Annotated in this window: 56 protein-coding genes and 1 pseudogene; 28 read left to right on the plus strand and 29 right to left on the minus strand. The window is 73.8% G+C overall.

Features of this window, described 5'->3' with window-relative positions; all coding sequences use genetic code 11:
• Positions 1-132 precede the first annotated feature (132 nt).
• Positions 133-357, minus strand: a complete 225-nt coding sequence (locus tag ACWDBB_RS26190; protein ID WP_449791926.1) for a holin — start codon at positions 355-357, stop codon at positions 133-135.
• Positions 358-613: 256 nt separating this feature from the next.
• On the opposite strand from ACWDBB_RS26190, the gene ACWDBB_RS26195 reads away from it, so the two are divergent.
• The 3 genes from ACWDBB_RS26195 (at position 614) to ACWDBB_RS26205 (ending at position 4058) form a co-directional block, all read left to right on the plus strand.
• A complete protein-coding gene (locus tag ACWDBB_RS26195; RefSeq protein ID WP_449791927.1) occupies positions 614-1075 on the plus strand; it encodes a hypothetical protein in 462 nt (153 codons plus the stop codon).
• Between the two features lie 235 nt (positions 1076-1310).
• Entirely contained in the window at positions 1311-3110 is a 1800-nt protein-coding gene (locus ACWDBB_RS26200) for an outer membrane protein assembly factor BamB family protein (protein WP_449791928.1), read from the plus strand.
• 183 nt (positions 3111-3293) lie between these two features.
• Positions 3294-4058, plus strand: coding sequence for a hypothetical protein (locus tag ACWDBB_RS26205; protein WP_449791929.1), 765 nt, complete (start codon positions 3294-3296; stop codon positions 4056-4058).
• A 314-nt stretch (positions 4059-4372) separates the two neighbouring features.
• Here ACWDBB_RS26205 and ACWDBB_RS26210 read toward each other — a convergent pair whose 3' ends face one another.
• Positions 4373-4837, minus strand: coding sequence for a MarR family transcriptional regulator (locus ACWDBB_RS26210; protein WP_449791930.1), 465 nt, complete (start codon positions 4835-4837; stop codon positions 4373-4375).
• A 407-nt stretch (positions 4838-5244) separates the two neighbouring features.
• Positions 5245-5637, minus strand: a complete 393-nt coding sequence (locus ACWDBB_RS26215) for a RidA family protein (protein WP_449791931.1) — start codon at positions 5635-5637, stop codon at positions 5245-5247.
• A gap of 184 nt (positions 5638-5821) precedes the next feature.
• Between ACWDBB_RS26215 and ACWDBB_RS26220 the strand changes: the two genes are divergently transcribed.
• Together ACWDBB_RS26220 and ACWDBB_RS26225 are read left to right on the plus strand one after the other, a co-directional pair.
• Positions 5822-7219, plus strand: coding sequence for a pyridoxal phosphate-dependent aminotransferase (locus ACWDBB_RS26220; protein WP_449791932.1), 1398 nt, complete (start codon positions 5822-5824; stop codon positions 7217-7219).
• Positions 7220-7370: 151 nt separating this feature from the next.
• Entirely contained in the window at positions 7371-7754 is a 384-nt protein-coding gene (locus ACWDBB_RS26225) for a VOC family protein (protein ID WP_449791933.1), read from the plus strand.
• A 57-nt stretch (positions 7755-7811) separates the two neighbouring features.
• Here ACWDBB_RS26225 and ACWDBB_RS26230 read toward each other — a convergent pair whose 3' ends face one another.
• Together ACWDBB_RS26230 and ACWDBB_RS26235 are read right to left on the minus strand one after the other, a co-directional pair.
• Entirely contained in the window at positions 7812-8228 is a 417-nt protein-coding gene (locus ACWDBB_RS26230; protein ID WP_449791934.1) for a VOC family protein, read from the minus strand.
• Positions 8229-8238: 10 nt separating this feature from the next.
• Positions 8239-8691 (minus strand): helix-turn-helix domain-containing protein, encoded by a 453-nt coding sequence (locus tag ACWDBB_RS26235; protein ID WP_449791935.1) that lies wholly within the window; start codon positions 8689-8691, stop codon positions 8239-8241.
• Between the two features lie 198 nt (positions 8692-8889).
• On the opposite strand from ACWDBB_RS26235, the gene ACWDBB_RS26240 reads away from it, so the two are divergent.
• The 3 genes from ACWDBB_RS26240 to ACWDBB_RS26250 all read left to right on the plus strand — a co-directional run bounded on the left by ACWDBB_RS26240 (position 8890) and on the right by ACWDBB_RS26250 (position 11666).
• The gene (locus ACWDBB_RS26240) at positions 8890-10044 is read left to right on the plus strand and encodes a PP2C family protein-serine/threonine phosphatase (protein WP_449791936.1); all 1155 of its coding nucleotides are present in this window, start codon (positions 8890-8892) and stop codon (positions 10042-10044) included.
• A 255-nt stretch (positions 10045-10299) separates the two neighbouring features.
• Complete coding sequence (locus ACWDBB_RS26245) at positions 10300-10878, plus strand: carbonic anhydrase (protein ID WP_449792006.1); 579 nt, start codon at positions 10300-10302, stop codon at positions 10876-10878.
• Between the two features lie 155 nt (positions 10879-11033).
• Complete coding sequence (locus tag ACWDBB_RS26250) at positions 11034-11666, plus strand: flavin reductase family protein (protein ID WP_449791937.1); 633 nt, start codon at positions 11034-11036, stop codon at positions 11664-11666.
• A 12-nt stretch (positions 11667-11678) separates the two neighbouring features.
• Here ACWDBB_RS26250 and ACWDBB_RS26255 read toward each other — a convergent pair whose 3' ends face one another.
• Complete coding sequence (locus ACWDBB_RS26255) at positions 11679-11846, minus strand: hypothetical protein (protein WP_449791938.1); 168 nt, start codon at positions 11844-11846, stop codon at positions 11679-11681.
• The gene (locus ACWDBB_RS26260; RefSeq protein WP_449791939.1) at positions 11843-12436 is read right to left on the minus strand and encodes a hypothetical protein; all 594 of its coding nucleotides are present in this window, start codon (positions 12434-12436) and stop codon (positions 11843-11845) included. The genes ACWDBB_RS26255 and ACWDBB_RS26260 overlap by 4 nt, the downstream gene beginning before the upstream one ends.
• Before the next feature lie 334 nt (positions 12437-12770).
• Here ACWDBB_RS26260 and ACWDBB_RS26265 point away from each other — a divergent pair, with 334 nt between their 5' ends.
• Positions 12771-13496 carry a class I SAM-dependent methyltransferase gene (locus tag ACWDBB_RS26265; protein WP_449791940.1) on the plus strand — a complete coding sequence of 242 codons (726 nt, stop codon included), beginning with the start codon at positions 12771-12773 and terminating at the stop codon, positions 13494-13496.
• Positions 13497-13591: 95 nt separating this feature from the next.
• Here the strand turns inward: ACWDBB_RS26265 and ACWDBB_RS26270 are convergent, their stop codons facing one another.
• Positions 13592-13804 (minus strand): DUF4287 domain-containing protein, encoded by a 213-nt coding sequence (locus tag ACWDBB_RS26270; RefSeq protein ID WP_449791941.1) that lies wholly within the window; start codon positions 13802-13804, stop codon positions 13592-13594.
• A gap of 88 nt (positions 13805-13892) precedes the next feature.
• On the minus strand, positions 13893-17879 hold the full coding sequence (locus ACWDBB_RS26275; RefSeq protein ID WP_449791942.1) for a Pls/PosA family non-ribosomal peptide synthetase: 3987 nt from the start codon (positions 17877-17879) through the stop codon (positions 13893-13895).
• A 536-nt stretch (positions 17880-18415) separates the two neighbouring features.
• Between ACWDBB_RS26275 and ACWDBB_RS26280 the strand changes: the two genes are divergently transcribed.
• The 3 genes from ACWDBB_RS26280 to ACWDBB_RS26290 all read left to right on the plus strand — a co-directional run bounded on the left by ACWDBB_RS26280 (position 18416) and on the right by ACWDBB_RS26290 (position 21658).
• Positions 18416-19024: a histone deacetylase gene (locus tag ACWDBB_RS26280; protein WP_449791943.1), complete on the plus strand. Its 609-nt coding sequence runs from the start codon at positions 18416-18418 to the stop codon at positions 19022-19024.
• Between the two features lie 324 nt (positions 19025-19348).
• The gene (locus ACWDBB_RS26285; protein ID WP_449791944.1) at positions 19349-20152 is read left to right on the plus strand and encodes a hypothetical protein; all 804 of its coding nucleotides are present in this window, start codon (positions 19349-19351) and stop codon (positions 20150-20152) included.
• Between the two features lie 216 nt (positions 20153-20368).
• Positions 20369-21658 carry a DUF418 domain-containing protein gene (locus ACWDBB_RS26290; protein ID WP_449791945.1) on the plus strand — a complete coding sequence of 430 codons (1290 nt, stop codon included), beginning with the start codon at positions 20369-20371 and terminating at the stop codon, positions 21656-21658.
• A 56-nt stretch (positions 21659-21714) separates the two neighbouring features.
• Here the strand turns inward: ACWDBB_RS26290 and ACWDBB_RS26295 are convergent, their stop codons facing one another.
• Genes ACWDBB_RS26295 through ACWDBB_RS26305 form a run of 3 tightly spaced genes read right to left on the minus strand, consistent with a single transcriptional unit; the run spans position 21715 to position 24409 of the window.
• Complete coding sequence (locus ACWDBB_RS26295; RefSeq protein WP_449791946.1) at positions 21715-22206, minus strand: GerMN domain-containing protein; 492 nt, start codon at positions 22204-22206, stop codon at positions 21715-21717.
• Complete coding sequence (locus ACWDBB_RS26300; protein WP_449791947.1) at positions 22203-23729, minus strand: sensor histidine kinase; 1527 nt, start codon at positions 23727-23729, stop codon at positions 22203-22205. The genes ACWDBB_RS26295 and ACWDBB_RS26300 overlap by 4 nt, the downstream gene beginning before the upstream one ends.
• Entirely contained in the window at positions 23726-24409 is a 684-nt protein-coding gene (locus ACWDBB_RS26305) for a response regulator (RefSeq protein ID WP_449791948.1), read from the minus strand. The genes ACWDBB_RS26300 and ACWDBB_RS26305 overlap by 4 nt, the downstream gene beginning before the upstream one ends.
• A gap of 157 nt (positions 24410-24566) precedes the next feature.
• Here ACWDBB_RS26305 and ACWDBB_RS26310 point away from each other — a divergent pair, with 157 nt between their 5' ends.
• Entirely contained in the window at positions 24567-25412 is an 846-nt protein-coding gene (locus tag ACWDBB_RS26310; RefSeq protein ID WP_449791949.1) for a polysaccharide deacetylase family protein, read from the plus strand.
• Between the two features lie 36 nt (positions 25413-25448).
• Here the strand turns inward: ACWDBB_RS26310 and ACWDBB_RS26315 are convergent, their stop codons facing one another.
• On the minus strand, positions 25449-25967 hold the full coding sequence (locus ACWDBB_RS26315) for a SixA phosphatase family protein (protein ID WP_449791950.1): 519 nt from the start codon (positions 25965-25967) through the stop codon (positions 25449-25451).
• Between the two features lie 538 nt (positions 25968-26505).
• Between ACWDBB_RS26315 and ACWDBB_RS26320 the strand changes: the two genes are divergently transcribed.
• Complete coding sequence (locus tag ACWDBB_RS26320) at positions 26506-27885, plus strand: hypothetical protein (protein ID WP_449791951.1); 1380 nt, start codon at positions 26506-26508, stop codon at positions 27883-27885.
• A 191-nt stretch (positions 27886-28076) separates the two neighbouring features.
• Here the strand turns inward: ACWDBB_RS26320 and ACWDBB_RS26325 are convergent, their stop codons facing one another.
• The gene (locus tag ACWDBB_RS26325) at positions 28077-28553 is read right to left on the minus strand and encodes a carboxymuconolactone decarboxylase family protein (RefSeq protein ID WP_449791952.1); all 477 of its coding nucleotides are present in this window, start codon (positions 28551-28553) and stop codon (positions 28077-28079) included.
• Positions 28554-28710: 157 nt separating this feature from the next.
• On the opposite strand from ACWDBB_RS26325, the gene sigJ reads away from it, so the two are divergent.
• Positions 28711-29688, plus strand: coding sequence for an RNA polymerase sigma factor SigJ (sigJ, locus tag ACWDBB_RS26330; protein WP_449791953.1), 978 nt, complete (start codon positions 28711-28713; stop codon positions 29686-29688).
• 92 nt (positions 29689-29780) lie between these two features.
• On the opposite strand, the gene ACWDBB_RS26335 is transcribed toward sigJ, so the two are convergent.
• Positions 29781-30170, minus strand: a complete 390-nt coding sequence (locus tag ACWDBB_RS26335; protein ID WP_449791954.1) for a hypothetical protein — start codon at positions 30168-30170, stop codon at positions 29781-29783.
• Between the two features lie 479 nt (positions 30171-30649).
• Here ACWDBB_RS26335 and ACWDBB_RS26340 point away from each other — a divergent pair, with 479 nt between their 5' ends.
• Complete coding sequence (locus tag ACWDBB_RS26340) at positions 30650-31051, plus strand: hypothetical protein (RefSeq protein ID WP_449791955.1); 402 nt, start codon at positions 30650-30652, stop codon at positions 31049-31051.
• A gap of 11 nt (positions 31052-31062) precedes the next feature.
• Here ACWDBB_RS26340 and ACWDBB_RS26345 read toward each other — a convergent pair whose 3' ends face one another.
• Positions 31063-31668 (minus strand): DUF2306 domain-containing protein, encoded by a 606-nt coding sequence (locus tag ACWDBB_RS26345; RefSeq protein ID WP_449791956.1) that lies wholly within the window; start codon positions 31666-31668, stop codon positions 31063-31065.
• Positions 31669-32262: 594 nt separating this feature from the next.
• On the opposite strand from ACWDBB_RS26345, the gene ACWDBB_RS26350 reads away from it, so the two are divergent.
• Positions 32263-32583, plus strand: a complete 321-nt coding sequence (locus ACWDBB_RS26350; protein WP_449791957.1) for a hypothetical protein — start codon at positions 32263-32265, stop codon at positions 32581-32583.
• A gap of 64 nt (positions 32584-32647) precedes the next feature.
• Here the strand turns inward: ACWDBB_RS26350 and ACWDBB_RS26355 are convergent, their stop codons facing one another.
• The 3 genes from ACWDBB_RS26355 to ACWDBB_RS26365 are packed head-to-tail and all read right to left on the minus strand — an operon-like array spanning position 32648 to position 33570.
• Positions 32648-33115 carry an NUDIX domain-containing protein gene (locus ACWDBB_RS26355; RefSeq protein WP_449791958.1) on the minus strand — a complete coding sequence of 156 codons (468 nt, stop codon included), beginning with the start codon at positions 33113-33115 and terminating at the stop codon, positions 32648-32650.
• A 12-nt stretch (positions 33116-33127) separates the two neighbouring features.
• Positions 33128-33370, minus strand: a complete 243-nt coding sequence (locus tag ACWDBB_RS26360) for a hypothetical protein (protein WP_449791959.1) — start codon at positions 33368-33370, stop codon at positions 33128-33130.
• Positions 33370-33570 carry a hypothetical protein gene (locus tag ACWDBB_RS26365; RefSeq protein ID WP_449791960.1) on the minus strand — a complete coding sequence of 67 codons (201 nt, stop codon included), beginning with the start codon at positions 33568-33570 and terminating at the stop codon, positions 33370-33372. The genes ACWDBB_RS26360 and ACWDBB_RS26365 overlap by 1 nt, the downstream gene beginning before the upstream one ends.
• A 119-nt stretch (positions 33571-33689) precedes the next feature.
• Between ACWDBB_RS26365 and ACWDBB_RS26370 the strand changes: the two genes are divergently transcribed.
• Positions 33690-34529: a helix-turn-helix domain-containing protein gene (locus ACWDBB_RS26370; protein WP_449791961.1), complete on the plus strand. Its 840-nt coding sequence runs from the start codon at positions 33690-33692 to the stop codon at positions 34527-34529.
• Positions 34514-34723 (plus strand): DUF397 domain-containing protein, encoded by a 210-nt coding sequence (locus ACWDBB_RS26375; protein WP_449791962.1) that lies wholly within the window; start codon positions 34514-34516, stop codon positions 34721-34723. The genes ACWDBB_RS26370 and ACWDBB_RS26375 overlap by 16 nt, the downstream gene beginning before the upstream one ends.
• Positions 34724-34815: 92 nt before the next feature.
• On the opposite strand, the gene ACWDBB_RS26380 is transcribed toward ACWDBB_RS26375, so the two are convergent.
• The gene (locus ACWDBB_RS26380; protein WP_449791963.1) at positions 34816-35169 is read right to left on the minus strand and encodes a DoxX family protein; all 354 of its coding nucleotides are present in this window, start codon (positions 35167-35169) and stop codon (positions 34816-34818) included.
• A gap of 211 nt (positions 35170-35380) precedes the next feature.
• Between ACWDBB_RS26380 and ACWDBB_RS26385 the strand changes: the two genes are divergently transcribed.
• On the plus strand, positions 35381-35590 hold the full coding sequence (locus tag ACWDBB_RS26385; RefSeq protein WP_449791964.1) for a DUF397 domain-containing protein: 210 nt from the start codon (positions 35381-35383) through the stop codon (positions 35588-35590).
• Positions 35591-35945: 355 nt separating this feature from the next.
• Positions 35946-36461 carry a DinB family protein gene (locus tag ACWDBB_RS26390; RefSeq protein ID WP_449791965.1) on the plus strand — a complete coding sequence of 172 codons (516 nt, stop codon included), beginning with the start codon at positions 35946-35948 and terminating at the stop codon, positions 36459-36461.
• 90 nt (positions 36462-36551) lie between these two features.
• Here the strand turns inward: ACWDBB_RS26390 and ACWDBB_RS26395 are convergent, their stop codons facing one another.
• Positions 36552-37250: a DUF1062 domain-containing protein gene (locus ACWDBB_RS26395; RefSeq protein ID WP_449791966.1), complete on the minus strand. Its 699-nt coding sequence runs from the start codon at positions 37248-37250 to the stop codon at positions 36552-36554.
• A 410-nt stretch (positions 37251-37660) separates the two neighbouring features.
• Between ACWDBB_RS26395 and ACWDBB_RS26400 the strand changes: the two genes are divergently transcribed.
• The gene (locus ACWDBB_RS26400; protein WP_449791967.1) at positions 37661-38461 is read left to right on the plus strand and encodes an SDR family NAD(P)-dependent oxidoreductase; all 801 of its coding nucleotides are present in this window, start codon (positions 37661-37663) and stop codon (positions 38459-38461) included.
• Positions 38462-38563: 102 nt separating this feature from the next.
• On the opposite strand, the gene ACWDBB_RS26405 is transcribed toward ACWDBB_RS26400, so the two are convergent.
• The 6 genes and pseudogenes from ACWDBB_RS26405 to ACWDBB_RS26430 all read right to left on the minus strand — a co-directional run bounded on the left by ACWDBB_RS26405 (position 38564) and on the right by ACWDBB_RS26430 (position 42916).
• Entirely contained in the window at positions 38564-39169 is a 606-nt protein-coding gene (locus ACWDBB_RS26405) for a TetR/AcrR family transcriptional regulator (protein ID WP_449791968.1), read from the minus strand.
• Positions 39166-39630 (minus strand): annotated as a pseudogene (locus tag ACWDBB_RS26410) (maleylpyruvate isomerase N-terminal domain-containing protein); the annotation flags it as partial. The pseudogene ACWDBB_RS26410 and the gene ACWDBB_RS26405, both read right to left, overlap by 4 nt.
• 108 nt (positions 39631-39738) lie before the next feature.
• Positions 39739-40239: a peptidylprolyl isomerase gene (locus tag ACWDBB_RS26415; protein WP_449791969.1), complete on the minus strand. Its 501-nt coding sequence runs from the start codon at positions 40237-40239 to the stop codon at positions 39739-39741.
• A gap of 87 nt (positions 40240-40326) precedes the next feature.
• Entirely contained in the window at positions 40327-41433 is a 1107-nt protein-coding gene (locus tag ACWDBB_RS26420; protein WP_449791970.1) for an RCC1 domain-containing protein, read from the minus strand.
• A 295-nt stretch (positions 41434-41728) separates the two neighbouring features.
• A complete protein-coding gene (locus ACWDBB_RS26425) occupies positions 41729-42226 on the minus strand; it encodes an SRPBCC family protein (RefSeq protein ID WP_449791971.1) in 498 nt (165 codons plus the stop codon).
• Between the two features lie 90 nt (positions 42227-42316).
• Positions 42317-42916, minus strand: coding sequence for a putative glycolipid-binding domain-containing protein (locus ACWDBB_RS26430; protein WP_449791972.1), 600 nt, complete (start codon positions 42914-42916; stop codon positions 42317-42319).
• Positions 42917-43087: 171 nt separating this feature from the next.
• Here ACWDBB_RS26430 and ACWDBB_RS26435 point away from each other — a divergent pair, with 171 nt between their 5' ends.
• The 6 genes from ACWDBB_RS26435 (at position 43088) to ACWDBB_RS26460 (ending at position 49985) form a co-directional block, all read left to right on the plus strand.
• On the plus strand, positions 43088-44530 hold the full coding sequence (locus ACWDBB_RS26435) for an ATP-grasp domain-containing protein (RefSeq protein ID WP_449791973.1): 1443 nt from the start codon (positions 43088-43090) through the stop codon (positions 44528-44530).
• Positions 44500-45087 carry a GNAT family N-acetyltransferase gene (locus ACWDBB_RS26440; protein WP_449791974.1) on the plus strand — a complete coding sequence of 196 codons (588 nt, stop codon included), beginning with the start codon at positions 44500-44502 and terminating at the stop codon, positions 45085-45087. The genes ACWDBB_RS26435 and ACWDBB_RS26440 overlap by 31 nt, the downstream gene beginning before the upstream one ends.
• Positions 45088-45475: 388 nt before the next feature.
• Complete coding sequence (locus tag ACWDBB_RS26445; RefSeq protein ID WP_449791975.1) at positions 45476-46429, plus strand: DUF4331 family protein; 954 nt, start codon at positions 45476-45478, stop codon at positions 46427-46429.
• A 316-nt stretch (positions 46430-46745) separates the two neighbouring features.
• Positions 46746-47843: a sugar ABC transporter substrate-binding protein gene (locus tag ACWDBB_RS26450; protein ID WP_449791976.1), complete on the plus strand. Its 1098-nt coding sequence runs from the start codon at positions 46746-46748 to the stop codon at positions 47841-47843.
• Positions 47844-47904: 61 nt separating this feature from the next.
• Positions 47905-48696, plus strand: a complete 792-nt coding sequence (locus ACWDBB_RS26455) for an ATP-binding cassette domain-containing protein (protein ID WP_449791977.1) — start codon at positions 47905-47907, stop codon at positions 48694-48696.
• Positions 48693-49985, plus strand: coding sequence for a sugar ABC transporter permease (locus ACWDBB_RS26460; RefSeq protein ID WP_449791978.1), 1293 nt, complete (start codon positions 48693-48695; stop codon positions 49983-49985). Before ACWDBB_RS26455 ends, ACWDBB_RS26460 begins: the two co-directional genes overlap by 4 nt.
• Before the next feature lie 111 nt (positions 49986-50096).
• Here the strand turns inward: ACWDBB_RS26460 and ACWDBB_RS26465 are convergent, their stop codons facing one another.
• Positions 50097-51794 carry an eCIS core domain-containing protein gene (locus ACWDBB_RS26465; RefSeq protein ID WP_449791979.1) on the minus strand — a complete coding sequence of 566 codons (1698 nt, stop codon included), beginning with the start codon at positions 51792-51794 and terminating at the stop codon, positions 50097-50099.
• A 501-nt stretch (positions 51795-52295) separates the two neighbouring features.
• Positions 52296-53066 carry a hypothetical protein gene (locus ACWDBB_RS26470; protein WP_449791980.1) on the minus strand — a complete coding sequence of 257 codons (771 nt, stop codon included), beginning with the start codon at positions 53064-53066 and terminating at the stop codon, positions 52296-52298.
• Between the last annotated feature and the right edge of the window lie 186 nt (positions 53067-53252).

Genomic DNA, 53252 nt, shown 5'->3' on the forward strand with positions numbered 1-53252 from the left:
CCCCACCCACCCCCCGCCCCCCCCCCCCCGGCGGGCGGTTCGCCCCCCCCCAGCGCGACCAACGCCCCCGCGGCGCGGGCCGCCGCGCCCCGGGGGCGGGGGCCCGGGGCACGGGGCGCTTCCCCGGCCGGGCTACTCGCGGGGGCGGGCGAGCAGCGCGGCGGAGGCCGGGTCGCCGACGCGGGTGGCGACCGCGCCCTTGACCACGCTCAGGGCGGCCGGCAGCGCCGCGACCGCCGCCGCCTTGAGCGCACCGATCGAGGTCAGGTCGAACTTGTCGGCCAGCAGCAGGCCGAGGAACGCCGCGGCGTACGTGGCGACGGTGCGCTCGACCAGGTCGAGGATGAACTTCCGCATGGTCAGGACTCCTTCGTGATGGAGGCCGGTGTGGTGCACGGTCTGCGCGCGACGGTCGCGCGGGGCGTTGCGTCGGGGTCGGCTGTCAGGGGTCGGAGGGCATGCGGCAGGCGCCGCCGGGGAGTTGCCGCCCCTCATGTACACGTTCACACCGCCGGATTCGACGACGGTCCGGCAGAAGAAAATCCGGCGGCCTCGCGCACACCGCAGAGGCCCGCCACCGAGGCCTCCCACCTGCCCGTCTACCCTGACGGTTATGACCGAGGCTCTGTTGAACCGCTACCGCAAGGCCGTGGAACCGCTGCTGGAACCGGGCGAGCACCTGCTGGACCTCGCGACCGTCGTACCGGTGGCCGGGGCGCGCGGCGTCGGGGACGGGCTGGGCGCGCGGGTCGGCAACAGGCTGGGGCAAATCGGCGCGGTGTCGGGGCAGTCGGGCAGCATCGCGAGCGGATTTCCGACGACCAGGGGCGGGACCCGGACCAGGCTGCTGGCCGTCACGGACCGCCGGGCCGCGTTCGTCACGGCGCTGGACGTCCGCAAGGCCGGCCAACTGCTGTGGCACGCGCCGCGGCAGCTGGTCCTGCGGGTGGAGCGGCGCCCGCGACTGCAGGCGATGGCGAGGTTCCGGCTGCACTTCGCGGACGGCTCCGCCGTTTCGCTGTACACCGCGCGGCGCCGCACGATCGAGGCCCTGGCCGATCACCTCGGACGCTGACCCGCCTCGACACCGACCAGCCTCGCCACCGACCAGCCTCGCCGCCGACCGGACGGTCCGGCGGTCCGGGCCCGACCACAGGGCCCGAACCGCCCTCCACCTCCCCTCCGGACTCCCACGGGCCGCCGCCCCGACCCGGTCCACCGTCGCCGACCGGCCGTCCGCGATCGGCGGGCCGATGCTCCGTGTCCGCCCCACGCGATACGGTTCGTGATCTGGCAACCGGAGGTGGCACATGGGTCGTTGGGGAATCGGGACGGGCTACGCCGAACTGCGCCGGCGCCGGGCCGAGCGGCAGCGCCTGGCGGCCGAACAGGGCTGGGAGTTCCGCGAGGAGAGCCCGGAACTGGCCGAACGCTGGCGCGACGCGGCGCTCTCCGGCGGCCGCGACGCCCCGCCGCGCGCCCGGTTCGCGGCCACCGGCACGCTCGACGGCCACCAGGTCACCGTGTTCGACCTGGTCCGCGGCCGGGGCGGCGGCATACGCACCGTCCACCTGGTCGAACTGCCCCGCCCGCTCCCCCTGGTGGTGGTCTCCCGCAACATGCTGGGCCCCGACCGGCTGCTGCCGCTGCTGCGCCGCCAGATCCTGCAGAAGCCCGGCCACCACCTGTACGAGAGCGGCGAGGAGGCGTACGACACCGTCCACCTGGTCGAGACCACCGACCCCGACGTCGCCGGGCGCCTGCTGACCCCGGCCGTCCGGGAGTTCGCCGACGACCACCCCTGGCTGGAGTGGCGCGTGGACGACCGCTGGCTCTGCTACGTCGGCTACAGCGGCCCCTCAGCGCGCACCGAGCAGCCGCTGGCCGTCCTGCGCTCGCTGACCCGACTCGTCGACCTCACCGACCCGGCCCTGTGGGGCAGGCCCCGCCCCGCACACACCCGCCGCCCCGCCCCCGCGGCCGCCACGCCGTCCACCTCCTCGGCCACGCCCACCGGCCCGGCCGCCATGCATCGCGGCGACCCCGCCCACACCGGCGTCCACCCCGAGGCCGCGGCCCCGTCCGGCTTCCTGCCCTGGAGCACCCGCCTGCCCGAACGCCCCACCAGCTCCCCCGTCGTCTACGCCGGGGCCCTCTACCAGAACGCCGGACAGCACTGCTACGCCCTGGACGCGCTCACCGGCGAACCGCGCTGGCGCCACGACGCGCAGGACCGGCTGACCCGCACCCCGGCCGTCGCGGGCGACACCGTCTACGTGGTCGGCGAGGACGGCCTGCTGTACGCGCTCGCCGCCGCCGACGGCACCGAACGCTGGAGCACCCGCGTCGGCGCCTCGGCCGCGCCCACCGTCGCCGACGGCGTGGTCTACACCGTCACCATGTCGATGTTCACGCTGCGCCACACCCGCCCCAGCACGCTGATCGCAACCGACGCCCGCACCGGCCGCCGGCGCTGGGAGCAGCACCTGCCGGACGGCTCCTGCTCGGCGGCCGCGGTGGCCGACGGCCTGGTCCATGTCACGGGCGTCAAGGGGCAGTTGGGTGCCTACCGGGTGAAGGACGGCAAGCGGGTCTGGTACGACGACAACGCCGAGCGTTACCTCGCCCTGTGTTCGCCGAGCGTCGCGGACGGCACCGTCTACCTCGGCACCGGCGCCGGCCTGGTGCACGCCTTCGACGCGGCGACCGGCAGGCAGCGCTGGGGCGTCGAGGTGGGCTTCAGCGCGATCGACGACAGCCCGGCGATCACCGACGACCTGCTCGTCGTCGGCGACTTCCGCACCGGCGTCCACGCCCTGAACCGGAGCGACGGCATGCGGCGCTGGCACCTCGCCGGCCCGCACGGCGCCTCCGCCGTCACGGTCGCCGGCGCCGACGCCTGGGTGGTCGGCCTGGCCCGCAACCGTTCGCTGCTGCGCCTCGACCTGGCCACCGGCACGGTGCACTGGCGCCGGGCCCTGAACGCCACGGGCGGCAGCCCGGCCTACGCGGACGGCGTGGTGTACGTGACCACTGCCAAGGGCACCGTCCTGGCGCTCGACGCCCTCACCGGCCGCCGCCCCGGCCGGCGGCAGCGGCGGCGGCTGTGACAGGTCGCGGGGAGCGGTCGCCGCCACCTTCATGGCGCGCCACCCCGCCCATCGTTGGCGGACGCGCTCGGCAATCGGGCTGGCACGCAGGGGAGTTGAGTACGGCAGCGGATTGCGGCGCGGGGTGCGGGCGGGACAGGGTGTGGGCGCAGACGCGCGTGCGAGTCGAGAGGACCCCTGCTGGTGAAGGCTTTCCTGGAGAAGGTGGCGACGAACCTCGTCTACCTCGTCGGCATGCTGGCGAACCCGCTCCTCAACGGCGCGCAGGAGCTGCGGGCGTCGCGCTGGCCCACCGAGCGGCGCAAGCTCAGGCTGATCGACTCGCCGACGGCGCGGGCGGCCCGGGCGGCGGAGCGGGAGCGGTTCCGGGGGCTGGTCGAGGCGCTGGGGGCGGTGGAGGGGGTCGAGCACGTGCTGACCCAGGTCCTGGACCAGTCCACCCGCCCGACCTTCCACGGCCTGGACCACCCCAGGGACACGCTGCTGGTCTGCCGGATCCACGCCCGCGCCTACTTCGTCGTCCGGGAGGACATCCTCGACGTCCTGCCCCGGATCGCCGCGGCGAACGTGGCCGACTGGCAGGCCCACGGCCAGGGGCCGGACCCGGAAGGGAGCCTCGACCACGCGCTGCGCTGGTACCGCGACGGCGGCATCGACGCCGACGGCCGGCGGATGCACTCCCCCTGCCTGTCCAGCCCCGGCGCCAAGCTGACCTGGGACCGGCCCGGCATCCCGCCCCGGGACCCGATCCCGGCGGGCCCGTACGTCAACCGGCTCTTCGTGCTGGAGCAGACCCCGCCGGACGCGGACGCGGCGCGGCTGCTGGCCGAGGCCCGCGCGGGCGGGCGGGGCACGGTCCTGGAGCTGGCGTTCGGCGCGAACTGGGTCGACCACTGCCAGTACCACAAGGTGGCGCGCGGCGGGTTCCTGGGGCGCGGACGGCTCTGAACGGGTGAGGGTTCCCGGCCCGGCCCCGCAGGCCGGGCCGGGAACCCTCACCCGTTCAGCCGCGGCTCAGCACTGGGGGCGGCGGCCGTGGTTGGCCCCGCGCCTGGCCCTGGCCTTCTTCTTGCGGCGGCGCTTCGACGACATGGCCACTCCTCTCGCAACCGGGACACCCGAACCGGGACGGCCCCGGGCTACCACCGTTCCACACCCGGGCGGTCCCGGCCCGTCGAGCGGCCTGCCGAGCGGCTCGTCGAGTAGCCGTCGAGTGGCCCGTCGATCCGCCTCCGCCCACCTCTGCCCGGCGCCGGGCGGCGTCAGTCGGGCAGGTTCCCGTTGCCGCCCAGGTTCGCCACCATGCGGCGCAGCACGTTGACCGTGGTCACGAACTCGTCGGTGCCGATGCCCTCGTGGGCGCGCTCGTTGACCTCCAGGTTGCGTTCGCGGGCGCGCAGGCGCCCGGCCTCGCCCTCCTCGGTGAGGGTGAGGGCCCCGGTGGCGTCCTCGGTGAGCCAGCCGCGGGCGATCAGGTCGTCGAAGACGGCGTCGAAGGCGGTGTCCTGGTCGTCGTAGGGGGTGAGCCGCTCGATCAGGGCCGTGCGGGTCCAGCCGCCGGGGCGGCCGGCGGCGTGGTTGAGCGTCCACCAGTGCGGCTGGGTGAGGCCTTCCACCGCCAGTTGTCCGCGCAGGCCCTCCACCACGAGGAGGCGGTAGACCTGCCCGGTCCAGGCCCCGATGGGCTGGGCGGCGATGACCTGCGGGTCGTACGTCTCGATCGTCACGTCCGGTACTCCTCTTCGGCTTCCCCTGATCGTCAGGGCACGACCGACCGTAGGACCTCAAGTCCGCTTGAGGTCAAGGAAGCTGACCCTGGTGTGGTCAACTCCCTTCTAGACCGGCCGACATGAAGACCGCACCGACGCTCGCCACCGCCCTCGCCCTGTCCGCGGCCACCGTGCTCACCGCGGCTGCCCCCGCCTCCTCCGCTCCCTCCTCCGGCCGGCGAGGTACCGCAACGCGGCCGCCTCCCGACAGCCCCCTGCCCCCGGCGGTTCGCCGGGGGCAGGGGGTGGGGGCCGGGGCCCGCGGGGGCCGGCCGTCAGCCGTGCGAGAAGGTGATGCGCGGCAGCACCCGGTCCAGCCGGCGCGGGGGTCGCCGGTGCGCCTCCCCCGCGCCCCCCCGCCAGCGCTAGCCGACGACCGCGTCCACCTCGACTTCCACCAGCCACCGCTCGTCGATGAAGCGCGACACCTCCACGAAGGTGGTGACCGGCCGGATGAGCGCGAAGCGCTCGCCGTGGGCGCGCGCCGCCTCCCGCCACTGGCTCATGTCGGTGAGCATGATGCGGGTCCGTACGACGTCCGCGAGCGTGGCGCCCGCCTCCCGCAGGGCGGCCTCGGCGATGTCCAGGCAGCGGACGGTCTGGGCGTGGACGTCGCCCTGGCCGACGGTCGTGCCGTCCTCGCCGAGCGGGGCGGTTCCCGCGACCGCGACGTAGTCGCCCTTGCGCACGGCCCGGGAGAAGCCGATCCGCGGTTCGAGGGGCGAGCCGGAACTGACTGTCTGTCGAGTGCTGTCCATCGGACCATGGTGCCGTACGGGGGTGCGCGTCGGGCCGTGATCACGGGCGGGTCGGGCGGGGCCTTCGGTCTCATCCGCGCGGGTTACCAGCGGGGGCCGAATCCGCGGGGAGGGGAGAGAAAGGAAGCCCGGCCCACTCCCCCACTCCCCCGCAGACCCGCAGACCCGCACGGAGGTACGGACAATGACCCAGAGCATCGCCAGGAACGACACCGAGCAGGACGTGGACGCCGCCGCACTCGTCGCGAGCGTCGAACAGGCCCTGGCCATGGCGCGCCTGCACCGGATCGCCGATCCCGAGGAACGCCTGGCCTACTACGACAAGATCGTCCCGAAATACGTCTACAACCTCGGCATCGCGAACAACGTGCTCCTGTTCGACCTGCTGAACGAGCACGTCTTCTCCAAGATCAAGCTGACGGAGCAGGACGCCAGGTACGCGCTGCCGCCCTACGGCGTGCAGGAGCTGCTCGACCCGATCACCAGGTTCCTGAACCTCAGGTTCCCGGACGGGATCGACCCGAAGGAGGACGTGTTCGCGACCGCCGGCGGTTCGGGGGCCCTGGAGTGCCTGGCGTTCGGGCTGATCCACGGCGGGGTGCTGAAGCCGGGCGACCGGGTCATGCTGCCGGCGCCGTTCTGGCCCGGCTTCCTGTGGTGCTTCGAGCAGCGGCCCGGGCTGCAGTGCGTGCCCGTGCGCCTCGACGGGGACGACCGCTTCACGCTGTCGGTGCCCGCCCTGCAGAAGGCGTACGACGCCGCCTCCGAGCCCAAGCCCAAGCTCCTGGTCCTGACGAACCCGCACAACCCGCTCGGCGTCAACTACGGCAAGGAGCTGCTGGACGACGTCTGCCGGTGGGCGCTGGACAAGCAGATGCACGTCGTCTCCGACGAGATCTACTCCTACTCGCAGAGCACCGGCACCGACGGCTTCCACAGCGTCCTGTCGACGGACGCCTACCGCACCGACCCCGACCGCATCCACCTCGTGTACGGGCTGACCAAGGACTTCGGGCTGTCCGGTTTCCGGATCGGCTTCCTCGTCTCCAAGTCGAACGACGTCCGCAAGGTCATGCAGGGCGACGAGACGCTGAAGTCGCTGGCCTGGTTCGGCCCGCTCGACTCCCTCAAGAGCGCCTACGTGCGCAAGCTGTTCGTCGCCGACGACGGCAGGCCGAGCGACTTCCCCAAGACGCTCATGGCGGAGTACGCCAAGCTCCTCAAGAGCGCGTTCGACCGCACCGCGAAGCGGCTCCAGGCCAAGAAGATCCCGTACGTCGGCGAGAAGGAGAAGTCCCGCAACGCCGCCCAGTTCTTCCTGCTCGACCTGAGCGCCTACCTGGACAAGGCGTTCCCCCCGGACCTGGTGTCGATCAACCACGAGATCGACCAGCGCGAGGCCCTCCTGGGGGCGTACCTGGCGAAGGACGCGAGCGTCACCCTGCTGCCCGGCGGGGAGATGCACTGCCCCAAACCCGGGTACTTCCGGCTGTGTTACACCGCCGACACCCCCGAGCACGTCGAGCAGGCCGTCGACAACATCGCCGCCTCGCTCGCGAAGCTCAAGCCCGCCAACAGCTGAACCCGACGCCGGGACCGGACACCCCGCACGGTGCACCAGGGCACCGTGCGGGGTGTCCGCCCGCGCGCCGCCCGCGCCGCCCGCGCCTCCACGCGCCTCCCGTTGATCAAATCGCTTGCGTCGTCCGATGATCGCCGTAGGCTGACGGACCATGGCATGCCGTATCAGTGAACTGGTCATCGAAGCCGCCGACGTCGAGCGGCTCGCCGCGTTCTGGAGTGAGGTGCTCGGCTACGTCGAGGTCGGCCGCGAGGGCGGCGGCTGCGTCGAGATCGGGCCGCCCGGCACCGGCTTCGGCGGCCCGCAGCCCACCCTCTTCTTCATCCCCAACAGCGAGCCGCGGCCCGGCAAGCTCCGGCTGCACATCGACGTCAACCCCACCGACCGCGACCAGGACGCCGAGCTGGAGCGGCTGCTCGCGCTCGGCGCCAAGCCCGTCGACATCGGCCAGCCCGCCGACGCCCACTGGCACGTCCTGGCCGACCCTGAGGGCAACGAGTTCTGCCTCCTGCGCACCCGGCTCCAGCCCGTCTGAGCCGCCGTACGCCTCCGGCCGTTCGACCGGCCGCCGTGAAGGCCGCTTCGTGCGCGGCTACTTCGCGCGCGGCTGGTTGAAGCGCAGCATGTTGCCCGACGGGTCGCGGAAGGCGCAGTCGCGCACCCCGTAGGGCTGGTCCATCGGCTCCTGGAGGACCTCGGCGCCGGCCGCGCGCAGCCGCTCGAAGGTGGCGTCGCAGTCGTCGGTGCGGAAGATGACGCCGCGCAGCAGGCCCTTGGCGAGGAGTTCGGCGGCGGCCCGGCGGTCGGCCTCGGAGGCGTGCGGGTCGGCCAGCGGGGGCTCCAGGACGATCTCCACGCCGGGCTGGTCGGGCGAGCCGACGGTGACCCAGCGCATGCCCTCGAAGGCGACGTCGTTGCGGACCTCGAAGCCGAGGACGTCGCGGTAGAAGGCGAGCGCCCGGTCGTGGTCGTCGACGGCGATGAAGCACTGCGCGAGTTCGATGCTCATGCCCCTCACGCTACCGTTCGGCGCCGCCCGCGCCCTGGGCTCCGTGAGCCCCCTCGGCCCCCTTGGCGTCCGGGCGCCGCACCGGGCGGGTGCGGACCTTGGCGACGCAGGCCGGGATCGTCGCGCCCTGCTCGTGGTCGCGGGCCCGGTAGGCGCTGGGGCTCTGCCCGACCAGCTCGGTGAAGCGGGTGCTGAAGGAGCCCAGTGAGGTGCAGCCCACCGCCATGCACACCTCCGTCACGCTCAGGTCCCCGCGCCGCAGCAGCGCCTTGGCCCGCTCGATCCGGCGGGTCATGAGGTAGCTGTACGGGGTCTCGCCGTACGCGGCGCGGAAGCTGCGCGAGAAGTGGCCGGAGGACATCAGCGCGGTGCGGGCCAGCGCCTGCACGTCCAGCGGCTGCGCGTACTCGCGGTCCATCCGGTCGCGGGCCCGGCGCAGCCGTACGAGGTCGTCGAGCGGCACCCGGCCGGCGGAGGACGACGCGGACGAAGGCGCGGGCGCGGGCGAGGCCGAGGCTGGGGGTGTGGGCGGGGGCGACACACCGGCCACCGTACCGGCCCGCACCGACAGGCGGTGTCCCCCGCCCGGCGCAGCCCGCTCGCGCCCGCCCCGCCGCGCCGACCACCCTGGGGAGGAACGGTCACGGCGAGAGGGCGGCGGGTGGACAGCGACGACACCTCCCCGCGCGCCCCCGGCAACGGGACGGTGGCGTTCGCGGTGCTGGCCGTCACCGCCGTCGTGCTGCTCGTCCAGGTGGTGGCCAGCGGCAGCAACTCCCGTCTGGTCCTGCAGCTGGTGCTGCTGCCCGCGCTGCTGGCGGGTCTGGGCACCGTCGCCCAGACGGTGGCCGCCTCGGTGTGGGTGACGGCCGTGATCGTGGTCCACTCGGTGCTGTTCCCGCCCGGGGACCTGTCGGCCCGCCTGGGGACCCTGCTGGTCGTGATCGCCGCGCAGGCCGCCGTGATCGGCCTGTGCGCGCGGCGGGTGCGGCGTGAGCGGCAGCTGTCCCGGATGCGGCAGAGCGCCGTGGCCCTCCAGCGCCAGCTGCTGCGCCCGCTGCCCGTCACCACCCCGGACGTGCGGCTGGACGGCCTGTACCGGCCGGTGGAGGAGGACGCCATGGTCGGCGGCGACCTGTACGACGTCGTCGAAACCCCGCACGGCACCCGGGTGCTGGTCGGCGACGTCCAAGGCAAGGGCCTGCCCGCGATCGGGACGGGCTTCGCGGTGCTGAGCGCCTTCCGGGAGGCGGCCTTCCGCGAGGCGCACCTGCCCGCCGTGGCCGACGCCCTGGAGGTGGCGGTAGAGCGGCACAACGCCTACGCGGTGCAGAGCGGCGAGCAGGAACGGTTCGTCACCGCCACCGTGCTGTGCGTCGGCGGCGAGGGCGAGGGCGACGGGGGTAGCCCCGGCGGGAACGGCCACGGCGGCGGGGCCGGGTATGCCACCGAGGTGCGGGCCGTCAACTGCGGCCACCTCTCCCCCTACCTGCTGCGCCCGGACGGCCGCGTGGAGCCCGTCCCCCTGGACGCCGGGGTCCCGCTCGGCCTCGCCTCCCTGGCCGGCCCCGGCGAGCCGCGCCCGGTACGGCGCTTCGCGCTGCCCGGGGACGGGGTGCTGGTGCTGCTCACCGACGGCATCACCGAGGCCCAGGACGCCTCCGGCGCGTTCTACCCGGTCGAGCAGGGCCTGGCCGACCTCACCGCCGTCCCCGCCGACGCCCTGCCCGAGGCCCTCGACCGGCGGGCCCGGCGCTGGAGCGGCGGCCGCAGCCGCGACGACGTCACCGTCCTGGCCCTGCGGCGCGCCCCCTGACACCCGGCCGTACGCCCGTGAGCACCGGGCCGTACGCCCCGTGGGCAGCCGGTCGTACGCCCGCGAACGCCCGCTCGTACCCCCCGTGGGCACCCGGTCTGCGGCCGTCCGCCCCGTGACCCCCTGCTGCGGGCTCCACCTGCGGCGATCTAGGGTGCTGGCATGATCCCCACACCGATATCCGACCCTGAGCCCCGCCCGCTCGACGGCCCGACGGACGACTTCCTGACCGACCCCGCCCAGGCGCTGCGGGTGATGATGCAGGGCAACGCCCGGTTCGTCGCGGGCAGTCCCGAGCACCCCAACCAGGACGCCGGGCGCCGCGCGGCGCTCGCCCCGGCGCAGCGGCCCTTCGCGGTGCTGTTCGGCTGTTCGGACTCCCGACTGGCCGCCGAGATCATCTTCGACCAGGGCCTGGGCGACCTGTTCGTGGTGCGCACCGCCGGGCACGTCACCGGCGCGGAGGCGCTGGGCAGCATCGAGTACGGGGTGAGCGTGCTGGACTGCCCGCTGGTGGTGGTGCTGGGGCACGACTCCTGCGGTGCGGTGGCGGCGGCGCTGGAGTCCCTGGAGCAGGGGCAGCTGCCGGGCGGCTTCGTCCGGGACGTGGTGGAGCGGGTGACGCCGAGCGTGCTGTCCGCCAGGGCGGCGGGCATCGAGGACGGCGACGAGATCGTGGACGAGCACATCCGCCAGACCGTGGACCTGCTGGTGGAGCGCTCGCAGGCGCTGGCCACGCGGATCGCCGAGGGGAAGGTGGCCGTGGTGGGCCTGTCCTACCGGCTGCGTGACGGTCGGGCCCGGCTGGTCGCCGCCCGGGGGCCGGTGGGCTGACGGCGGGTCCCCCGCCCCGTCCTCGGGAACTCCGGGAACGTTCCGGAACTGGATGTCCGATCACCGCCAGCGCCCTCGTCGGGGCGGCGGCACAGTCGTGACCAGCAACGATTCGTTTCCCGAGTTTCCCGAGTTTCCCGAGGACGGCAGTTCCCGTGCACAAGGTCATCGATCTCAAGGTCCTGTACTTCGGTACCCCGGTGGTGCTGATCGGCTCCCGCAACGAGGACGGCAGCTCCAACCTGATGCCGATGTCCTCGGCGTGGTGGCTGAACCAGTCCTGCGTACTGGGCCTGGGCGACAGCTCCCAGACCGCCGCCAACCTGCGGCGCGAGGGCGAGTGCGTGCTCAACCTGCCGTCCTCGGCGCAGGTGGACGCGGTGGACGCCCTCGCGCTGCTGACCGCCAACCCGCACATCCCCGAGTACCGCCAGCGCCAGGGCTACCGCCACGAGCGGCGCAAGTTCGAGGCCGCCGGGCTGACCGAGGTGCCCGGCGAGCTGGTGCGGGCGCCGCGCGCCGCCGAGTGCCCGGTGCAGTTGGAGTGCCGGGTGGCGTCGACGACGGCGCTGACCGGCAACGGGTGCACCGCCTTCGAGGTGACGGTGGTGCGCGCCCACGTCGAGGAGAGCCTGCTGGTGCCCGGCAGCGACCACTACGTCGACCCGGTCGGCTGGGACCCGCTGATCATGAAGTTCTGCGAGTTCTTCGGCGACGGGCAGCGCCTGTCCCCCTCCCGCCTCGCCGAGGGCTGGCAGATGCCCGGACGGCTGCCCGCCGCCGTGTGACGCGGCGTCCGCTCAGTCCTCGGCCCGCTGCCGCTCCTGCGCCTGCTCCTGCTCCTGCTCCTGCTCCTGCTCCTGCCGACGCTGCGGCTCCTGTCGGCGCCGCTGCCGGCGCCCGCGGACGCGGCGGCCGGCCGTGGTCGCCAGGCCGAGGACGAGCAGCCCCGGCTCACGCCCGCTCACGGCGCGACGGTGGCCCCGCAGGAGTCGCACACCCGGGTCGCGGGCAGTTCCAGGAAGCAGTTCGGGCAGATCGCCGGCGGGCGCGGCGGGGCGGTGGCGGCGGCCTTGCGCTCCACCGAGGCACGCAGGCGCGGTGCCAGGGCGGGGATGCCGCCGTCGGCGGGCAGGTCGGCGCCGAAGTGCCGGTAGCAGGCCAGTCGGGCGGCGGCCGCGTGCTGCTCGCGGTCCATCTCCGCGGCCACCGGCGGCTGCCCGGCCACCGCCAGCACCTCCTGGTAGCCGGGGCCGACCTTGCCGTCCGCGGCGTGCACCACCAGGGCCGTCAGCGGTGGGTCGCCGCGCCGGTGCGCCTCGCGGATCACCAGGGACAGCACCTTGCCGATCCAGTGCCGCTGGTTGATCCGGGTGCGCACCCCGGAGGCCTCCTGCACCGCCTCGGCCAGGTCCGGGTAGCTGATCACCGCGTGGTAGCGGCCTGCCACCTCCACCAGAGCGGGATAGGCCGCCCTGGTCCACACGATGTGCGCCTGGGTGGCGCTGACCGCCGACCCGTCCGACGCTCGCCAGTAGCCGTGCTGCTGCTCAGTCATCCGCCCGCCCCTGCCCGTTCCGTGTCCGTCTTGTCCGTGTCTGTCCCCCGCAGGCCCCCGCCGGGAGCGAGGCTACCCGGCCCGGGAGCGGCACCCTCGGGCGGGGCCTCGCCTCGGGCGGGGCTTGACTTCAAGCGCTGTTGAAGTCGTGGAATGAGTCCCGACCGCAGCCGTACGGGCACCGCGGTCGATGCCCCGCCCGTACGGACCCGTACCGGGGCCGGGGCCGCCGTCTTCCCGATCGTGCCGACGGCGGCCCCGGCCCTCGTACACCCCCCGCCCGCTCCCCGTGGTGTAGACCTGTCCGATCGCCCGGCGGGCTTAGGCTCGGCCCATGGCTGACGCATCCTTCGGGCATCCGCGGCTCGCCGCGCTCTACGACCCGCTCGACCCCGATCGCGGCGATCTCGACGCCTACGTGCGGATGGTGCAGGAGTTCGGAGCGCGCCGGGTGCTGGACATCGGCTGCGGCACCGGGGTATTCGCGCTGCTGCTGGCCGGGCGCGGGATCGAGGTCGTCGGGGTCGATCCCGCGCTCGCCTCCGTCGAGGTCGCGCGCGCCAAGCCGGGCGCGGCGAAGGTGCGGTGGATCCACGGGGACGCGACGAGCCTGCCTGCGCTGCGGGTCGACCTGGCGGCGATGACGGCGAACGTCGCCCAGGAGATCACCGGCCGGGCCCGGTGGCGGGGGACGCTGCGGGGCGCCTTCGGGGCGCTGCGGCCGGGCGGGCGGCTGGTCTTCGAGACCCGTGATCCGGCCGCCCGCGCCTGGGAGGAGTGGACCCGCGAGCGCTCCCACCGGGTGACGGAGGTCCCGGGTGTCGGCCCGGTCGAGAGCTGGGTCCACCTGCTCGGGGTGCGTTGGCCTCTGGTGTCGTTCCGGTGGACGTACGTCTTCGCTGCGGACGGGCAGGTGCTGACCTCGGATTCGACGCTGCGCTTCCGGGAGCGGGGCGAGGTCGAACGGGACTTGGCCGCCTGCGGCTTCGTGGTGGAGGAGGTGCGCGACGCGCCCGACCGGCCGGGGCGGGAGTTCGTCTTCGTGGCCCGGCGCCCGTGATCCCCCATCCCCGCGGGTGGCGGCGCTTGCGAGGGTTCCGCCGGCTCCGATCACGAGCGCCTTCATGCCGGCGATCGTCACGGCGACCGGCCGGTTCAGGCGGGCTTTTCGGCGAGGGTGTGGGCGACGAGGGCGTTGGCGTGGCCGTGGCCGAGGCCGTGGTCGGTCTTGAGCCAGGCGACGAGTTCCATGTGCCTGGTGAGCGGGGAGGTGCGGATGAGGTCCTTCCACTCCTCGATCGGGCGGCCGTACTTCTTCTCGATGGACGGGAAGTACGAGGCGGGGCCCTTCACGGCGGCGGCGGTCATGAGTGTGGTCCTCTCGAAAGTGCGGTGCGGTCACGGGGGTGGACCGTGACCGCACCGCGAACTCATCGGCCCCGGAGGGTGATCCCGGTCACACCCCGGCGGTGGCCCGGGCGCGGCCGCGGCCGCGGCGGCGCCCGGCGGGCGGGGTGGGGTCGGCGTTCCAGGCGGCGACGGGGTTGCCGAGCCAGCGGGTGGCGCCGGGGACGTTCTCGCCGCGCATGACGAGGGAGGCGGGGCCGACGGTGGTGCCGGCGCCGAGGGTGGAGTTGAGCAGGACGATGGAGTGCGGGCCGGTGGTGGAGCCGGCGGCGAGGTGGACGGGGCCCAGGCGCATCACCCGGTCGTGGAAGAGGTGGGTCTGCAGGACGGTGCCGCGGTTGACGCTGGCGCCGGCTTCGACGGTGACGAGGTCGGTCTCGGGCAGCCAGTGGGTCTCGCACCACACGCCGCGTCCGATGCGGGCGCCGAGGCTGCGCAGCCAGGCGTTGAGGTAGGGGGTGCCGGTGATGGTGTGGCCGCCGAAGGGCATGGCGAGTTCCTCGACGAAGGTGTCGTAGAGCTCGTTGCGCCACACGAAGGAGGACCACAGGGGGTGTTCGGCGACGCGGAAGCGGCCGACGAGCAGCCATTTGGCGGCGGTGGTGACGGCGCAGGCGACGACGGCGGCGGCGGTGAGGACGAGTCCGGCGGCGGCGAGGGCGGTGCCGAGTCCGTAGTCGTCGCGCAGTTCCTGGAGGGCGGCGAGGACGAGGTCGCCGAGCAGGGCGGCGAGGACGATCGGCAGCAGTCGGCAGAGTTCGACGCCGGCGCGGGCCCACATCAGGCGCCGGGGCGGGTCGTAGGTGCGGCCTTCGGCGCCGGTGTCGGCGACGCGGGGCAGGGCGAAGGCGGGGCGGCCGAGCCAGGAGGAGCCTTCGGGGGCGTGGGCGGGGGTGTCGGACAGGACGCCGACGAGGGAGCCGGCGGGCAGGTGGCGGTCGGGGCCGACGATGCCGGAGTTGCCGACGAAGGAGCGGCGTCCGACGTGGGAGGGGCCGAGGTGGAGCCAGCCGCCGCGCAGCTCGTAGGGGGCGACGAGGGTGTCGTCGGCGAGGAAGGCGCCGTCGTCGACGCGCATCAGGCCGGGCAGGGCGAGCACGGTGGAGGCTTCGACGCGCCGTCCGACACGGGCGCCGAGCAGGCGCAGCCACACGGGGGTGAAGAGGCTGGCGTAGAAGGGGAAGAGGGTGCGCCGGGCGGTGTCGCTGAGGCGGCTGACGGCCCAGGCGCAGAAGGCGACGCGGCCGGTGGCGGGGTGGAAGCCGGGGCGCAGCGGGCGGGAGAGGAGGCGTACGAGGAGCGCTATGAGGGTGGCGTAGCAGGCGAGGGTGAGGGCGGCGAGGGGGATGGTGGCGGGCAGGAGTTGGACGAGGGCGTCGGCGAGGGTGGCGTCGGTGTCGATCATCGGGTAGACGATGAGCAGGGCGGGCAGGGCGGCGAGGATGGGGACGAGGCCGAGGACGGCGAAGCCGGCGCCGTAGGCGAGGTTCCAGCCGCGGGAGACGGGGGCCGGGGCTGACGGCCAGTCGGTGGGGGCGTCGGTGGTGGGGCGGGCCGGGGAGCCGGTCCAGTGTTCGCCCGGGGGGACGGTGGCGGTGACGCAGGAGCCGGGGGCGATCTCGGCGCGGGCGCCGATGCGGGCGCCGGGCATGAGGGTGGCGCGGTGGCCGATGCGGGCGCCTTCGCCGATGTCGAGGTGGCCGACGTGGAGGGTGTCGCCGTCGAGCCACCAGCCGGCGAGGTCGGCTTCGGGTTCGACGCAGGCGTTGGCGCCGATGCGGGCGAGGCCGGTGACGGGGGGCAGGGTGTGGAGTTGGACGCCGGGGCCGACGCGGCAGCCGAGTGCGCGGGCGTAGCGGGGGGCCCAGGGGGTGCCGGCGAGGGCGGCGGTGGCGAACATGGCGGTGTGGCGTTCGGCGGCCCACAGGCGCAGGTGGACGTGGCCGCCGCGGGGGTGGCTGCCGGGGCGGATGCCGGCGGTGAGCAGGCGGGCGCCGGCGGCGGCGAGCAGGGTGCGGCCGGGGGCGCTGTAGAGGAGGAGGAGTCCGGCGGCGACGGGCCACCAGGAGCTGTGGGGGGCCCAGGCGAGGTGGCTGCCGGTGAGGTTGTCGAGGGCGATGAGGACGAGGATCCAGCGCAGTCCGGCGAGGGAGAACATGCCGAGCAGGAGCAGGGTCTGCCACAGGCCGGCGCTGCGGGGGGTGCGGCGTACGGTGCGGGCGCGGACGGCCGCGGTGGCGGCGGTGGCGGTGGCCTCGGGTGGGGTGGTGGGGGTGAGGGTGTCGAGGTAGGCGGCGAGGTCGGTGAGGACGGGGTGGGCGTACAGGTCGGCGACGGAGACGCCGCTGTGGCGGGTGCGCAGTTCGGAGACGAGGCGGGCGGCGGTGAGGCTGGAGCCGCCGAGGGCGAAGAAGTCGTCGCCGGGGCCGGGGGGTGTGCCGAGCAGGCGTTCCCAGTGGCCGGCGAGCCAGCCGGCGGTGCCGTCGAGGCTCTCGGTGGGAGTGGCGGTTCCGGTGGTGGCGAGCGGCCAGGGCAGGGCGCCCCGGTCGACCTTGCCGGAGGTGCGGGTGGGCAGGGAGTCGACGAGGGCGAGGACGGGCACCAGCGGGGCGGGCAGGCGTTCGAGCAGGTGCCGGCGGGCGGTGGTGAGGTCGGGGGTGGTGCCGGGGTGGGCGACGAGGTAGCCGACGAGGAGGTCGGCGCCGGCGGGGGTCTTGCGGACGGCCGCGGCGGCGGCGCGGATGCCGGGCAGGGCTTGGAGGGCGGCGTCGATCTCGCCGAGTTCGATGCGGCGGCCGCCGAGTTTGACCTGGTCGTCGGCGCGGCCGAGGAAGACGAGGCCGTCGGGGTCGTTGCGGACGAGGTCGCCGCTGCGGTAGACGCGGGGTGAGGTGAGGGCGGGGTGGGCGCTGAACTTCTCGGCGTCCTTGGCGGGGTCGAGGTAGCGGGCGGTGCCGACGCCGGTGATGAGCAGTTCGCCGGTGGCGTGCCAGGGGACGGGGTTGCCGGCCTGGTCGACGACGGCGATCTCCCAGCCGTCGAGGGGGGCGCCGATGCGTACGGGCTTGCCGGGGAGCATGCGGGCGGCGGTGGCGACGACGGTGGTCTCGGTGGGGCCGTAGGTGTTCCAGAACTCTCGGCCCTCGACGGCGAGGCGTTCGACGAGTTCGGCGGGGCAGGCCTCGCCGCCGACGATGATCAGGCGGACGGCGTCCAGGCACTCCTGCGGCCACAGGGCGAGCAGGGTGGGGACGGTGGAGACGGCGGTGATGCGCCGGGTGACGAGCCAGGGGCCGAGGTCGGTGCCGGCCTTGACGAGGGCTCGGGGGGCGGGGACGAGGCAGGCGCCGTGGCGCCAGGCGAGCCACATCTCCTCGCAGGAGGCGTCGAAGGCGACGGAGAGTCCGGCGAGGACGCGGTCGCCGGGGCCGAGCGGGCGGGTCTGCAGGAACAGGCGGGCCTCGGCGTCGACGAAGGCGGCGGCGCTGCGGTGGGTGACGGCGACGCCCTTGGGGCGGCCGGTGGTGCCGGAGGTGAAGATGATCCAGGCGTCGTCGGCGGGGGCGGGCCAGGCGGGGCGGCCCGAGGGGTGGGCGGCGGGGCCGGCGTGCAGGGCGCGGCCGGGGCCGAGGACGGCGCAGACGGCGGCGTCCTGCCAGATCATCTCGGCGCGCTCGTCGGGGTCGTCGGCGTCGACGGGGACGTAGGCGGCGCCGCAGCGCAGCACGGCGAGGATGGCGGTGTAGAGGTCGGCGGTGCCGGAGGGGATGCGGATCCCGACCCGGTCGCCGCGGCCGATGCCGCGGGCGGCGAGTTGTCCGGCGAGGGTGTCGACCTCGTGGAGCAGGGCGCGGTAGTCGAGGACGGTGTCGCCGGTGTCGAGCGCGGGCGCGTGGGGGTGGGCGTCGGCGGTGGCGGCGATGACGTCGAGCAGGCTGCGGGGGTGGGCGGCCTGGGCCACCGGCCAGCCGGCCGCGGGGCCCTGGTGGGGGCGGTGCAGTGTGCCTGGGCCGGCTGTGTCGGGGCGTGCGTCCATGGATGGGTTTCCTTGGTTCCGGGGTCCTGGGGGCGCGTACGGGTGTGCGGGTGTACGGCCGGGCGGCTGTACGGGGGTGGTGCCGGGTGACGGGTGGTCACCTGCGGGAGAGCGCCCACTCACCATGACTCGGCTGGGAGTCGGCTGGATGCAGCGAGGATTGGATCAAAGGAAATTCTCATCATCGATGTCGCAAGGGAGCGACGACGGTATGAATCGAATGACATTTCGCGGGTTTTCGCTCGTTTTCGCTGGTGCAGAGTAATCGCCGAATACCGGAGCAGCGCGACGGGAGCGGGAAGGGTGATGAACGCCATGGCGACCGGAACGGTACAGGTAGTGAGGGGGACACCGCCGAATCGGGGGGTTCCGGTCGGATCATCGGGCTGTTCACGGTTTTCACATCTTCATGTGGGAGTCTTTCGCACCCCGCACTGCGGAGCCTCGCTGTGAACGGGCCGGGAAAAGGCCGCTCCGGCTGGGATTCCACTGACGGTGGCGGCCCCCGGAAGAGTGCCGGCGGCCGGAACGGGAGCGTGCTCGTCTGGTACGTGGCGTACGGCTCGAACCTGCACGCCGCCCGCCTCGCCTGCTACCTGCGCGGCGGGTGCCCGGACGGCGCCGCGCAGGCCCAGCCCGGCAGCCGCGACCCCGGCGCGCCGCGCCGGACGGTGGCCACCGCGCTGCCGGGCACGCTCTACTTCGCCGGGCGCTCGCCCACCTGGGGCGGCGGCTCGGCCTTCTACGACCCGGGTGGCAGCGGAGAAGTTCCGTGTCGCGCCTATCTGGTGACGGTCGATCAGTTCAGTGACATCGTCGCGCAGGAGATGCGCCGCTCCCCCGGCGCCGACCTCGACCTCACCACGGTGCTCGCCACCGGGCGCGCCGAACTGGGCCCGGGGCGCTACGAGACCCTGCTGCGCGTCGGCGAGTCGGACGGGCACCCGCTGCTGACCTTCACCTCCGCCCGGGGCGTGGCCGGCGCCGAGCTCAACGCCCCCACCCCGCCCTACCTGCGCACCCTGGCCGCCGGGCTGGCCGAGTCCCACGGCTGGGGCCCCTGGCGCACCGCCGGCTACCTCGCCACCCGGCCGGGCGCGGCGGGGCACTGGACGCCGTGGACGGTGGCGGCGGTGCTGGACTGAACCGGCGGCGCCTGCCCCGGACCCCTTCCCCGGGCCCCTTGCCCGGGCCCCTTGCCCGCCCCCGGCTCGGCCCTGCTCGGCGACCGGCACGGTCCGATGCGCGACGGGCACAACCGGGGCCGGAGGTAGGCGGATCCCTGGGTGTGGGCCGACGGCGGGGCCGACGGCGGGGACCGCCGCGGGGCGTGCGGTGTCCTCCGCGGCCGGTGCGGGCTTCGCGTAGCCGTAGTGGACGACGGCCACCGCCTTCCCGCCGCTGAGGGTCGACGGCGCGCTGTCCGGCCGGGGCACGGCGCTGTCGGCGGGCGCCGCTACGGTACCGCCATGACCACTGCCCCCACCGCACCCGTGAACTCCCCTGCCCCGGACGCCGACTGGGACCGCCTGCTCGCCGAGGCCTTCGCCGTCCTGCTCGGCCGGCCCCTGGAGGAGTACGACCCGAAGGCCGTCTACGCCGCCCGCGTCAGCGGCAACCTGATGGACGAGTCCGGCTTCGAACGCGACGCCGCCTGGGTGCACCCGGCGGCCCTGCGCGGCGAGCACCCGGTCGCCGCGGATCTCTACCTGTTCGACGAGGCCGAGCGGACCCCGGACTTCGACGCGAGCCGGTCGCTCTTCGAGTTCCGGCCGTCCGACGCGCCGCGGGCGGACCTGCCGGAGGGCTTCGCCGCCGCCGTCGAGGCCGCCTGCTTCACCCGCGCCCTCATGCGCGGCGCCGACCTCGGCGCGCTGGCCGAGCGGTACGGCGTCGACCTCGCCTCCCCCGCCCTGGCCGGCGCCTGGAGCGTCCGCTTCGCCCGGCTCGTCTGCGACGGCACCCTCCTGGACGCCCTGCGCGCCGCCCTCGGCGCCGGCCGCACCCCCGAGGAGCTGACGCCCTTCTCGGCGGAGCCCGAGGAGGACTGGCAGGAGGCCCTGGCCGCGATACCCCACCCCGGGCTCCGCGCCCACCTCGGCTTCTTCTGCACCGACGGCGACGAGGGCCTGATGCCCCTGGCGGAGGACGCCACGGCGTGCGGTCTGGAGGACGAGGGCTGCGAAGCCGTCGCGGGCTGGGAGGACGGGCACGGCCAGCTCGACATCACCGTGGTCCGCCTCAGCGACCTCGTCGCCGGCCCGCGCCGCTGACCCCGCCCCACCACGGCGCGGCGGACCGGCAGTTCGCCGGGCGGCCCCGCCGGCGGACCGGCACTCCGTGACACGACGGCTCCGTGACACGAGGGCTCCGCAACACAACGGCTGTGACACAACGGCTCTGTGACACAACGATCATGTTCCGGGAAGGGCGGGCTGATACCGCCTGCCTAGCGTGGCGGCTCCTTGATGTCGTTCGAAGGAGTTGCCGTGATCACCGAACCGATGGCGGGGCGCGCGCCGAAGGCCGCCCGGCGCCGGGAGCGCGCGCGGGAGGGGGCACCGGGCGGGCGGCGCCTGCCGGCGGTCGACGTGCTGCGGGCCCTGGCGATCCTCGGGATGGTGTGGATGCACTTCGTGCCGACGGGCTGGCTGGAGCCCACGCCGCCCGGGCACGACTGGCCCGGGGTGCTGGAGTGGCTGAACGGGTTCCTCGACACCCGCGCCCGCAGCGCCTTCTTCCTCCTGGCGGGCGTGTCCGTCGCGCTGATGACCGGCGGCGCGCGGCCGTTCGCCGGGACGGCGTTGCGCCGGGCCCGTGGCCGGATCGCCGTACGGGCCGGAGTGCTGCTCCTGCTGGGCCTGGGCCTCGAGCAGGTCTCCGGGAAGCCCAACATCATCACCGCCTACACCGGGTGGCTGCTGTTCCTGCTGCCGTGGACGCGGGTGCGGGCGCGCCTGCTGTTCGCGGCGGCGGGGGTGTTCGCGGTGGCGGCCCCGGTGTTCCAGATCGCCCGGGCGAACCACGGCCGGGGCTGGGGCTTCCTGCCCGAGGTGGGGCCGGGAGCGCCGGAACTGCCGCAGGGCCTGGCGGTGCTGGCGCACCCGGGCGACTGGCTCGCGGTGTTCCAGTCGTACGTGTTCAACGTGGACACCTTCTACGCGCTGCCGCTGCTGCTGGCCGGCCTGGCGATCGGCCGCCTCGACCTGCGCGAGCGCGCGGTGCGGGTGCGCATGGCGCTCACCGGTGCGGGGATCGTGGCCGGTGGCTGGCTGGCGTCGTGGCTGGTGCTGGGGCCGCTGGGGCTCGGCGCGGCGATCGACCGGTTCCAGGCCGAGCTGACGGCCCCGCCGCCGATGCCGCCGATGCCGAAGGTCCCGTGGGCGGAGCTGTGGGCGATGTCCAAGCCGGGCCCGGGCATCGCGGAGTACAGCGCGCTGCAGATCCTCTGGCTGGTCGGCGTCTGCCTCGCCCTGCTCGGCGCGCTGCTCCTGCTGACCGAACGGGGCCCGTGGCAAAGGGTGTTGCGGCCGGCGGCCGCGATGGGCTCGATGGCGATGACCTGGTACTTCGTCCAGGACGTGATCACCAGCCGGTTCCTCGGCGAAGGCCCGGGCGGCTTCGGCCACGCGCCGCAGTCCCTCGTCCCGTACGCGCTGTTCGCGGTGGCGGCCCTGGTGGGCTCGGTGCTGTGGCGGCGGTTCTTCCGCCGCGGCCCGCTGGAGGCCCTGGTGCACCGGGCCACCACGGCGGCGGTGCCGCGCCGCCAGGGACCGTGACGGGACGGGCCCGGTACGCCGCGGCGGGCGTACCGGGCCCGTTCATGTGCGGGCGGTCAGCCGGTGCGGTGCAAGTCGCACTGCTGCTGGATGGCGGAGGGGGCGTCGCTGCTGACGATGGCGACCTTCGGCACGGAGCCGGACTCGGCCGGGGCGTCCTCGGCGGTGCAGGCGAGCTGCTGGATGGCGGGGGCGGAGAGCAGCGCGGCGGACCAGTTCAGGCGCAGGGTGACCACCCCGGGGGTGGTGGTGACCTGGACGCGGCCGTAGGCGGGCAGGTCGCTGTAGAGGCCGGCGCGGGTCTCGGCCGGGTCGGGGCCCGCGAGCAGGGTGTCCAGGGTCCGCTGGAGGTCCTCGCGTTGGGCGTCCGGCCGGATGGTGAGGTGGATGCCGTGCTGGTCGAGGAAGTAGAGCCGGGTGCCGGCCTGGATGCCGGTGGCCGGCCGGCCGCTCTTGACCGGCCCGGTGGTGGAGATCGAGCAGCCGCAGAGCGGCAGCAGCGCGGCGAGGGCGGTGAGGGTGGCGGCGAGCCGGTGTCGGGCGGTCACGGGGTTTCCTCCTCGACGAGGCCGCGGGGCAGGACGAGGGTGAACACCGCGCCGCCGGTCGGGGCGTTGGCGGCGTCGATGAGGCCGCCGTGCAGGCGGGCGTTCTCCTGGGCGATGGCGAGGCCGAGGCCGCTGCCCTCGGAGCGCCTGCGCGCCTTGTCGGCCTTGTAGAACCGGTCGAACAGGTGCGGGAGTTCGGCGGGCGGGATGCCGGGGCCGCGGTCGGTGACGGTCAGCAGGAGGTCGTCGTCCGCGGCGCGCAGGGCGACCCGTACGGGCGGGCGGCCGTGGCGCAGCGCGTTGCCGACGAGGTTGGCGACGATCACGTCGAAGCGGCGCGGGTCGAGGCGGACGGGCAGGGGGGCGGGGAGGTCGAGTTCGACCCGGTCGTTCCAGCCGCGCAGGTCGAGGGCCTCGCGGACGGCGGTGGCGGCGTCGACGGTCTCGGTGTGCAGGGGTGCGGCGCCGGCGTCGAGGCGGGAGATCTCGATGAGGTCGTTGACGAGGCGGGTGAGGCGGGTGGTCTCGTTGCTGATCATGCGCAGGGCGGTGGCGGTGTCCTCGGGGAGTTGTTCGGCGTCCTCGTCGAGGATGTCGGTGACGGCGAGCATCGCGGCCAGGGGGGTGCGCAGTTCGTGGGAGACGTCGGCGGCGAAGCGCCGGCCCTGGGATTCGATGGCGCGCAGTTCCTCGATGGTGCCCTGGAGGGTGCGGGCGGTGTGGTTGAACGTCTTGGAGAGCTGGGCGAGTTCGTCGTGTCCGGTGACGGTGAGGCGGGTGTCGAGCCGGCCCTGGGCGAGGTCGCGGGCGGCGTCGCCGAGGGCGCGTACGGGCCGCAGGACCTGGCGGGCGGCGAGCAGGGCGAGGCCTGCGGCCAGGATCGCGGCGAAGGCGCCGGCCCCGGCGGCGGCGGCGAGCAGGGCGTTGCTGGCGCTCTGCTCGCGGTCGAGCGGGAGCAGGGCGTAGACGGTGAGTCCGGAGGGGGCGTTGGGCGCGGCGGCGTTGGTGACGGGGATGCCGGTGGCGAGCCAGGGCCGGCCGTCGCCGGTGAAGCGCTGGAAGGCGGCGTGGCCGCGGTTGACAGTGGCTTCCAGGACGGGCGGGACGGCGACGGGCTGGGTCCACTCGGAGTGGTCGCTGCCGTGGGCGGCCAGGATGCGCCAGTCGCGGAACCCGCCGGTTCCGGACAACTGGCTTACCAGGCGGTCGAGTTCGCCTGCGGTGGGTGGGAACGGCAGGGCGGGGGCGAGGGTGTCGACGCGTCGGCGCAGTTCGTCCAGGGTGGTGTCCTGGGTGAGTTCCAGGGTGGAGTTGGTGGCGGCCCGGTAGGTGAGTGTGGCGGTGGCGAGCGCGCTGAGGGCGGCGACGGCGACGAAGGCGGCCAGCAGCCGGGGCCGCAGCCCGGCGACGGCGCGGCGCAGCCGGATCCGGCGCGGGACGGGCTGCGGGGAGGCGGACTGCGGCGGTTCGGACTGCGGGGCACCGGGCTGCCGGGGTTCGGGCTGCGGCGGTTCGGCGGTCACAGCGGCCCGAAGCGGTAGCCGAAGCCGCGCACGGTCTGGATGTAGCGCGGCGCGGAGGGGCTGTCCTCGATCCTGGCGCGCAGCCGGTTCACTCCGGCGTCGACCAGGCGGATGTCCTCCTGGCGCCCCAGCCCCCAGACGGATTCCAGGAGTTGCTCGCGGCTGAAGACCCGCCCGGGCGCGGCGGCCAGCTCCAGCAGCAGCCGCAGTTCGCTGGGTGCCAGCGGCAGCGGGGCGCCGCGCTTGGTGACGGTCAGTGCCGCCCGGTCCAGGACGAGGTCGCCGTGGGTCTCGCGTTCCGCCTCCGGCCCGGTGCCGCCGCCGGCGCGGCGCAGTACGGCGCGGATGCGGGCGTCCAGGACGCGGGACTGCGCGGGTTTGACGACGTAGTCGTCGGCTCCGGCCTCCAGGCCGAGGACGGTGTCGAGGTCGTCGCCGAGGGCGGTCAGCATGATCACCGGGGTGGGTGCGGTCCGGCGCAGCCGCCGGCACACCTCGAAGCCGTCGATGCCGGGCAGCATCAGGTCGAGCACCACGAGCTCCGGCGGTTCCTGCCAGGCGCGTTCCAGCCCCTCCTCGCCGGAGGCGGCGGTGCGCACCTCGTGGCCCTGGCGGCGCAGGCCCAGGGCCAGGGCCTCGCGTACGGAGTCGTCGTCCTCGATCAGCAGTAGCCGTGCCATGGCCACCAGTATCCGGGCCCGACCTGCGGAAACGGGCCCGTGGCGCAGGTGCGGGGCCGCTTGTTGCAAAACGCTCATCTGTAGGTCACAGCGCCCGCAACCGCGCGGCGGACGGTGGTGGACACCGGCACCCGAGCCCCGGACGAGGAGCACCGCCATGCGCGACCACCACGAGCAGACCCCCACCGGCGAGACCCCGCGCAGCTGGTACCCGCGGGCGGACCGGCTGGTCCGCCCGCCTGGGACGTCCGGGCGCCTGCGCACCGCCCTGGGCGCGGCGGCACTCGGTGCGGCGGCCCTGACCCTGCTGGGCGTCGCCGGCGCGGTGGACAGGCCCGCCGGGCCCGCCGCCGCGAGCGGGACGGCCGCGGCCCCGGACCCGGCTCTGCCCGCGCCGACGGTGGACATGAGCATCTCCCGCCAGTCCGAGGACCCGGGCAGGACCGTCAACCTGACCATCGACGACGGCCCCGACCCGCAGTGGACCCCGCGGATCCTGGACGTCCTGGCCCGCAACAACGCCAAGGCCGTCTTCTGCATGCTCGGCCCCAACGCCCGGGCCTACCCCGACCTCGCCCGCCAGGTCGTCGCCGCCGGCCACCGGCTGTGCGACCACAGCGTCAGCCACGACACCGCGATGGACCACAAGGACGTCGCGTACCAGGAGAAGGAGATCGTCGACGGCCTGCGGATGATCCAGGACGCCACCGGCGGCGCCCCCGTCCCCTACTACCGCGCCCCGGGCGGCGCGTTCACCCCCGAGAGCCGCCAGATCGCCGCCGCCCACGGCATGCGCCCCCTGGGCTGGAACGCCGACACCCGCGACTTCGAACGCCCCGGCGTCGAGCGGATCGTCGAGACGGCGAAGGCCCAGCTGCGCATCGGCCCCACCGTCCTGCTCCACGACGGCGGCGGCAACCGCGCCCAGACGCTGGAGGCCCTGGAGCAGCTGCTGCCGTGGCTGAGGGACAACGGCTACGCCTTCAGTTTCCCGCGCGTGTGACCGGCCGCCGACCGGGCCCACCTTCAGGGCCCGCCGTTAGGCGTGCGGCGCCCAGAAGTCGGTGAGCCGGCAGCTGTTGTGCTCGACGGCCGCCCACCTTCCCTCGAACGCGAGGATCGCGGCGGCGGCCGTCGGGAAGCCGGAGTCCCTCATCCGCGCCATCGCGTCCCCCACGGCCTCGCCGGCCAGGGCTTCGACCAGCTCGCGGACGCCGGGGTTGTGGCCGACCACGACCACGTCCCGGTCCTCGTCGGACTGCTCGTTGAGGACCGTGATCAGTGCGCCGAGGCTCGCGTCGTACAGGCGCTTGTCCTGGACCGTCCTCGACTTGTTCCGCAGCTCGGGGGCCATGAGCTTCCAGGTGTCGCGGGTGCGCACGGCCGGCGAGACGAGCGCGAGATCGGCGTCGACACCGGCCCCGGCGAGCCAGCGGCCCGCGGCCTTCGCGTCCTTGCGGCCCCGCTCGGCCAGCGGCCGGTCGCGGTCGTCCACGTCATCGGGATGCTCGGCTTTGGCATGGCGGACCACGGCGATCCGGCGCGTCTCCTCGGGCATGGCTTCTCCCTCTCACGGCATCGGTCGGGCACGGGATCACGAACAGCGACGATCGTGACAGCCCGCGCCCGCATAGACGCCCCGCCGGCCGGGCCGCGCCGCCGATGTCCACCCGCGCGGACGACACACCGGGCCGGGTCCCTCCCGGCGGCGCGCTGCCGCCGCGCACCCGTGGCAGCAGCGCCGCCGGACCGTCCTCACCCTCCTCACCGCCCGTACGTTCCAGGCCGGTTGAGGGAGATCACGGCCTGCCAGTGGTGGTACGGCGCGGACCGCCCCCGAACGGTGATCACCGCCCCGCTCGCATTGACGGTCACGCCGAACGCGGACCCCATCAGCTACAGGCCGCCACCGTACCGGCGATCGAGCGTCAGTGCCGCCGTGTCGAACTGGCTTTTCGTCGCCTCTGCGTGATCGCCCAATTCCGGACAGTGGTCGACTCGTTCTCGACACTCTCCTCGATCCCCTCGGTGCGCACGTGCCCGCGCCGCCACGCTGTAGCCGCCGCCCTCACAGGTGTGCGAGATCGGGAGGGGACATGATGGGCACCGCCCGCCAGGTCGAACTACTGCGCGCGGAGATCGCGAAGAACCTGCAGGCCGGCCTGGAGCAACTCCGCAGCAGCACCGACGCGTTGCGCTCCGAACTCACCACGACGCTGGCCACCGACCTGAGCGAGCACCGCGACAGCGCCTTCGCGACGATCGCCAAGGCGCAGGAGCTGACCGAGCGGGCCATCCAGGAGAACCGCACACTCCGCCGACAGCTCGGCACCGCACAAGGTGAGCTCACCGCGATGCAGAACACCAACCGTGCGGCTCTCCAGACGAGTCGGGCCGAAACCGCCGGACCTGCTGAACCCGCGCCTGTGCAGGAGGAGACCGCTGCCCGACCGGAGACCGGCGCCGAGGGGCCGGAGGTCTGGCGCGACTCCACCGCCCTGCCGGCCGCCGAGGAGCACCAGCCGTCGACCGAGGGACGTGCGACCGCTCAGAGCGCCGGTCAGAGCGCCGGCCCCCACCGGAACGACACCGAGCGCACCGAGACGCAGGCAGCCGAGGCCGCACCCCGACCGGCCCTCCCGTCCGCGACCAGCCAGGCCGCGGAGCCCGACAGCAAGGAGACCTCCGTGACCGATCCCGCCGCCGACAACGAGCCCGGCGACCCGCTGCCCCTCACCGAGGAACAGGTCCGGCGCATCGTGTCGGAAGCCATCGTCGGCCAACTGGTCGACCTCCTCCGTCCTCAGCCGGCACCCGCCGAACCCGAGGTGGAGGTCGACGCGGAGGCGTCGGAGCAGGAAGGGGCGGCGCCGTTCGCCCCGTCCGGCCTGACCGAGGAGTCCGCCCGGCTGATCGCGGCCCAGCTCGCGGACCTGATTCGACCTCAGGTGGACCCGGTCGAGCCGGAACCGGCACCTGCCGCACAGCCTCCCACCACCGAGGACACCGCCACCGAGGACACCGCCGGCGGTCCGGCCGACGACGTATCCGGCCTCATCCCCGAGTCGTTCGCCTGGCCCATCCACGTCGGCACCCTCCGCAAGGCCGCAGCGGTGAGGACCGTCGCGATCTCCTGCCACCCCGAGACCTGGGACTTCCTCGCCGCGCAGATCGAGGGCACCGAGCACTTCTCCAAGCCCGTCGGCGGCATCGACGAGGACACGATCCTGTCCGGCCGCAGCGTCATCGCGCTCCTCAACGCCCTGCGAAGGACCGCCTTCAACGGCGTCGGCAGCGACAGCGGCATCGAGACGTGGGCCTTGGCCGTCACCAGCTACGAACGCATCGCCGCCGTGATCAACCACACGCGGCCGGCGGACGGGGGCGGCGGGGGTGAACAGCTGACCCAACCGCGGATCGTCCTCGACGACCGGATCGACGGCGGCCCCGCCGGCGGACCGGCGGGCGGCAGCTGATCCACTGATCCCACTGATCCACGAGGGCGCGTGCGGGCACACCGGCGAAGTCCCGGCCACGGGCTTCTCCCGTTCAGGCCGGGGCCGCTCAGCGGTACGGCGCCACGCCTTCGCGGCAGCCGTACCGCCGGGCGGCCCCGGCCCGACCGCCCCTGCGCGGAGGGACGGTCGGGGAAGGGACCCGCGGCCGCTCAGTGGCCGTACATGCCCACCTCGTAGGTGCCACCGGGCTGACGGATCATCACATTGGCCCGGTTGAAGGCGTTGATGATCGCGATCACGCAGACCAGCGCCGCCAGCTGCTCCTCGTCGTAGTACTTGGCGGCGTTCGCCCACGCCTCGTCGCTCACCCCGCCGGCCGCGTCGGCGATCCGGGTGCCCTCCTCGGCGAGCTCCAGCGCGGCGCGCTCGGCGTCGGTGAACACGGTGGCCTCGCGCCAGACGGCGACCATGTTCAGGCGCGCCGGGTCCTCCCCGGCGTGCACGGCCTCCTTGAAGTGCATGTCGACGCAGGGGCCGCAGCCGTTGATCTGGCTGGCGCGCAGCCGCACCAGCTCCTGGACGGCCAGCGGCAGGCTCGACTCGGTGGTGGGCTTGCTGGCCGCGATCAGGTGCTTGACGACCTTGCCCAGGATCGGGTTGGTGAAGACGTCCAGGCGGGGTTCCATGGTGTGCTCCTCGGTCGGTGTTTCCGTTGCTGTCATGAAGACAAGACAGCCCGCCGCTTTGTGACAGCCCCCGAAGTGACCTGCGCCACACCGCCCGCCGGTGCGAGCGGACGGGCCTCGGATAACCTGCCGACCACGCTCAGGACAGGGGGATTCCATGACGAGTGGGACGGGCAGGACGGGTGCGGGTGGCATGGATGTGGCGGGTGGGACGGATGCGGCGGGCACGGCCGCCGGGTACCGGCCGCTGCTGTTCTCCATCGCCTACGGGATGACGGGCTCGGTCGGAGACGCCGAGGACCTCGTCCAGGACGCCTTCCTCGGCCTCGCCCGCGCCGAGCGGGCCGGCACCGCGATCGCCGCCCCCAGGGCGTACCTGACCACGGCCGTCACCCGCCTGGGCATCAACCACCTCACGTCCGCCCGGGTGCGCCGCGAGACCTACGTCGGCCAGTGGCTGCCCGAGCCCGTCGTCAGCACCGCCGAGCGTCCCGGCCCGGCCGAGCACGCCGAGCTGGCCGACTCGCTGTCGATGGCGTTCCTGGTGCTGCTGGAGGCCCTCTCCCCGGTCGAGCGCGCGGTGTTCACGCTGCGCGAGGCGTTCGGGTACGGCTACCCGGAGGTCGCCGGGATGGTCGGCCGCAGCGAGGCGAACTGCCGTCAGATCCTCGCCCGTGCCCGCAAGCGCCTGGCCCTCAAGGACGACGCCCCTGCTTGCCCGGCGCGCCGCGCGGAGGGCGAGGAGCTGGCCCGCCGCTTCTTCGCGGCCGCCGAGGGCGGCGACCTGGACGCCCTGCTCGGCCTGCTCGCCCCCGACGTCGCCTTCCGCGGCGACGGCGGCGGCAAGGCCCGCGCGCTCGCCCACTGCCTCACCGACCCGCGCCGCGTCGCCCAACTGCTCGTCGGCGGCCTGCGCCGCCTGCGCCGCCTGGGCGCGCACCTCGTCCCGGCGCGGGTCAACGGCCGCCCCGGGGCGGTGGTGTACGACGCCGAACGGCGCGTGGCCAGCGTCATCGGGCTGGACGTCGACGCCGACGGCGCGGTGCGGGCCGTCCACGCCGTCTCCAACCCCGACAAGCTCGCCCACCTCGGCCCGCTCTCCGGCCTCGGACTGCTGCCGGAACCGCGGGCATAGGCCCCGCCCCCGGGCCCCCGGCCCCCGGCCCCCCCCGGACACGGAACGGCCCGGGCCCGAAGACGCCGGACCCGGGCCGTTCACCCGAGAGGTCAGGGGGTGGTGCACACGGCGTTCGCCGACAGGGCCTGGGTCGTGGTGCCGGTGTTGGTGCCGCGGATGACCCAGGAGCTGCCGCTCGGGTAGGAGTCGGTGAAGAAGATGTCGAAGCCGCTGGTCTGGCCGCCACCGCCGGTGGGCACCTGACCGGACGGGCAGGTCACGGTGGCGATCCCGTGGCCGCCCGCGGGCACGTCGACGGGGTTGCCGAAGACCGGGGTGTGCGCGGCCAGCAGGGCGGGGTCGGCGGCGGCCTGGTCATGGGGGACGACGACGCCCGGCTTGACGGCGGGCCCGCCGTCGGCGAAGGCGACGGCGGCACTCGCGGACAGGACGGTGACGGCGGTCAGAGCGGTCAGGGCGAGGGACTTCGTGCGAGCCACGGCGGCCTCCTGAGGATGTGGGGGTCGGACTGGCGTCGGCGGGGGCTGCTCCCCGTGCCAACCTCCGATACGTGCCCGAACCACCCTTCCCGTGGACGGGTGGACGGCTTCGGCGACCCGGGCGGAGGAATGCCGGTGCCCGTCCGGGCTAACCCGGGCTAGACTCCCCGACTTGATCAACGAACCGCCAACGGGGGAAGCATGAACAGCCGTCACCTCGACCAGTTCCGCCGGCTCGACGCCGCCGCACGCGTCATCGGCCGGCGCAACGCCCTGCGCTACCTCGCGCTCGGGGTGGGGTCCGCGCTGGTCGCCGCCTGCTCCAGCAGCGGGGGCGGGGGCGGCACCGACACCCGGACCGACGCCGCCCCCCCCCGGCCGGCACTCCCACCCCCGCCGACTCCCCCACCCCCTCGGCCCCAGCGGCCTCCACCCCCGCCGCCAAGCCCACCGTCGGCGAACGCATCTTCGACGCCTTCGTGACCGGCACCTGGGCGATCGAGTCCACCAGCACCCGCGGCGACAAGGCCCACGGAAGGATCACCATCGAGTCCAGCGGCCGCAACGGCGGCTGGACGCTCGTCTGGGACGACCTCGGCGGCAAGCCCGTCACCTGGCGCGGAAGCCTGCTGCTGCGTGGCGGGCACCTGTCGCTGAGCCTCTTCGAGGGCCCCGAGAAGCTGATGGCCGGGCACCCCGAGGCCCTCCAGGTCCCGGACGCCGTGGGCGACACCGTCCAGCTGACCTTCCCCTGGGCACCGCCCGGCGCCACCGCCGCGAGCAGCAAGGACAAGCTGGACGTCCGCTACGCGAACAACGTCCTGACCATCGCCCACACCTCGGGCGGCAAGCCCACCACCCACGTCTGCACCCGCACCTGAGCCCCGGTCAGTCATGCCTCGGCGGCAGTCCGGGTGCGGGTGAGCCGGCAGGCCAGCAGCAGGTTGGGCACCCAGCACAGCCAGGCGATCGCGGTGTAGGAGGTACGGAAGTCCAGGTGCAAGGCGGTGGCGGCGAGCAGCATGAGGCGCAGCGTGACGGCGGCGAAGGTCAGCGCGAAGCTGCGGACCATCCAGCGGCGGTGGTCGGCCACCCGGCCGTCCAGGACGGCCCGCAGCCCGGCGCCGCCGGTCACCAGCCAGGCCACGGCCAGGCACCCGAACCCGGCCCCGGTGACGGCGCCCCCGTACGCGACCGGTACCAGCAGCAGCGCCCCCGCCGCGCCGACCAGGCAGGCGAGCAGGTAGGTGGCGCCGGTCCGGCGGTGCAGGCTCGGTCGGCGCTCGCGCAGGCGGCGGGAGAACTGCCACGGCCCGACCGCGAGGGCGGTGACGGCGCCGAAGATGTGGATGTAGAGCGGGAGTTGGTGGATCAGATAGGTGGCGCGCTGGTGGCGGAAGAACGTGGACGGGTCGAAGCTGAGGTACTTGGCGGAGACGACGACGATCAGCGTGGAGAGCACCGCCATGACGGTCCAACCGGCCCGAGTGATGCGCATACCTCCGAGTCTCGGGCCCGGCGGCCCCCGGCGGTATCCGGGTCGACCCGATAAGCACACTCAGAGAACCCTCATTCCCTTGCGATGGCAGGGAATTGATTCATTCGACCCAGTGAGGCGCACGGCCCGGAACGGGTCCGACCCCGCGATCACAACAGTCTTGGCCGCGATCTTCCCCTCTTGGTGCGGGGCCGACCGCAGGTCCCTCCCTTCACCCCCACTCCGACCTTTCGGCCAGGCGGCGATACCACCAGAACTCCGTGCGCCACTGGCGCCGGTGCGCGAACGGGTCAGGGAGGGTGCGGCGCAGGAACGCTGCGTCCCTTCGCAGCTCCACCCCACGAACCCGCGAGGGCAGTTGCGGGACAACCCTCCGGCCCGGCGCGGGGGTTCCGCGCCGGGCCCGGGGGCATGTCCGGGTGGGCAGCGCGTTGCGGCAGGTGCACGACCGCTGTTCAGGTGAACCAGCGGGCTTGTGGAGAGGGACGGTCGCGAAACGGGGCAGACCGTCGCCGGAGGCGACGAGGTGCCCACCGGTTCGGGGCCTCGAAGCACCCGGCAACACCCCCACAGAACCCAAGTACGGGAGTCCTCATGCGCATGCGCTTCAGCGCCCGCTCCGTCCTCGCGGTCACCGCCGGCGTCCTCGCCCTGTCCCTCGTCAACGTCACGGCGGCCTCGGCGGCCCCCGGCGTAGTGATCATGGAGAGCGGCAGCAACTTCAAGCAGGTCCGGGACCCGCAGGCCGGCCGGTGCTACCCCGGCCTCGGCCCCGACACCGCGATCGCCAACCGGACCAGCGGCACCATCCTGCTGTTCCCCGACGGCAACTGCATGACGAGGATCCTCAACCCGCTCGGGCCGGGCGAGTTCCGGCCGGACGAGAACGTCGGCAGCTTCCTCGCCCTGGACTGACCCGGCGGCAACGCCTCGGCCCGGCGCGGGAGTCCGCGCCGGGCCGAGGCGTGTTCACCGGCCGTCACGCGGCCCGCTGGCCATGGAGCAGGACGGGCAGGGAGCGGTGGGCGAGGGCCTCGGTGGCGCGGGCGGCCTGGGAGGGGGCCATGAAGTCCGGCAGGTCCGGGGCGGGGACGAAGCGGGCACCGAGCAGGCCGCTCCTGCGCTGCGGCGGGACGGTGATCCGGGTGCTGTCGGGGACGATGCCGCCGTCGAAGACCAGGTTGAGGCGCTGCAGGTAGCGGTCGGCGGGGGTGAAGTCGACGGCGAGGATGTCGGTGAGACGCACGATCAGCCCGGTGTCCGCGTGGAGGTGGCGGGCGGCGGCCAGGTGCGGGGGCTCGTTGGGGCGGGCGGAGCCGCCCGGGAGGATCATGCCGTCCATGTAGTCCGGGTCGACGAGCAGGACGTCGCCGCGCTGGTTGCGGATCAGGACGAGGCAGCCGAGCCGGCAGACGGGGGGCTTGGCGAGCAGGCGGGGGTCGTGCATCGGGGGTCGCTTTCAGACGTCGAAGGTGAGGCGCTCGTAGCGCAGGCCCTTGCGGAGCAGGTCGACCATGCGCAGGAGGTCGACGGGGCGGGCGGTGAGGTGCAGCAGGTAGCTGCACGTCAGGCGGCCGGTGTCCCAGTCGACTTCGAGGGTGGGAAGGTGGACGCCGCCGAGCGCGAGGACGGTGGTGAGGTCGTCCAGGACGTCGGCGGCGTTGCGGCGCTGCTCGGCGGTGGCGCGGGAGAGGGTGGACATCACCGCTCCCCGGGGCGCTTGTGGACCTCGAAGGCCCGCCAGGCGCTGTAGGCGTCGCCGAAGAAGACGAAGGCGGCCAGGTCACCACCGGGCCGGCGCAGCCACTCGCCGGTCATCTCGTTGCGGACCCGGTAGCGGTCGGCCTCCGGGTCCCAGCGGACGCCGTAGCCGTGGAGGCGCGGGAGTTGGTCGTGGGGCATGGGAATGGAACCCTCTGCGATCGGAGTTTCACGTTCTGTACATATGGTGGCGCAAGGTCCCCTAGGATCAGAAGTGGCTTGCTACTTGCCATGAGGCACCACGGGAGTTGAGGGCTGCCATGAACAAGAAGAAGATTGACCCGGAGTCGAGCCCCTGGGCGCCCTTCGGAATCCAGCTCAGGGCCTTCCGAGAGGCCAGGGACCTCCTCCAGGAGGAGCTGGCGCCGCTCATCGGGTGCTCCCCCTCGCACCTCTCGTACATCGAACTTGCGCACCGGCCGCCGAGCCGCAAACTTGCGGAGCTCTCCGACATCGCGCTCGACACGGGCGGCACGATGCTGCTGATGTGGTATCAGCTGAAGAACGCCGCGATCCTGGAGGGTTTTCCGGAGTACGCCCGGTACGAGTCCCTCGCGGAAGAGATGAGAATCTTCGAGGTCGATCTCGTCGCCGGACTTCTGCAGACTCGGGCGTATGCGACGGCGGTCCAGATGGGTTACGTCAGGCAAGGCCTCTCAACTCAGAAACTGGCCGAGGAACGCGTCGAATTCAGGCTTGCCCGGCAGCAGATCCTGGCACGGACTCCTCCTCCGTTCATCCACGTAGTGCTGGACGAGACCTGCCTCAGGAGGGTCATCGGAGGACGCGACGTCATGATCGAACAGCTGCTTCACCTTGAGCAGTTGTGCACTCGCCCCAACGTGGTCATCCAGGTGGCCCCCTTCTCCATTGGCGAGAACCGGCCATTCACACACATGACCTATCTCCTTACCATGCCGAACCGCAAAGTTCTCGCATACGGCGAGATCGAATCGCGTGGCTACATCGATCGCGATACCAAGTCGGTTGCCACGCTAGTCAGAAGCTACGATCGGCTTGCGGTCGAGGCCCTTGGGCAGGCCGAAACATTGGCTTTCATCCGTGCGGCAAGGAGAGACCTGGAGTGGATGTCGACCTGACCGAGGCTTCCTGGCGGAAGAGTTCGTACAGCGGCGGGACCGGCGGTGCCTGCATCGAGGTCGCCGAAGGCTTCGCCGACGTCACCCCCGTACGCGACTCCAAGGACCCCTCCGGCCCCGCCCTCCTCTTCCCCACCGCCGCCTGGCAGGCCTTCGTCACCGCCGTCCGCACCGGCGAGTTCGACACCCACTGACCGTGACCACCGGCCCCGCCGCCCCAACCCCAAGGCGACGGGGCCGAGCTGCGCCCACCCGCGCTGCCGAAACCCCCGCCCGCAACACTTTTTCAGGCGCTCTGCAAGGCGAATACGAAGGTGGCCGTGCTGAGCACGAGCATGCCGGTGGCGTTGAGGAAGAGGTTGCGTCCCAGATCGCGGGCGCGAATGTGCATGCCCACGGCGGTGAGGAAGTAGCAGACGACGGCGGCGCTGGTCAGCACCGCCAGCGGGGCGGACCAGGTGCCCGCGACCAGTCCTGCGGCCGTCACGGTCTTGAGCAGCGGCAGGAGCGGCCAGAACCTGCGGGGGAATCCGACGTCCCGCAGGCAGTCGCGGATGAAGCCGACCGGCTTGAGGCACATCGCGGCGTCCGCGAGCTGGATGACGGCGAGGCCGGCCAGCGGCCACCAGAACTTGATCACAGTTGTTGCTCCTTTAAAGGTTCGGATCTGCGCGCCCCGAGCAGGGGCACGTCTGAGAGACAGGGCGGCGCGGCGATTCGTGACACCGTCACCGAAGGCCCGTGGTCAAGTCAGTTGCCTCCCTGACCAAGAGCTACGATCGGCTTACGGTCGAGGCCCATGGCCAGGCCGAATCGCTGGCTTTCATCCGTGCGGCAAGGAGGGACCTGGAGTGGATGTCGACCTGACTGACGTTTCCTGGCGCAAGAGTTCGTACAGCGGCACCGGTGGCGGTGCCTGCATCGAGGTCGCCGACGGCTTCGCCGACGTCACCCCCGTCCGCGACTCCAAGGACCCCTCCGGCCCCGCCCTCCTCTTCCCCACCGCCGCCTGGCAGGCCTTCGTCACCGCCGTCCGCACCGGCGAGTTCGACACCCACTGACCGTGACCACCGGCCCCGCCGCCCCAACCCCGGGGCGACGGGGCCGAGCTGCGCGCACCCGCGCTGCCGAAACCCCCGCCCGCGACCCCGTCGTCATTCACCAGGCTGGAGTACGGTGACCGTTGTACGGCTTGGTCACAGGTTCCGCCTGTACCCGCATGCGCCTCAGCCGGCGCACCCCGCTCCAAGGAGAAACGCGCCACCCGCCAGTGGGTCGACCATGTCGTGTCCAACGAGGCGACGGGCGGCCCCGGAGTGGGAAATCGGCCGGGCCGACTTGCCACTCCCCGCCCGCCAGGTCGCACCGCGTAAATTCCGGTGCGCCCGCCGGATCGTCTCGGTAGCCTGCACGGCCATGGCATCGGAACTGGAACGGCCCCCGCTCCTGGCGGACGAACGCACCGCGATCGTCGGCTGGTTGGACCTGCAGCGCAAGATCCTGCGCTGGAAGTGCGAGGGGCTGAGCGACGAGGACGCGCACCGCTCCGTCCTCCCCGACTCCCCCGCGATGACGATGGCCGGTCTCGTCTCGCACATGCGCTGGACCGAACACCTGTGGCTGGAGGTGCTGTTCCTCGGCGGCGACGAGAAGCAGAACCCGTCGTTCGACGAGTCGGACCAGGACGCCGACTGGCGCACCGGCGGCCGCCCGCTCGCCGAACTGCTCACGGAGTACGAGGCGCAGTGCGCGCGCAGCGACGAGATCGTCGCGGCGGCCTCCCTGGACGACGTCGGCCGCCACACCGGCTTCCGCGCCGGCGGCGCCAACCTGCGCTGGATGCTGATCCACCTCGTCGAGGAGACCGGACGGCACGCGGGGCATGCCGACATCGTCCGGGAGCTCCTGGACGGCTCGAAGGGCTACTACTAGCCGTTCCTGCCGGCGACGCGACCACATAGCCCAGGAGAGGCTGTCCCCGAGCGGGACAGCCTCTCCATCAGCGAGATCTACGTCAGACTTCTAGGCGCGCGCCGTGGCCCGGCGTGGGAGCTCCCGGCCGGGTGCGGGCGGCAGCCCGATCCGAGCCAGGTCGGTGCGTTCGGCGTTGGGCGCATCGAGGGACTCCGCGTGCCTGGCCGCGTCGACGGAACCAGGTCCGTGGATGGTGAGTTCGAAGTCCTGGTGCGCCTTGACGTCCGGAGCGAACGGCAGGCGGATCCGCCCGTCCGCGACCAGACGGCGCACCTCGGCCCGGCTCAGGCCGAGACCGAGCTGGAGCAGCCGCTCCACCCGGACCGGCGCGGGCAGCTCGAAGCGCACCTGCACCGAGAGCGGGTTCGGGTCGTCGAGCGCGTACAGCGGCGTGCGGGTCTCCAGCTCCCACGTCCCGGTCCAGTCGAGCCGGTACCGGTTCTTCGCCGCGAGCGACGTGCTCATCACCAACTCCCGTACCGTTGCCGGGTCGTTGATCTCGTACGCCACCAGCCGGGCCGGCTCCACCGTCGAGACGTGGACGCGCTCGTGGACGGGCACCTTCGAGGTCCGGTCGCACGTCGCGCAGCTCAGCAGCAGCCAGACGTCGAGCAGCTTGCCGTTCGCGTTGGCGCGGATCTTCCCCGAGGCGCGGTGCCGCATGCCGGGACAGTCCGGGCAGGACCGGACGATGGTGGGCAGGGCGGACTGACGCACGGCCCACAGGGCCTTGCGGTCGGTATTCATGTGTGTTGGATGCTTTCAGGACTCAGCAGGAGGGCATGCCGAACTCACTCGGCGGCTCCCGCTCTCTGACGGATGCTCACGAGGGGCGCGACCCATCACCCCGGGGCCGGGTCTTCAGGCTCCGCGGTCGATCGCGCGACAGGTACGTACTACGTGGCAGTCATCAAAAGTCCATGCGGGCGATCATGATCGAGACGGCGGCCCGCGGCAACCGAATTTCCCCGTGCTCTCCGCCGGTGGTCGCGCGCCGCTCATCTCATGGAACTCCAGCCCGCTGCCCGTCCATCCCGGTCGGACTCCCAGACGCCCTGCCCCGGGCGGCGGCCGGGGGTGGTTCGGGTGCCCCGACCCCAGAAGTCTACAGCTGTATACTTTTGGGGCGGACACGTCGCACGGGAGGGAAGCACGGGATGGATCTCAAGCTGATCGGCAAGCGCGCGCTCGTCACGGGTTCGAGCGCGGGGCTCGGCAAGGCCATGGTGAAGCTGCTGGCGGCCGAGGGGGCGGCGGTCGTGGTGCACGGCCGGGACGAGGGCCGTACGGAGGGCGTCGCGCGGGAGGTCCGCGAGGCCGGCGGGACGGCGCACGCGGTGGTCGGCGACCTCGCCGACGACGGTGGCGCCGAGGAGGTCGCCCGCGCAGCCACGGCGGACGGGCCCGTGGACATCCTGGTCAACAACGCGGGCTTCTACCGGCACCTGTCCTGGGCCGAGGCCACCCCCGACGAGTGGTGCGAGACCTACAACGTCAACGTCGTCTCGGGCGTGCGCATGATCCGGCACCTGGTCCCCGCGATGCGCGAACGCGGCTGGGGCCGGGTCGTCACCATCGGCGGCGGGCTCGCCTCCCAGCCGGCGGACGCCTTCCCCCAGTACAACGCCACCCTGGCGGCCCGGCACAACCTCGCCGTCTCGCTCGCCCGCGAGCTCAAGGGCACCGGTGTGACGTCCAACGTCGTCTCCCCCGGGGCGATCCTCGTCGACGCCACCCGGGACCTCATCACCCGTGTCGGACCCGACCACGGCTGGGGCGAGACCTGGGAGGAGATCCGGCCCAACGCCGTCCGGGCCATGATCCCCAACGACCAGGAGCGCTTCGGCGAGCCCGAGGAGATCGCCGCGGCCGTCGCCTACCTGTGCAGCGACTACGCCCAGTACGTCAGCGGGGCCACCATCCGCGTCGACGGCGGGCTCATCCGCTCCGCGTTCTGAGCACCCGCCCCCGCGCCCGGGAGGAGCGGGGCGACCGAGGAGCGGGGCCGGGGGCCGCACCGGGACGAGCGAAATGGCCAACCTCCCCGGCCCCGGCGGACGTTACCCGTCGGCGGCGGGCGCCTGCGCGCCGCCCGGCACGGAGACGACCGGTTCCAGCATGCCCGCGAGCAGTTCGGCCAGGCGCTGGTCCTCGGCCGTGGCGAGGGCGGTGGTGCCGACGACGCTGCGCAGCAGCCAGGTGCCGGCGACCAGGGCGAGGGCGAGCTGTGCGCGCACGTGGGCGTCCGGTCCGTCGAGCAGCCCCGCCAGGCGGGCGCCCACGTGGGTCTCCACGCCCCGGCGCAGGATGGCCGCGGCCTCCGGGTCCGGTGCGGAGCGCAGCAGCAGGAGGAAGGGGTCGAGCGGGTCGGCGCCGGCGGCGGTGCGTCGGGCGAGCGTGCGGGCGAGGGTGTGCGCGAGGGCGGTGCTCTCGTCGCCGACGACGGTCGGGGGTGCGAAGGCGCGGTCGACGGTCTGGGCGAACAGGCCTTCCTTGGAGCCGAAGTAGCGGTTGATCATCATCGCGGTGACGCCGGCCCGCTCGGCGATCTGGCGCACCCCCGCCGCGGCGTAGCCGTGCTCGGTGAACTCGACGACCGCGGCCGCGAGGATCGCCTCGCGGGTCGCGGCGCCGTCGCGCTTGCGGGTGGGGGGTGCGGTGCTCATGGGCAGGAGCATACGGGGCCGGGTGTGTGGCGCCGTGCGGCTACTGCGCGCGGGTCCCGGTCGACGAGCCGGTCGAGGACGCGGCGGTCGCCGTCGAGCTTCAGGGCGTCGACGGGGTTGCGGCCGCGGAAGGTGAGGACCGGTTCGGCGGCGGTGGCGGAGGTGTCGGGCGCGTGCTGGGCTTCGGCGGGTGCGGAGATGGGGGTGACGCGGGCGCCGTCGGCGGACAGCGACAGGCGCCGGGAGCGATCCTCGGTGGTGTGGTGGGGGACGTCCTCGGGCGGCGGTTGTGCGGCGCCTACGGCGAGTTGGGCGTCGTAGGTGTGGACCGCGACCTCCTGGAGCTGGTGGCGGGCGACGGCGGCGGCGTTCCTGGGGGGCTGGGAGGGGTCCCGCCGGGTCCAGCAGCCGCCGTCGGGGCCGGCGTGGCGCAGGGCGTCCAGCAGTGGCCGGGTTCCTTCGGCCGGCGGGGTGGCGGCGGGGCCGGCGCCGTCGCGGCGGGCGAAGCCGCGCGGAGTGGGAAGTCGGCCGGGCCGACTTCCCGCTCCTGCCGGCCCCTGCTTCCCGTCCTACTCGACGACCTCGGCCTTCACGAGGACCACGTCCTCCTTGGGGACGTCCTGGTGGCCGTCCTTGGAGCCGGTGGGGACGGCCTTGATGGAGTCGACGACGTCCTGGCCCTCGACGACCTCGCCGAAGACGGCGTAGCCCCAGCCCTGGACGTTCTTGCCGCTGTGGTTGAGGAAGTCGTTGTCGGCGACGTTGATGAAGAACTGGGCGGTGGCGGAGTGCGGGTCCCCGGTGCGGGCCATCGCCACGGAGTACCTGACGTTCTTGAGGCCGTTGTCGGCTTCGTTCTGGATGGGGTCGCGGGTCTTCTTCTGCTTCAGGCCGGGCTGCATTCCGCCGCCCTGGATCATGAAGTTGTTGATGACCCGGTGGAAGACCGTCCCGTCGTAGAAGCCGTCCCGGACGTACTGGAGGAAGTTCTCCACCGTCGCCGGGGCCTTCTCCGCGTCGAGGCGGAGGACGATGTCGCCGTGGTTGGTGCTCAGCTTGACCTTCGACATGACTACCTCACTGTCTGCATGGTTGCGGCTACGGAACGCTCACGGGGGCATTGTGACAGGAGGGACCGCCGGGCACCGTCGAGGCGCTCAGTGGGCGAGGCTGAAGTCGCCGCCGACGGGGGCGGCGAGCTTGTCGATGCCGGTGAGTGCGGTGAGGGTGGGGACCGGGGTGGTGCTGTCGGTGGTGGTGCCGTCGCCGAGCTGGCCGGAGCCGTTGCTGCCCCAGGAGTGGACGGTGGCGCTGCCGGACAGGGCCACCGTGTGTTCGCGGCCGGCGGCGACCAGGCGCACGCCGGTGAGGCCGGGGACGGTGACGGGCAGGACGCGGAAGACGGTGGTGCCGTCGCCGAGTTGGCCGGCGGTGTTCTGGCCCCAGGCCTTGAGGCGGTGGTCGGTGTCGACCACCGCCATGCTGTGGTTGCAGCCGGCCGCGATCCGGGTGACGCCGCCGGTCCAGGTGGCCTGGGTGGTGACCGGGGTGAAGCGGTTGATGGTGGTGTTGTCGCCGAGCTGGCCGGTGGCGTTGTAGCCCCAGGCCTTCACCGTGGCGCCGGCGCCCGGTGCGCCGACGAGGACGAGGTTGTGGCCGGCGCCGGCGGCGATGCGGCTGACCCCGGTCAGGCCGGCGACCGGGGCGGCGCTGCCGCGGCTGGAGGAAGTGCCGTCGCCCAGCTGGCCGTTGCCGTTGTAGCCCCAGGCCCAGACGGTGCCGTCCTCGCGCAGGGCCAGACTGTGGTGGAGGCCGGCGGCGACGGCGACGATCCTGCTCAGGCCCTCGACCCGGACGGGGATGCCGCTGTCGGCGGTGGCCCCGTTGCCGAGCTGGCCGTGGTCGTTGCGCCCCCAGGCCGCCACGGTGCCGTCGGCGAGCAGGGCGAGGCTGTGCGCGCCGCCGGCGGCGATGTCGGTGACGTCGGCGAGGTCGAGCACCTGGCCGGGCGCGTTGTGGCTGAACACCGTGCCGTCGCCGAGCTGGCCCGAGCCGTTGACGCCCCAGGACTGCACCGTACGGTCCGTGAGCAGGGCCAGTGCGTGGCCGGTGGCGGCGCCGAATCCGCCGGCGGCGATCTTCAGGACGTCGGTGCCGGTGAGCCCGTGCACGGTGGTGGCCGTGGTGCGGAGGTCGGTCCAGGTGCCGTCCCCGAGCTGGCCGGAGCGGTTGTTGCCCCAGGACTTCAGGCGCTTCTCTGCCATGCGACGATGCCTCTTTACCTGTACGACAATAAGTCAAATCGTCGATGCGTCAGCCGGGTTGACGATTCCACGATCATGAACCGACGCTACCCACGCACCCGTCACCGGCACGGGAAACGGCCGCCGGCCACCCGATCGGGTGACGGGGCCCGCTCGGGACCGGAGACGGGCAGGAGGGGCGGCAGCGGCGGCATCGGGCCGCGCCGCCCCCGGGGGCCGGGCTCCCGGGGGGCGCTCCGGGGGCCGGGCTCCCGGGGCGCTCCCAGGACGCTTCCGGCGGGCGCTTCCGGCGGCGCTACGCCGCGCCGAAGTGGCGCTTGGTGTCGGCGATCAGCGTGCGCAGGAACGCCGCCCCGGGTGCGTCGGTGAGGGCCGCGGGGCGGCGCAGGAACTGGGCGGGCTCGTAGGCGAAGGTCCAGGTGAAGCGGGTGCCGCCGGCGGCGAGGGGCTCGACCAGGTAGTCCTCGCCGAAGCGCCGGTAGATCGGCAGGCCGGCCTGGGTGACGCAGAACGCGTGGCGCCGGCCCTCCTCCTTCTCCTCCCAGTGCACGAACTCCTCACGCAGCCGCAGCAGCCGAAGGGCCGTGACCTCCCGGGTCGTTCCGACGCCGTGCGGGGCCGGCGAGGTGTAGCGGCCGCCGGCCAGGCCGCGGCACCAGGACAGCGGGGTCCGTCCGGCGAGCCCCTCCCACACGGTGTGCGGCGCCACCGGCAGGTCCATCCGGAAGCGGTGGCGGTGCGGCGCGGTGTCGAAGAAGGACGCGTCGAAGCGCTCCAGCGTGAACCAGGGCATCGGGGGCCTCCTGTGAGCCGGGAAACGGTCCCGAGCGTATCGGGCCCGGGAAGGAGGCCCGGGAAGAGGGCCCGGGCGGCGGGCGTCGTATCAGGCCAGGCGGTGGGCAAGACCCGGGTAGTCGGCGACCAGTCCGTCCGCGTCCAGCAGCAGCTCCGCCCGGTAGTCGCCGGAGGCGTAGCGGACGGTGGCGCCACCGTCCGGGTGGCGGCGCAGGTGGGTGTACGTCTGGCGGGAGGGCACGACGACCAGGTCGGGCACGCGGATCCAGGCCATCAGGAAGTGGTGCTCGCCGGGGCCCTGGTGGAGGGCGTGGCGCAGGACGGGCGGGGTGTTGGTGAGCGGGGACAGGCCGAGGTCGCAGTCGAGGGCGCCGTCGAGGTCGGGGCGCGGGGTGCCGTCGACGGTCCAGCGGCCGGTGGCCTCGTCGCGGCGCAGGTCCAGGGTGCGGGTGGTCTCGGGGGTGCGGGCGGTGACGTGCATCCGGCGGGTGGTGAAGCCTTCGCCGGTCTCGAGTTCGTAGTCGAGCCAGTAGGGGGCGAATTCGGCGGCGGCGGCGCGGCCGTGGGCGGTGAGGGTGGTGGGGCGCAGGTCGATCCAGGAGGTCTCCAGGCCGGCGGTCTCGGTGACCCGCCAGGTAGGGGCGGTGGTGTGAGTGGTGTGAGTGGACTGGCCGGTGCGGTCGTTCATTCGTGCACGGTACTGCGGGCCTGCGACAGCGGCCCCGGCGGGCCGTCAACCGGGGCGCCGCTCGGTCGTTCCTTCGTAAGGGTGAGCGTGGGAGCGGGGCGTGCCTCGTGGCGGGCGGGGCGGGGGCCGGGGCGGCGGCGGGGCCGGTCGCGGGCTCCCCATAATCGCGTGGTGATCACATCCTGTGACGAAGCGGCGGCCCGTCTGCGGGCCGTGCCCGGGCTGTCGTGCTGCGCCCGTCCCCTGTTCCTGCTGCCCCTGCTGCGCACCGGCTGCCTGTCCGAGGTGCTGACCGTGGAGGGCGCGGACGCGGGCTGGGCGGGCGAGTTCGGGGCGCGGTTCCACGCGCTGGAGCCGTACTGCGCGGTGCGCGACCACACCCCGCTGGGGGCGGGCGTCCACGAGGTGCTGCGCCGGATCGCCGAGGGCGACCGTACGCACGGCGGAACGGGCGGCGGCAGGGGCCGCGGTACGGGCGGCGGCTGGCGGGGCCGGGAGCTGGCGCTGCTGCCCTACACGGCGATGAAACCCGAGTGGCGCCCTGCACTTGACGCGCTCGGCGCCCGCCTGGCGGAGCCGCCGGTGCGGCCGACGCCGCCGGTGCTGGGCGACAAGCGGGCGCAGCGCGCGTGGCTGCGGTCGCTGGGGGCGCTGACACCGCCGGACGCGGTGGTCCCGGTGCTCGACCACCGGGAGCTGCGCCGGCGTTTCGGCGACCGCTACGTGGTGCAGACGCCGCTCGGTTCCAGCGGCAAGGGCACCCACCTGGTCGCCGAGGAGGCGGACCTGGTTCCGATCCGCCAAGTCGGCGGCGGGCCCTGGCTGGTGAGCGGTTACGTGGAGGGCGCGGCGGTCAACGTGCACGTCCTGGTGTCGGCGGACGGCACGGTGCGGGTGCTGCGCCCGTCCGTCCAGCTGACCCGGGTCGAGGGGGTCGGCGCGCCCTTCGGCACGTACTCCGGCTGCGACTTCGCGGCGCCCGCGCTGCTGCCGGCGCGGGCGCTGTCCCGGGCCGGTGCGGCGGCGCGGCGCGTCGGGGAGTCGCTGGCGGCGCTCGGCTACCGGGGGCTGTTCGGTGCGGACTTCGTCCTGGCGGGTGAGGAGGCGCTGCTGCTGGAGCTCAACTGCCGGATGCAGGGCTCGACCTGGCTGCTGGGCGAGCTGGAGCTGGCGGAGGACGCGCTGCCGTCGGCGCTGCGCCACGTGCTGGAGCTGTACGGCCACGCCACCGGTGGCGAGCCGCGCACGGACGCGGACGGCGCGGTGCAGCTGGTGGTGCGGCACACCGGCGGCCCGGTGCGGGTGGCGGGTGCGCCGGGCGGCGGGCTGCACCGGCTCAAGGACGGGCTGCTGCAGTACTGCGGGGTCGGGTTCGGGCTGCTGGAGTGCGGCCCGGACGACTGCGTGCTGCTGCAACTGCCCGCCCCGGGAACGGTGTTGCATCCGGGGGTGCCGTTGGGCCGGATCGTCGCCCGGTACTCGCTGACCACCGCGGACGGCATCGCGCTCACCGAGCAGGGGCGGCGGCTGGTGGAGGCCCTGCGGGCGGGTTTCACGTTCGAGCCCGTCGAGGGGCCGCTGCCGTGCGCGGTGCCGTCCGCGGTGCCGTGCTGACGGCGCCGGTGGCGCTGTACCTCCGCCTTGCGGTGGCCGCCGACCTGCCCCGGTTGGCGGCGCTGCGGGCGGAGGCGGCCGCCTGGATCGCGCTGGAGCACGGCTCGGCCCAGTGGTCGTCCCCGTACGACCCGCAGCGCGGGCTGGCGCTGATCGCCCGGGGTGCGACGGTGGTCGCCGCGCTGGCGCCGCGGGGCGAGGCGGTCGCGACCGTAACGCTGCGGCCCACCGGCAGTCCGCGGCTGTGGAGTGGGGAGGAACTGGCCCTTCCGGCGCGCTACTTGAGTTCCTTCACGGTGGACCGCCGGTACGCCGGGCAGGGCATCGGCGCCCGGCTGGGTGACTGGGCGGCCTGGCGGGCCGCGCGGGCGGGCGCCGGGCTGCTGCGGGTGAACGTGTGGAGCGACAACACGGCCCTGCACGCCTACTACCGTGCGCGGGGCTGGCGTTGGGTGCGTACGGTGGCCGGCAGCCGCAGCGGCGCCCTGTTCGAGCGCGCCACGGTCGCGGTGGCGCCGCCGGCGCGGGTCCGGGAGGCGGACGGCCTGCGGGTGTGAGCCGGGCGGGTGCGGCGGGCGCTTCTGCCTCGGCGCGCCGCCGGCCCGTCCGGAGGGGCGCGCGGCGCTGCGCCGGCTGTTCGGGCGCTTCCCGGACGTCGCCCTCGCTGCCGGGGCGCTGCTGGAGCCGGTCGACTCGCCGGTCTCCCACGGGCACCGCGCGTTGCCGGTGCTGCCGGTGCTGCCGGGGCCGCAGGCGCCGCGGGCCTCCTGGCGCCGCTGTCTCCCCGCCCCGGCCTCGCCGCGCGCTCGTCCGGACGGCGCAGTGGGGCGGGCCGGGGGCGGGCGGGCGTGTTAGCAAGGGCCGGGGGGCGGGGGGTGTCCACGCGGACGCGCGCGAGGCTCTCGCGCGCGTGCTCGCGAAGCAACTCGACATCCGGAGGCCGTCTTGTCGCACCACCTCAGCGGACCGAACCTGCGCTCACCCGAGGGTGACGCGCGCCTGGACCTGACCGACCTGTTCGCCTTCGCCTCGCCGGAGCCGGGCCGGACGGTGCTGATCATGAACGTGAACCCGGTCGCGCCGTCCGGCGGCAAGGCCTTCCACCCTGAGGCGGTGTACCGGATCGACATCGACACCGACGGCGACAACCGGGCCGACATCGCGTACAGCTTCACCTTCTCCGAGCCGGCCGGCGGGGTGCAGACCATGACGGTGCGCCGTGCCACCGGTGAGGGGGCGCGCGGGCACGAGGCGACCGGCGAGGTGCTGGTGGCGGACGCGCCGGTGAGCTTCGACGGCACCCCGGCGGTGGTGGAGGCGGGCCCCTACCGGGTGAGTGCGGGGTTGCGCAGCGATCCGTTCTTCGCGGACCTGGACGGGATCGTGAAGGGGTTCGAGTGGACGGGGGTGGACTGGGGTGCGGACAAGAACGTGTTCGGGATCGTGCTGGAGGCGCCGGACGCGCAGTTCGGGCCGTCGCCGCAGATCGGGGTGTGGGCGCGGGTGAGCGTGCGCAAGGACGGCCGGCTGGTGTCGGTGGACCGGGGTGCGCACCCGTCGCTGACGGCGTACTTCAACGAGGAGGACGTGAAGGACGCGTACAACGCCGGTGAGCCGGTGGACGACTGGGTGACGTACCGGGGGCCGTGGACGGCGAAGCTGCAGCACGTCGGCGGGTACACCACGGACGCGGCCGAGGCGCAGCTGCGGCTGGTGCTGCCGGACGTCCTGCGCTACGACCGTTCGCGTCCGGCGGTCTATCCGAACGGGCGGTCGCTGACGGACGACGTGACCTCGGCGCGGCTGACGATGCTCACGGACGGCAAGGTGTCCGGCGACCACATCGGGCCGCACACGGACCTGCTGCCGGCGTTCCCGTACCTGGGGCACCCGCACTGAGCCGTAGCCGTTCGCCGGCGTCGCTTCCCGGGGGCGCGTCTGCTGTGCCGTCGGGCGGGCAGGCGCGCCCCTGTCGTCGGATGTCAGGGACCGCTGCGGGCACCGGATTCCTGGGCCGGCGGGCAGTGGAGGGGCGGATCGTGCGTCCGGGGCGGTCTGCGTCTACCCGCGGAACCAGGGGCGTGTTCACGAAGATAACGAATAGTGGTGGATTTTCGGGAGGCTGGTTTTACTTATTGACGTCATGTACGCGCCCAGGGTTGACTCCCCCCACCCCGCCGCAACGCCGCGGCGACCCCAGGGAGAGGCCAACCGTATGAACGCCGTCCTGCGTCGCGCCCTCGTCTCCGCCGTGGGCCTCGCGCTGACCCTGTCCATGACCGCCGCCTGTGGCAAGGCCGGCGGCGCCAAGAGCGAGTCCACCTCCGCCGGTGACCCGAACGCCATCGGCCTGCTGCTGCCCGAGAACGCCTCCTCGGTGCGCTACGAGTCCTTCGACCGCCCGTTCATCGAGGCCAAGGTCAAGTCCCTGTGCGCGCAGTGCAAGGTGCTGTACAACAACGCCGAGGGCAGCGCCGCCAAGCAGAAGCAGCAGTTCGACACCCTGCTCACCCAGGGCGTCAAGGTGATCATCCTGGACCCGTACAACGCCAAGTCCACCGAGGGGTGGGTGCAGGAGGCCGCGGCCAAGGGCGTCAAGGTCGTCGCCTACGACCGCCTCGCGAGCGGCCCGGTCGCCGCGTACACCTCCTTCGACAACGAGAAGGTCGGCGAACTCCAGGGCCAGGCCCTGCTGGACGCGATCGGCGCGCAGGCCGCCGAGGCGAACATCGTCATGATCGACGGCGACGAGGCCGACCCGAACTCCGCGCAGTTCAAGTCCGGAGCGCACAAGGTCCTCGACGGCAAGGTCAAGAAGGTCGTCTACGAGCAGTCCGGGCAGTGGGACCCCGTCGTCGCCGGGCAGAAGATCTCCGCCGCCGTCACCGAGTTCGGCAAGAACGGCTTCCAGGGCGTCTACTCCGCCAACGACGGCATGGCCGCCGCCATCATCACCCAGCTCAAGGGCGCCGGCATCAAGGTCCCCGTCGGCGGCCAGGACGCCGGCCTGGACGCGATCCAGCGCATCGTCAACGGCGACCAGGCGTACACCATCTACAAGGCCTACCGCCCGCTCGCCGAGACCGCCGCCGAACTGGCCGTCGCCCTGCTGCAGGGCAAGGACGTCAAGGCCGTCGCCACCGCGAGCGTCGACAGCGCCACCGACAAGAACATCCCGGCCAAGCTCCTGGACGCCAAGGTCGTCACCAAGGACAACATCGCCGCCACCGTCCTGGCCGACGGCCTCTACAAGGCCTCCGACGTCTGCACCGCCGACTACGCCGCCGCGTGCGCCGCGGCCGGCCTCAAGTAGCCGTCCGGGCAGCCGACCAAGCAGTCGATCAAGTAGCCGCTCCCCCAAGGTGGTTGTTCCCGTGACAGGCGTACCCGTCCTGCAGCTGCGCTCGGTCTCCAAGCGCTTCGGCGCCGTCCAGGCCCTCACCGACGTCGACCTCGCCGTCCACGCCGGCGAGGTGCTCGCCCTCGTCGGCGACAACGGCGCCGGCAAGTCCACCCTCGTCAAGACCATCGCCGGCGTCCACCCCGTGGACGAGGGCACCCTCGCCTGGCACGGCGAGGCGGTACGCCTGGCCCGACCCCAGGACGCCGCCGCCCTCGGCATCGCGACCGTCTACCAGGACCTCGCCCTGTGCGACAACCTCGACGTCATCGCCAACCTCTTCCTCGGCCGCGAGAAACGCCGCCGCGGCCTGCTCGACGAGGTCGCCATGGAGCAGCACGCCCGCCGGCTGCTGGACACCCTCGCCATCCGCATCCCCGACGTGCGCACCCCCGTGGCCGCGCTGTCCGGCGGGCAGCGGCAGGTGGTGGCCATCGCCCGCGCCCTGGTCGGCGAACCGGCCCTGGTCGTCCTGGACGAGCCCACCGCCGCGCTCGGCGTCGAGCAGACCGCCCAGGTCCTCGACCTGGTGGAGCGGCTGCGCGAGCGGGGCCTGGCCGTCGTGCTGGTCAGCCACAACATGGCCGACGTACGGGCGGTGGCCGACACCGTCGCCGTGCTGCGCCTGGGCCGCAACAACGGCGTCTTCCCGGTGGCGGGCACCACCCAGGAGCAGATCGTCGCCGCGATCACCGGCGCCACCGACAACGCCCACGCCCGCCGGGCCCGCCGCACCGAGCACACCGAGGAGGCCGAGGCCCTGTGAGCGCCCCCGACGCACCCGCCACCCCCGCCGCCGACCGCGACCCCGCCGGTCCCGCCGCCCCCGGCACTGCCGCCGCCGACCCGCGGCTGCGGCAGACCGCACCGGGCCTGGCCGGCCAACTGCAGGCCGCCCGCCGGCGCCTGGCCTCCGGCGAGCTCGGGTCACTGCCGGTCGTCGTCGGCCTGGTCGTCATCGCCGTCGTCTTCCAGTCCGTCACCCACCACTTCCTGCAGGCCGACAACCTCACCAACATCACCCGCTTCATCGCCGGGCCCGGACTGATCGCGGTCGGCGTCGTCTTCGTGCTGATCCTCGGCGAGATCGACCTCTCCCTCGGCTCGGTCGCCGGCGCCAGTGCCGCCGTCGCCGCGGTGCTGACGGTGCGCCAGGGCTGGAGCGAGTGGGTGGCCATCCTCGCCGCCCTCGGCGCGGCCTGCGTCATGGGGCTGCTGCACGGCCTGTTCTTCGCCCGCGTCGGCGTGCCCGCCTTCGTCGTCACCCTCGCCGGGATGCTCGCCTGGAGCGGCCTGCAGGAGTACGTCCTCGGCGACGGCGGCACCGTCAACAACCGCCACGACGGCATCGTCGCGAGCCTGGACAGCACCTTCCTCGGCGACGGCGACATCGCCTACGCCTGGGCCCTGGCCGTCCTCGCCCCCGCCCTCTACCTGGCCGCCCGCCTGCACACCGCCCGCCGCCGCCGCGCCGCCGGCCTCACCACGCCCCCCGCCGCCGACAGCGCCGTCCGCGCCGGGGCACTGGCGGTGCTGTGCCTGGCCACCGCCTACGCCCTCAACCAGGACCGCGGCCTGCCGCTGTCCCTGGTCGTCCTGCTCGGCGCCGTCCTCGCCACCGACTTCGTGCTGCGCCGCACCCGCTACGGCCGGCAGGTCTTCGCGGTGGGCGGCGGCGTCGAGGCGGCCCGGCGCGCGGGCGTCAACGTCGCCCGGATCCGGATCTCCGTCTTCGTGCTCTCCGCCTTCCTGGCCGGCCTGGGCGGCCTGTTCTACGCCTCCCAGCAGGGCTCCGCCGACAAGCAACTGGGCGGCGGCAACGTGCTGATGAGCGCGATCGCCGCGGCCGTCATCGGCGGCACCAGCCTCTTCGGCGGGCGCGGCAAGACCTGGTCCGCGTTGCTGGGCATCCTCGTCATCCAGTCCATCACCACCGGCCTGGACATGGTCCACGCCGCCCAGGCCATCCAGTACATGATCACCGGCGCCGTCCTGCTCGCCGCCGTCGTCCTCGACTCCCTCACCCGCCGCACCCGCGCCACCGGGCGCGGATAGCCCGGGCCACCGGTCGCGGGCAGCCCGGGCCTCCGGTCGCGGACAGCCCGGGCCTCCGGGCGCGGGCAGCCCCGGGACGGGCCCCCGGCGCGCGCCGGGGGCCCGTCCCGGTCAGGTGAAGGTGATCTCCAGCCAGGGGCTCATCATGATCCCCCGCTCGCCGTCCGGCTCCTTGGCCAGATCCCCCTGGGCGGCCTGCAGGTTCTGGCCCGGCCCCTGCCAGAACCGGTACGGCCCGCCGGCGTTCTCGGGCCGGATCAGCGCCCAGTACTGGTAGTGCGTCAGGGTGAGGTAGACACGCTTGTTGACGTAGTCCAGCACCACCTTGACGTTGTGCTCCCAGTCACTGCCCGTACCGGTGTACTCCGCGAAGCCGCGCGGGGACGTGGCCGCGTTCTGGACCGAGGAGCCCGCGCCGGACTGCGAGTTGGCGGTGTAGTGGTCGTGCAGCGGCACCGCGTGCGCGGGCACGGCCGCCGGGTCGAACCCGTTGTCGGGCAGCCGGCCGTAGTCGTCCTGGTGCCAACTGCGCAGCGTGCCAGGCTGGTTGGGGCTCTTGTCGCGCACCGCCTGCTGCGCCGGGCTCCGCTCGTCGATCACCGGCCGCTGCTGCCCGGGGTCCGGGTCCTCCAGCTGGTAGCGCACGTCGAAGATCAGGTTGAGCAGCGGGCGCGGCAGCATCTCGACGGCCTGCTTCAGCGTCAGCTTCTTCAGCGGCAGGTTCGCCCCGCCCCGTGCGTGGCTCTGCAGCCGGGGCTGCTCCTGCGGGGCCTGTCCCCCGGCGACGACCGGGCCGAGCGAGCGGGCGGTCTTGTCCCGCATCGTGTCGTCGTTGCCCCAGTACGGCTCCGTGTTCCCGGACAGGGAGGTGTGGTAGTAGCCGGTGTCCGCGGTGTTCGGCTCGGTCGCGTACCGGGTGTCCGCGTTCGGCACCGGCACCATCGCGCCCGGCCCGTCCTCGTGGTCCGGCGGGTTGTGGTCGGAGACGTAGACCTGCTGGGTCTGCAGGAAGGTGTTCACGGCGGTGACGAGCGCGGTGGTCAGCCTCAGGGCCTCGGGCACGTCGAGGGTGGCGGGCTTGAGCCTGTCCCTGATCGCGGTGAGCCTCGCCTTGAACCCGCCCTGGGGGTCGAGCTTGTGGGCGCGGTTCACCTCGTCCTGCACGGCGATCGCCAGGTACCGCGCGAGCTGGGGCCCGGTGAGCGGTTGTTCCTCGGTGGCGCCCACGCCCCGCGCGTACATGCCGGGGGTGACCTTGACGATCCGCTGCACGGCGGCGGCCGGTTCACCGGCCTGCGCCCGTGCGGGGGCCCCGTGGTCGTGCGCTTCTTCCGGGTGCCCGGCCATGACGCGCCGCGCGGTGGCCTCGGCCTCCCGCTCGAACCGGTCGGCGGGGTCGGAGACCTTCAGGCCGGCCCCGTTGTCGGTCCCGGCGACGGCGCCCCGGCGCTGCTGGATCACGTGCGCGAGCTCATGGGCCAGGGTGTGCCGGTCCCCGCCGCCCGCGCCGACGACGACGTGACTGCCCGAGGTGTACGCCAGGGCCCCCACCTCGGCCGCGGAGGACCGGGCCGCCGGGCCGCTGTGGATCCGCACGTCGGAGAAGTCGGCGCCGAACCGGGCCTCCATGTCGGTACGGACGGCCTCGTCCAGCGGCCGCCCGGGGGCGCGCAGCACGTCGTGGACGGCGGAACGCTGCACCTCGGGCAACTCGTCGTGCTGCCCGTCGTGCTGCCCGTCGTGCCCGTGGCCGGCCCGGCGCAGCATCTGCACGACGGCCCGGTTCCCGGCGGCCGCCTGCTGGGCCATCGGGCTCCAGGGCGCTGCGGACGCCGCCCGTGGCCCGGTGGGTTGCCGGGCCGGTTCGCGGCTGGTGCCGGCGCCGGTCGTCCTGGCCCTGCTGCGGTCGTGCATGCGCTCCCCATCCGATGGCGGCCTTCGGCTCGTCTCGCTCCTGCCTACCGGGCCGGGGTCGCCAGGACCAGAGCCACCGGGGCAGTCCCGGGGACGAACCGGTTGCCCCGGCGCACCAATGTTGCCGTCGGCGTGGCGCATCGGCCTCGAACAACCCACCCCAACCAGCCCCCGCGCCCAGGAAGTCGGCCCGGTCGGCGTCCTGCGCCATGGCCCGGCCACCGAACAACACAGCCCGGACAGCGCAGCGCACGAGAAGTCGGCGGAGTGACTCTGCTGGCGAGGTATTTGATCTGGGTCAGGCCGCTGCAATGGCGTGTTGGGTGCAGAGTGTGTGGATCCGGGTGGGACGGAACCTCGCCGCCCACCCGGCCTACCCGGTCGGCTGAAGGGCCGTCACCGTGGCTGCCAGGTCCCGAGCGCCCGGGCGAGCTGCCTGCTCTGCGCGGGCGTGATGCCGTGGGCGAGCTGCCGGGCGAAGCGCGGGCTTCCCGGGGCATCACAGTGGAGGATCCCGGCGAAGTTGCGCTCGCGCCCGGCCGCCCAGGGCCGGCCCCGTCGCCGGCGGCCTTGCGGTGCGCTCCAGCGGGCGGGTGCCCAGAGCGGGTGCCGCAGGAGGAAGGCCGCAAGGCGCGCCGCGTTCTGTGGCGGAGTCCCGACGGCGACCAGCGCCGCCCGCACCACCTCGGTGGCGTCCGGCGGAAGTCGGGCGTCGCCGAGCGTCGGCAGTAGGAGCAGCAGCCGCGCGGACGGGTCGTGCACACCGGGCGCAGCATGGTCCGGGGTGTGGGCGAGGTGGACCAGCTCCCGCCAGGACAGGCCCGGCCCCTGCCGGTGTTCCGGCTCCGGGAAGCGGGTGTCGACGGCGGCGAGACGGCCCCGCACCCGACCCCAGCCGGGGTGGAGGACCAGGTACTCCGTTCCCCAGTCCGTCGGCAGGTCGCAGCTGTACAGCAGCACCGTGTGCCCGCCCCCGAAGGGCAGGCGCGCCTCCAGTCCCTCCAGCATCGCCGTCTCCCAGGCGGCGTCGGCCTCGGCGACGTCGGTGCCGAACCACCCCGCGACCAGCTCGCGCTCCGTGTCGGCGACCGCGCAGTGCCGGGTCAGGTACGCGGCCCACCACTGCGGTCGGGCCGCTGTCGGGTCATCTGGTCCGTCGTGCAGCACCGGGCCAGGCTCTCACACGCCGTCACGCAGGACCGGTGCCCACCGTGGCCCACGGGCCCCGGGCGGCGACCGGCCCCGGGCGGCCGTGCGGGGCCGCCCGCACACAGGCGGCCGCATCGGCCGCCGTCCGCTCGGCGGCATGTCCCCTCGGGCGCTGCGCGTCGACGCGCGGTGGCAGCGCGTGGT

This window comes from Kitasatospora sp. NPDC001095 (assembly GCF_053598615.1).

Bases quoted from the DNA above. Each gene is read 5' to 3' on its own strand.
- ACWDBB_RS26325 (WP_449791952.1), bottom strand. From the start codon at position 28,553: ATGGAACCCCGCCTGGACGTCTTCACCAACCCGATCCTGGGCAAGGTC.
- ACWDBB_RS26190 (WP_449791926.1), bottom strand. From the start codon at position 357: ATGCGGAAGTTCATCCTCGACCTGGTCGAGCGCACCGTCGCCACGTAC.
- ACWDBB_RS26285 (WP_449791944.1), top strand. From the start codon at position 19,349: ATGACCACTGCCCCCACCGCACCCGTGAACTCCCCTGCCCCGGACGCC.
- ACWDBB_RS26220 (WP_449791932.1), top strand. From the start codon at position 5,822: ATGACCCAGAGCATCGCCAGGAACGACACCGAGCAGGACGTGGACGCC.
- ACWDBB_RS26425 (WP_449791971.1), bottom strand. From the start codon at position 42,226: ATGCCCTGGTTCACGCTGGAGCGCTTCGACGCGTCCTTCTTCGACACC.
- ACWDBB_RS26315 (WP_449791950.1), bottom strand. From the start codon at position 25,967: ATGCCCGAGGAGACGCGCCGGATCGCCGTGGTCCGCCATGCCAAAGCC.
- ACWDBB_RS26310 (WP_449791949.1), top strand. From the start codon at position 24,567: ATGCGCGACCACCACGAGCAGACCCCCACCGGCGAGACCCCGCGCAGC.
- ACWDBB_RS26365 (WP_449791960.1), bottom strand. From the start codon at position 33,570: ATGCCCCACGACCAACTCCCGCGCCTCCACGGCTACGGCGTCCGCTGG.
- ACWDBB_RS26420 (WP_449791970.1), bottom strand. From the start codon at position 41,433: ATGGCAGAGAAGCGCCTGAAGTCCTGGGGCAACAACCGCTCCGGCCAG.
- ACWDBB_RS26360 (WP_449791959.1), bottom strand. From the start codon at position 33,370: ATGTCCACCCTCTCCCGCGCCACCGCCGAGCAGCGCCGCAACGCCGCC.
- ACWDBB_RS26370 (WP_449791961.1), top strand. From the start codon at position 33,690: ATGAACAAGAAGAAGATTGACCCGGAGTCGAGCCCCTGGGCGCCCTTC.
- ACWDBB_RS26430 (WP_449791972.1), bottom strand. From the start codon at position 42,916: ATGAACGACCGCACCGGCCAGTCCACTCACACCACTCACACCACCGCC.
- ACWDBB_RS26275 (WP_449791942.1), bottom strand. From the start codon at position 17,879: ATGGACGCACGCCCCGACACAGCCGGCCCAGGCACACTGCACCGCCCC.
- ACWDBB_RS26245 (WP_449792006.1), top strand. From the start codon at position 10,300: ATGATGCAGGGCAACGCCCGGTTCGTCGCGGGCAGTCCCGAGCACCCC.
- ACWDBB_RS26195 (WP_449791927.1), top strand. From the start codon at position 614: ATGACCGAGGCTCTGTTGAACCGCTACCGCAAGGCCGTGGAACCGCTG.
- ACWDBB_RS26200 (WP_449791928.1), top strand. From the start codon at position 1,311: ATGGGTCGTTGGGGAATCGGGACGGGCTACGCCGAACTGCGCCGGCGC.
- ACWDBB_RS26450 (WP_449791976.1), top strand. From the start codon at position 46,746: ATGAACGCCGTCCTGCGTCGCGCCCTCGTCTCCGCCGTGGGCCTCGCG.
- ACWDBB_RS26395 (WP_449791966.1), bottom strand. From the start codon at position 37,250: ATGAATACCGACCGCAAGGCCCTGTGGGCCGTGCGTCAGTCCGCCCTG.
- ACWDBB_RS26400 (WP_449791967.1), top strand. From the start codon at position 37,661: ATGGATCTCAAGCTGATCGGCAAGCGCGCGCTCGTCACGGGTTCGAGC.
- ACWDBB_RS26405 (WP_449791968.1), bottom strand. From the start codon at position 39,169: ATGAGCACCGCACCCCCCACCCGCAAGCGCGACGGCGCCGCGACCCGC.
- ACWDBB_RS26265 (WP_449791940.1), top strand. From the start codon at position 12,771: ATGGCTGACGCATCCTTCGGGCATCCGCGGCTCGCCGCGCTCTACGAC.
- ACWDBB_RS26260 (WP_449791939.1), bottom strand. From the start codon at position 12,436: ATGACTGAGCAGCAGCACGGCTACTGGCGAGCGTCGGACGGGTCGGCG.
- ACWDBB_RS26230 (WP_449791934.1), bottom strand. From the start codon at position 8,228: ATGAGCATCGAACTCGCGCAGTGCTTCATCGCCGTCGACGACCACGAC.
- ACWDBB_RS26355 (WP_449791958.1), bottom strand. From the start codon at position 33,115: ATGCACGACCCCCGCCTGCTCGCCAAGCCCCCCGTCTGCCGGCTCGGC.
- ACWDBB_RS26415 (WP_449791969.1), bottom strand. From the start codon at position 40,239: ATGTCGAAGGTCAAGCTGAGCACCAACCACGGCGACATCGTCCTCCGC.
- ACWDBB_RS26270 (WP_449791941.1), bottom strand. From the start codon at position 13,804: ATGACCGCCGCCGCCGTGAAGGGCCCCGCCTCGTACTTCCCGTCCATC.
- ACWDBB_RS26305 (WP_449791948.1), bottom strand. From the start codon at position 24,409: ATGGCACGGCTACTGCTGATCGAGGACGACGACTCCGTACGCGAGGCC.
- ACWDBB_RS26390 (WP_449791965.1), top strand. From the start codon at position 35,946: ATGGCATCGGAACTGGAACGGCCCCCGCTCCTGGCGGACGAACGCACC.
- ACWDBB_RS26215 (WP_449791931.1), bottom strand. From the start codon at position 5,637: ATGGACAGCACTCGACAGACAGTCAGTTCCGGCTCGCCCCTCGAACCG.
- ACWDBB_RS26345 (WP_449791956.1), bottom strand. From the start codon at position 31,668: ATGCGCATCACTCGGGCCGGTTGGACCGTCATGGCGGTGCTCTCCACG.
- ACWDBB_RS26225 (WP_449791933.1), top strand. From the start codon at position 7,371: ATGGCATGCCGTATCAGTGAACTGGTCATCGAAGCCGCCGACGTCGAG.
- sigJ (WP_449791953.1), top strand. From the start codon at position 28,711: ATGACGAGTGGGACGGGCAGGACGGGTGCGGGTGGCATGGATGTGGCG.
- ACWDBB_RS26350 (WP_449791957.1), top strand. From the start codon at position 32,263: ATGCGCATGCGCTTCAGCGCCCGCTCCGTCCTCGCGGTCACCGCCGGC.
- ACWDBB_RS26320 (WP_449791951.1), top strand. From the start codon at position 26,506: ATGATGGGCACCGCCCGCCAGGTCGAACTACTGCGCGCGGAGATCGCG.
- ACWDBB_RS26465 (WP_449791979.1), bottom strand. From the start codon at position 51,794: ATGGCCCAGCAGGCGGCCGCCGGGAACCGGGCCGTCGTGCAGATGCTG.